General features: G+C 44.3%; 51 protein-coding genes (2 of these 51 cut by a window edge). 43 read left to right on the top strand and 8 right to left on the bottom strand.

The window, feature by feature from the left end; genetic code table 11:
* The 15 genes from pheA to LEP1GSC058_RS00430 all read left to right on the top strand — a co-directional run.
* Positions 1-57, top strand: partial view of a prephenate dehydratase gene (gene pheA, locus LEP1GSC058_RS00495; protein WP_016547549.1) — the end only. It extends 1,035 nt beyond the left edge of the window; 57 of the gene's 1,092 nt are visible here — the last part of the coding sequence; the start codon falls outside the window, past its left edge; the stop codon is at positions 55-57.
* Positions 54-1,040 carry a prephenate dehydrogenase gene (locus LEP1GSC058_RS00490; protein WP_016547773.1) on the top strand — a complete coding sequence of 329 codons (987 nt, stop codon included), beginning with the start codon at positions 54-56 and terminating at the stop codon, positions 1,038-1,040. The genes pheA and LEP1GSC058_RS00490 overlap by 4 nt, the downstream gene beginning before the upstream one ends.
* Positions 1,021-2,337, top strand: coding sequence for a 3-phosphoshikimate 1-carboxyvinyltransferase (gene aroA, locus LEP1GSC058_RS00485; protein WP_016547634.1), 1,317 nt, complete (start codon positions 1,021-1,023; stop codon positions 2,335-2,337). Before LEP1GSC058_RS00490 ends, aroA begins: the two co-directional genes overlap by 20 nt.
* Positions 2,334-3,047 carry a (d)CMP kinase gene (gene cmk / locus LEP1GSC058_RS00480; protein WP_016547612.1) on the top strand — a complete coding sequence of 238 codons (714 nt, stop codon included), beginning with the start codon at positions 2,334-2,336 and terminating at the stop codon, positions 3,045-3,047. The genes aroA and cmk overlap by 4 nt, the downstream gene beginning before the upstream one ends.
* Before the next feature lie 32 nt (positions 3,048-3,079).
* A complete protein-coding gene (locus tag LEP1GSC058_RS00475; RefSeq protein ID WP_016547578.1) occupies positions 3,080-4,762 on the top strand; it encodes a 30S ribosomal protein S1 in 1,683 nt (560 codons plus the stop codon).
* A 21-nt stretch (positions 4,763-4,783) separates the two neighbouring features.
* Positions 4,784-5,527, top strand: a complete 744-nt coding sequence (locus LEP1GSC058_RS00470) for a tetratricopeptide repeat protein (protein ID WP_016547510.1) — start codon at positions 4,784-4,786, stop codon at positions 5,525-5,527.
* 1 nt (position 5,528) lies between these two features.
* Positions 5,529-6,140, top strand: a complete 612-nt coding sequence (hisG, locus tag LEP1GSC058_RS00465) for an ATP phosphoribosyltransferase (RefSeq protein WP_010570514.1) — start codon at positions 5,529-5,531, stop codon at positions 6,138-6,140.
* 75 nt (positions 6,141-6,215) lie between these two features.
* Positions 6,216-6,416, top strand: a complete 201-nt coding sequence (gene rpmF / locus LEP1GSC058_RS19835) for a 50S ribosomal protein L32 (RefSeq protein ID WP_084680309.1) — start codon at positions 6,216-6,218, stop codon at positions 6,414-6,416.
* Positions 6,417-6,560: 144 nt separating this feature from the next.
* Positions 6,561-7,565 (top strand): phosphate acyltransferase PlsX, encoded by a 1,005-nt coding sequence (gene plsX / locus LEP1GSC058_RS00460; RefSeq protein ID WP_016547593.1) that lies wholly within the window; start codon positions 6,561-6,563, stop codon positions 7,563-7,565.
* 140 nt (positions 7,566-7,705) lie between these two features.
* A complete protein-coding gene (gene fabG / locus LEP1GSC058_RS00455; RefSeq protein WP_016547534.1) occupies positions 7,706-8,470 on the top strand; it encodes a 3-oxoacyl-[acyl-carrier-protein] reductase in 765 nt (254 codons plus the stop codon).
* Positions 8,471-8,926: 456 nt separating this feature from the next.
* Positions 8,927-9,160, top strand: coding sequence for an acyl carrier protein (gene acpP, locus LEP1GSC058_RS00450; protein ID WP_010412054.1), 234 nt, complete (start codon positions 8,927-8,929; stop codon positions 9,158-9,160).
* Between the two features lie 69 nt (positions 9,161-9,229).
* On the top strand, positions 9,230-9,967 hold the full coding sequence (rnc, locus tag LEP1GSC058_RS00445) for a ribonuclease III (RefSeq protein ID WP_232224579.1): 738 nt from the start codon (positions 9,230-9,232) through the stop codon (positions 9,965-9,967).
* Between the two features lie 13 nt (positions 9,968-9,980).
* Positions 9,981-10,442, top strand: coding sequence for an NUDIX domain-containing protein (locus LEP1GSC058_RS00440; protein WP_010570509.1), 462 nt, complete (start codon positions 9,981-9,983; stop codon positions 10,440-10,442).
* Positions 10,439-11,530, top strand: coding sequence for a 3-dehydroquinate synthase (aroB, locus tag LEP1GSC058_RS00435; RefSeq protein WP_016547660.1), 1,092 nt, complete (start codon positions 10,439-10,441; stop codon positions 11,528-11,530). The genes LEP1GSC058_RS00440 and aroB overlap by 4 nt, the downstream gene beginning before the upstream one ends.
* A 75-nt stretch (positions 11,531-11,605) precedes the next feature.
* Entirely contained in the window at positions 11,606-12,475 is an 870-nt protein-coding gene (locus LEP1GSC058_RS00430) for a mechanosensitive ion channel family protein (RefSeq protein WP_016547745.1), read from the top strand.
* A gap of 54 nt (positions 12,476-12,529) precedes the next feature.
* Here the strand turns inward: LEP1GSC058_RS00430 and pyk are convergent, their stop codons facing one another.
* Positions 12,530-13,954 (bottom strand): pyruvate kinase, encoded by a 1,425-nt coding sequence (pyk, locus tag LEP1GSC058_RS00425; RefSeq protein WP_016547684.1) that lies wholly within the window; start codon positions 13,952-13,954, stop codon positions 12,530-12,532.
* 101 nt (positions 13,955-14,055) lie between these two features.
* On the opposite strand from pyk, the gene LEP1GSC058_RS00420 reads away from it, so the two are divergent.
* Genes LEP1GSC058_RS00420 through LEP1GSC058_RS00410 form a run of 3 tightly spaced genes read left to right on the top strand, consistent with a single transcriptional unit; the run spans position 14,056 to position 16,885 of the window.
* Positions 14,056-14,964: a histone deacetylase family protein gene (locus tag LEP1GSC058_RS00420; RefSeq protein WP_198014368.1), complete on the top strand. Its 909-nt coding sequence runs from the start codon at positions 14,056-14,058 to the stop codon at positions 14,962-14,964.
* Between the two features lie 2 nt (positions 14,965-14,966).
* Positions 14,967-15,785 carry a hypothetical protein gene (locus LEP1GSC058_RS00415; protein ID WP_016547531.1) on the top strand — a complete coding sequence of 273 codons (819 nt, stop codon included), beginning with the start codon at positions 14,967-14,969 and terminating at the stop codon, positions 15,783-15,785.
* Positions 15,782-16,885, top strand: coding sequence for a SpoIIE family protein phosphatase (locus LEP1GSC058_RS00410; RefSeq protein WP_016547562.1), 1,104 nt, complete (start codon positions 15,782-15,784; stop codon positions 16,883-16,885). Before LEP1GSC058_RS00415 ends, LEP1GSC058_RS00410 begins: the two co-directional genes overlap by 4 nt.
* Before the next feature lie 20 nt (positions 16,886-16,905).
* On the opposite strand, the gene LEP1GSC058_RS00405 is transcribed toward LEP1GSC058_RS00410, so the two are convergent.
* The 3 genes from LEP1GSC058_RS00405 to LEP1GSC058_RS00395 all read right to left on the bottom strand — a co-directional run bounded on the left by LEP1GSC058_RS00405 (position 16,906) and on the right by LEP1GSC058_RS00395 (position 21,300).
* Positions 16,906-18,801, bottom strand: coding sequence for a hypothetical protein (locus LEP1GSC058_RS00405; RefSeq protein ID WP_016547686.1), 1,896 nt, complete (start codon positions 18,799-18,801; stop codon positions 16,906-16,908).
* 3 nt (positions 18,802-18,804) lie between these two features.
* Complete coding sequence (locus LEP1GSC058_RS00400; protein WP_016547546.1) at positions 18,805-19,281, bottom strand: putative lipoprotein; 477 nt, start codon at positions 19,279-19,281, stop codon at positions 18,805-18,807.
* Positions 19,282-19,371: 90 nt separating this feature from the next.
* A complete protein-coding gene (locus tag LEP1GSC058_RS00395) occupies positions 19,372-21,300 on the bottom strand; it encodes a glycoside hydrolase family 36 protein (RefSeq protein WP_016547611.1) in 1,929 nt (642 codons plus the stop codon).
* Positions 21,301-21,580: 280 nt separating this feature from the next.
* On the opposite strand from LEP1GSC058_RS00395, the gene LEP1GSC058_RS00390 reads away from it, so the two are divergent.
* The 8 genes from LEP1GSC058_RS00390 to greA all read left to right on the top strand — a co-directional run bounded on the left by LEP1GSC058_RS00390 (position 21,581) and on the right by greA (position 30,913).
* Positions 21,581-22,219: a ribonuclease D gene (locus LEP1GSC058_RS00390; protein ID WP_016547755.1), complete on the top strand. Its 639-nt coding sequence runs from the start codon at positions 21,581-21,583 to the stop codon at positions 22,217-22,219.
* Positions 22,216-23,586: a DNA repair protein RadA gene (gene radA / locus LEP1GSC058_RS00385; RefSeq protein ID WP_016547751.1), complete on the top strand. Its 1,371-nt coding sequence runs from the start codon at positions 22,216-22,218 to the stop codon at positions 23,584-23,586. Before LEP1GSC058_RS00390 ends, radA begins: the two co-directional genes overlap by 4 nt.
* A gap of 17 nt (positions 23,587-23,603) precedes the next feature.
* Entirely contained in the window at positions 23,604-24,659 is a 1,056-nt protein-coding gene (locus LEP1GSC058_RS00380; protein ID WP_232224578.1) for an LIC10775 family protein, read from the top strand.
* Between the two features lie 44 nt (positions 24,660-24,703).
* The gene (locus LEP1GSC058_RS00375; protein WP_039947789.1) at positions 24,704-25,531 is read left to right on the top strand and encodes a hypothetical protein; all 828 of its coding nucleotides are present in this window, start codon (positions 24,704-24,706) and stop codon (positions 25,529-25,531) included.
* A gap of 196 nt (positions 25,532-25,727) precedes the next feature.
* Positions 25,728-25,967, top strand: a complete 240-nt coding sequence (locus LEP1GSC058_RS00370; RefSeq protein WP_010570495.1) for a DNA-binding protein — start codon at positions 25,728-25,730, stop codon at positions 25,965-25,967.
* Between the two features lie 35 nt (positions 25,968-26,002).
* Positions 26,003-26,722: a flagellar filament outer layer protein FlaA2 gene (flaA2, locus tag LEP1GSC058_RS00365; protein WP_016547484.1), complete on the top strand. Its 720-nt coding sequence runs from the start codon at positions 26,003-26,005 to the stop codon at positions 26,720-26,722.
* 21 nt (positions 26,723-26,743) lie between these two features.
* Positions 26,744-27,700, top strand: a complete 957-nt coding sequence (flaA1, locus tag LEP1GSC058_RS00360) for a flagellar filament outer layer protein FlaA1 (protein ID WP_016547769.1) — start codon at positions 26,744-26,746, stop codon at positions 27,698-27,700.
* 432 nt (positions 27,701-28,132) lie between these two features.
* Positions 28,133-30,913, top strand: a complete 2,781-nt coding sequence (greA, locus tag LEP1GSC058_RS00355; protein WP_016547529.1) for a transcription elongation factor GreA — start codon at positions 28,133-28,135, stop codon at positions 30,911-30,913.
* 69 nt (positions 30,914-30,982) lie between these two features.
* On the opposite strand, the gene LEP1GSC058_RS00350 is transcribed toward greA, so the two are convergent.
* Positions 30,983-32,797, bottom strand: a complete 1,815-nt coding sequence (locus tag LEP1GSC058_RS00350) for a M23 family metallopeptidase (protein WP_016547601.1) — start codon at positions 32,795-32,797, stop codon at positions 30,983-30,985.
* 90 nt (positions 32,798-32,887) lie between these two features.
* Here LEP1GSC058_RS00350 and lptE point away from each other — a divergent pair, with 90 nt between their 5' ends.
* From lptE to LEP1GSC058_RS00285, 13 genes are all read left to right on the top strand, one after another.
* The gene (gene lptE, locus LEP1GSC058_RS00345; protein ID WP_016547688.1) at positions 32,888-33,442 is read left to right on the top strand and encodes an LPS assembly lipoprotein LptE; all 555 of its coding nucleotides are present in this window, start codon (positions 32,888-32,890) and stop codon (positions 33,440-33,442) included.
* A 219-nt stretch (positions 33,443-33,661) separates the two neighbouring features.
* Complete coding sequence (locus LEP1GSC058_RS00340; protein WP_016547766.1) at positions 33,662-34,150, top strand: Fur family transcriptional regulator; 489 nt, start codon at positions 33,662-33,664, stop codon at positions 34,148-34,150.
* Positions 34,147-35,271, top strand: a complete 1,125-nt coding sequence (tgt, locus tag LEP1GSC058_RS00335; RefSeq protein WP_016547550.1) for a tRNA guanosine(34) transglycosylase Tgt — start codon at positions 34,147-34,149, stop codon at positions 35,269-35,271. Before LEP1GSC058_RS00340 ends, tgt begins: the two co-directional genes overlap by 4 nt.
* 69 nt (positions 35,272-35,340) lie before the next feature.
* Entirely contained in the window at positions 35,341-35,682 is a 342-nt protein-coding gene (locus LEP1GSC058_RS00330) for an STAS domain-containing protein (RefSeq protein ID WP_016547645.1), read from the top strand.
* A 41-nt stretch (positions 35,683-35,723) separates the two neighbouring features.
* On the top strand, positions 35,724-37,553 hold the full coding sequence (locus tag LEP1GSC058_RS00325; RefSeq protein ID WP_016547542.1) for a lipoprotein LipL71: 1,830 nt from the start codon (positions 35,724-35,726) through the stop codon (positions 37,551-37,553).
* A 153-nt stretch (positions 37,554-37,706) separates the two neighbouring features.
* Positions 37,707-38,585 carry a carboxylating nicotinate-nucleotide diphosphorylase gene (gene nadC, locus LEP1GSC058_RS00320; RefSeq protein ID WP_016547559.1) on the top strand — a complete coding sequence of 293 codons (879 nt, stop codon included), beginning with the start codon at positions 37,707-37,709 and terminating at the stop codon, positions 38,583-38,585.
* A complete protein-coding gene (locus LEP1GSC058_RS00315; RefSeq protein WP_016547638.1) occupies positions 38,585-40,609 on the top strand; it encodes a RelA/SpoT family protein in 2,025 nt (674 codons plus the stop codon). Before nadC ends, LEP1GSC058_RS00315 begins: the two co-directional genes overlap by 1 nt.
* Before the next feature lie 91 nt (positions 40,610-40,700).
* Entirely contained in the window at positions 40,701-42,539 is a 1,839-nt protein-coding gene (locus LEP1GSC058_RS00310; RefSeq protein WP_016547575.1) for an extracellular solute-binding protein, read from the top strand.
* A gap of 4 nt (positions 42,540-42,543) precedes the next feature.
* Positions 42,544-43,611 carry a hypothetical protein gene (locus LEP1GSC058_RS00305; RefSeq protein ID WP_016547637.1) on the top strand — a complete coding sequence of 356 codons (1,068 nt, stop codon included), beginning with the start codon at positions 42,544-42,546 and terminating at the stop codon, positions 43,609-43,611.
* A 91-nt stretch (positions 43,612-43,702) separates the two neighbouring features.
* Positions 43,703-45,004, top strand: coding sequence for an adenylosuccinate lyase (gene purB, locus LEP1GSC058_RS00300; RefSeq protein ID WP_016547701.1), 1,302 nt, complete (start codon positions 43,703-43,705; stop codon positions 45,002-45,004).
* 4 nt (positions 45,005-45,008) lie between these two features.
* Positions 45,009-45,770: a Rossmann-fold NAD(P)-binding domain-containing protein gene (locus tag LEP1GSC058_RS00295; protein ID WP_016547615.1), complete on the top strand. Its 762-nt coding sequence runs from the start codon at positions 45,009-45,011 to the stop codon at positions 45,768-45,770.
* Positions 45,767-46,843 (top strand): helix-turn-helix transcriptional regulator, encoded by a 1,077-nt coding sequence (locus tag LEP1GSC058_RS00290; protein ID WP_016547711.1) that lies wholly within the window; start codon positions 45,767-45,769, stop codon positions 46,841-46,843. Before LEP1GSC058_RS00295 ends, LEP1GSC058_RS00290 begins: the two co-directional genes overlap by 4 nt.
* Before the next feature lie 124 nt (positions 46,844-46,967).
* The gene (locus tag LEP1GSC058_RS00285) at positions 46,968-47,786 is read left to right on the top strand and encodes a sterol desaturase family protein (RefSeq protein ID WP_039947784.1); all 819 of its coding nucleotides are present in this window, start codon (positions 46,968-46,970) and stop codon (positions 47,784-47,786) included.
* Between the two features lie 13 nt (positions 47,787-47,799).
* On the opposite strand, the gene LEP1GSC058_RS00280 is transcribed toward LEP1GSC058_RS00285, so the two are convergent.
* The 3 genes from LEP1GSC058_RS00280 to LEP1GSC058_RS00270 all read right to left on the bottom strand — a co-directional run bounded on the left by LEP1GSC058_RS00280 (position 47,800) and on the right by LEP1GSC058_RS00270 (position 52,998).
* Positions 47,800-49,812, bottom strand: coding sequence for a PAS domain-containing protein (locus LEP1GSC058_RS00280; RefSeq protein ID WP_016547596.1), 2,013 nt, complete (start codon positions 49,810-49,812; stop codon positions 47,800-47,802).
* Between the two features lie 47 nt (positions 49,813-49,859).
* Complete coding sequence (locus LEP1GSC058_RS00275; RefSeq protein ID WP_039947782.1) at positions 49,860-51,821, bottom strand: hypothetical protein; 1,962 nt, start codon at positions 51,819-51,821, stop codon at positions 49,860-49,862.
* A gap of 178 nt (positions 51,822-51,999) precedes the next feature.
* The gene (locus tag LEP1GSC058_RS00270; RefSeq protein ID WP_016547741.1) at positions 52,000-52,998 is read right to left on the bottom strand and encodes a glycosyltransferase family 2 protein; all 999 of its coding nucleotides are present in this window, start codon (positions 52,996-52,998) and stop codon (positions 52,000-52,002) included.
* A gap of 192 nt (positions 52,999-53,190) precedes the next feature.
* Here LEP1GSC058_RS00270 and LEP1GSC058_RS00265 point away from each other — a divergent pair, with 192 nt between their 5' ends.
* The 4 genes in view from LEP1GSC058_RS00265 to LEP1GSC058_RS00250 are tightly spaced (at most 17 nt apart) and all read left to right on the top strand, a layout consistent with a single transcriptional unit that may run on beyond the window.
* The gene (locus LEP1GSC058_RS00265; RefSeq protein WP_010411951.1) at positions 53,191-53,532 is read left to right on the top strand and encodes an STAS domain-containing protein; all 342 of its coding nucleotides are present in this window, start codon (positions 53,191-53,193) and stop codon (positions 53,530-53,532) included.
* 17 nt (positions 53,533-53,549) lie between these two features.
* Positions 53,550-56,594 (top strand): LIC_11026 family protein, encoded by a 3,045-nt coding sequence (locus LEP1GSC058_RS00260; RefSeq protein ID WP_016547517.1) that lies wholly within the window; start codon positions 53,550-53,552, stop codon positions 56,592-56,594.
* A 7-nt stretch (positions 56,595-56,601) separates the two neighbouring features.
* Positions 56,602-57,222: a hypothetical protein gene (locus tag LEP1GSC058_RS00255; protein ID WP_039947780.1), complete on the top strand. Its 621-nt coding sequence runs from the start codon at positions 56,602-56,604 to the stop codon at positions 57,220-57,222.
* Positions 57,223-57,228: 6 nt separating this feature from the next.
* Positions 57,229-57,671, top strand: the 5' end (the start) of a protein-coding gene (locus LEP1GSC058_RS00250; RefSeq protein WP_016547681.1) for a TolB-like translocation protein. It continues 7,186 nt past the right edge of the window; the window shows 443 of its 7,629 coding nt (coding positions 1-443); the start codon lies at positions 57,229-57,231; its stop codon lies beyond the right edge, outside the window.

Genomic DNA, 57,671 nt, shown 5'->3' with positions numbered 1-57,671 from the left:
AATACAATATACTTGAGGGTGCTGGGTTCCTACCCGGTTTCTCCGCCGAATCCGTGAATTTTCCGTTTCGTAAAATTCTAATTTACGGTCTTGGATTGATGGGGGCTTCGCTTTCTCTTGCCTTAAAGAAGAAACGGAGCGGTGCGGAAGTTACCGGAATCGTATCTTCGGAAGAAAGTAAGAAGAAGGGAATTGCCCTAGGTTCAGCGGATCACCTACTAACGTCCGCCGAATTTCAAAATTCTCCGAACTGGAACTCATATGATTTGATCGTATTCGGTGTTCCCGTAGATACGACGGTCGAATTGATTCGGACTCTCCCCAAAAATTTTAGCGGATATATGACGGATATGGGGTCTACTAAGCGGGATATCATATCCGCAGTAGACACGGAGTTAACTGTAACTTCTAACAAAGAAGGAAAATTATACGTAGATGATACCCTGGCCGGGAGAGGTGAAGCATCTTTGCCTGGACATAGATATGTTTCCTCTCATCCGATGTGCGGATCGGAAGAATCCGGATTGGAATTTGCCAATGCGGATCTTTACGAAAACCGGCTCTGTATTCTGACTCGTCCGAAAGGAGCGCTTCCCGAAGCGTATTCAAAATTGGAATCTTTTTGGAAATTCTTAGGAATGGAAACGGTGGAGATCCCCGCACTCGAACACGATCGAATCCTATCCTACGTTTCCCACGCTCCTCATTTGATCTCTTCGATCATGACGAATTGGGTCTGGGAAAACGAATGCGTCCAAAAGTTTACCGAAGGCTCCCCTTTACCGTTAACCGGCGGAGGATTCAGGGATATGACGAGAATTGCGGGCTCGAATCCGAAAATGTGGGCCGCGATATTTTCTTCCAACCGAGACGAGATCTATCAATCCCTTCAAGAGTTTAGAAAACATTTGGATGGAATAATTTCCGATTTAAACCCGGAAAAGCCGCTCGACCCCGATCGCTGGAAGTCCTTCATGGAAAAATCCCGGATTAATCGTGATGGAATATTAAAACACAATAATGGTCCCAAGAAACGCTAAATCTTTCGGTCGGGAAGTAGAAGTTCCCGGCGATAAATCTCTCTCTCACCGCTCCGTGCTTTTCTCGGTCCTTTCCAGCGGAACGTCCAAAGTCACAGGATTCTTGGAAGCGGAAGATCCGCTTAATACGATGAAGGCTTTTGCTAAGGTCGGCCTTACCGTTGAAAAGAAATCTTCCGGAATCTATTTATTCACCAGTCCGGGGAAAGCCAATCTGCATTCGCCGAAAGCGGAATTGGATTTCGGAAATGCAGGAACAGGGATCCGTCTTTCGGCCGGGCTTCTTTGCGGGGTTCCAGGAATTCACGCGGTTCTCAACGGAGACGCTTCTTTGAGAAAGCGTCCGATGTCCAGAATCATTAAGCCTTTGGTCGCAATGGGCGCTTCGATCGAGGGAGAATCGGATCGGGCTCCATTGAGAATAATCGGTCGGAAGCTAGAATCGTTTTCGTATGTCAGTCCCATAGCCTCAGCTCAGGTTAAATCATGCTTGATGTTGGCTGCGATGGCTTCGGAAACTCAGTTGGAATACGAGGAAGAAATTTTATCGAGAGATCATACGGAGAATATGTTCCGATACTTGGGTAACTCGATCGAGTATTTTAGTCCGACTCATTTTAAGATTTCTCCGCCATATCAGTTTCAGCCTGGAGAATTTAAAGTTCCGGGAGATATTTCCTCTGCCGCTTTCTTTTTGGTGCTGGGAGTTCTCCTAAAGGAAGGATCCCTCGTCGTTCGAAATATAGGTCTAAATCCTTCGAGAGTAGGTATCTTGAAAGCCCTCCGCGCTATGGGCGCGAAGATAACGATTCATAATGAGCGGATAGAATGCGGAGAGCCTGTCGGTGATTTGGAAGCTATTTCGTCTAACTTACATTTTGCGGAGATTCCAGCAGAATGGATGCCATCCTTGATAGACGAGGTGCCGATTCTTACGATCGCGGGACTCTTCGCCAAGGGGGGGTTTAAAATTCGGCATGCCGAAGAATTGAGGGCCAAAGAATCCGATAGGATCAAGGCTATGGTGGATAATCTTCGTTCTCTCGGAGTCGAAGTTTGGGAATACGAAGACGGTTACGAATTTTCCGAATTAGGAATAGGTAAAATATCTTCCGAATCCGATGCCTGGCTCTCCGGAAAAGGTGGAAAAATACGGACGCAAATGGATCATCGAATTGCGATGAGCTTTTTGATCTTAAAAGCTCTCACCGGACTTCCTTTGGAGTTGGATGAAACTTCTTGGATCGAAACCTCGTTTCCCGGTTTCGAGGAAAAGCTTAGATCGGTACTAGTATGAATGAAAATGTTATCGCCTTGGACGGTCCGGCGGGTTCCGGCAAAAGTACGGTTGCTCGAGAACTTGCTAATAAGTTAGGATATAAATATTTGGATTCGGGTGCGTTCTATCGTGCCTTAACTCTTTATATTTTTGGAAAATACAAGAAAGCAGGATCGAAAGAAAGTTTTCAAGACTGGGTCGCAAAAGGAAATCCCGATGAATTATCCGACGGAGCAGTTGTGGAATGTGTCTTCTCTGAAGCAGGGGAAAATAAGATTTTTCTAAATGGCAAAGACGTTTCCTCGGAAATTCGAATTCCCGAAATTACAAAAGAAATAAAACACATCGCCAATAAAGAATCGTACCGCGAATTCGTAAATAAGCAGCTTCGCAATCTCGCCTTAATCCACAAATTAATTATGGATGGTAGAGACATAGGTACGGCCGTTTTTCCGGATGCTCGGTACAAATTCTTCTTAACCGCATCCTCTCGGGTTCGTGCCGAAAGAAGATATTATCAATTAAAAGAGCAAGGAATCGATTCGGATTTGGATGAAATCGAAAGAGAAATCATCGCTCGCGATAAATCGGATACGGATCGTGAAATCGCGCCTTTGAAACAGGCAAAAGACGCAATCCTCATTGACACAGATAGGTTGCCAAAAAATACTGTTATTGGTAAGATTCTTGAGTGCCTCGAACATGGCATTTTAGGCGATCCGCACTAATCCCAAATAAATAACCGAGTATTCCAGCCCCTATGAGTAGCCAACAAGACAAGTCCACTTTTGCAGAAGTTTTCAAACAGTGGGAAGAAAAGAAAAACGATGAAGCCGAAGTCCGCAAGGATCAGGTCGTAGACGGGAAGGTTGTCTCGGTAGATACCGATTTCGTCTACGTCGCCATCGAAGGGCTGAAACAAGAAGGGCGCATCGCTCGGGCTGAATTTGACGAAAAACCGGAATTAGGTAGCATCGTCACCGCATTGGTTAAGCGGAAAGAATCCACTGATTCCGGTTGTATTCTTTCTAAAAAAGAAGCCGACCAAAGAAAAGGTTGGGAAGTCGTTAAGGACGCATTTAAGAATAATTATCAAGTAACCGGCCGTCTCGTTAACGAGATTAAAGGCAAAGGTTATATCGTAAATGTCGAGGGTTCGGAGCTTTTCTTACCGGCTTCTCAACTTAGCTATAAATTTTCCGACGGAGAAAATTATAAAGGCGTAGAACTCGATTTTAAAATTATCGAAGTCAACGAACGCACTCGTTCCGGAGTCGTTTCCCGGAAAAAACTTTTGGACGAAGTCAATAACGAAAAATGGGATGCGCTCGTTCAAAAGATCAATGTCGGCGATAAAGTCAAAGCAGTGGTCTCGAAGATCGCAAGCTTCGGCGTATTCTGCGATTTGGAAGGAGTCGTCGGACTTCTCCGCCAGAAAGATATCTCTTACAAAAAATTCGCCCCATTTAAGCAATATTTCACGATCGGCCAAGAAATCGAACTCCAAGTTCTCGAAATGGACAAGGAGAACAACAAACTTGCCCTCGGACTAAAGCAACTGTACGAGGATCCTTGGGTTTGGGCGCAACGATCTTTGGAAAAAGAAATGGTCGTTCGCGGAACGGTCACTTCGCTTACCAATTTCGGAGCTTTCGTCGAATTGAAAGAAGGTTTGGAAGGTTTGATTCATACTTCCGAATTGACTTGGTCCAAAAAGCCCCCGCATCCGAAAGACCTTCTTAAAAAAGGTCAAGAAGTCGAAGCTCTAATTTTAGATATCGATTTCGAGAATAGAAGACTGTCTTTGGGATTGAAGCAACTGCAACCGAACCCATGGGATACGCTCGGTCCGGAAGTTCGCGTAGGAAATACGCTAACCGGTAAAATTACCGGGATCACTAAGTACGGAGCTTTCGTAGAAGTCGAAAACGGGATCGAAGGTTTGATTCATATTAGCGATATCACCTGGGACGAAAAACAAAAGAACCCGACCTCCTTGTTGAAAAAAGGAGAAGAGGTTAAATACGTAATCTTAGATATCAATTTCGATGCTCAGCGAATTTCCTGCGGACTCAAGCAGCTACAAGAGCATCCTTACGATTCTTTACGCAATAGATATCCGGTCGGATGTGTGGTTGAAGGAAAAATCAAAAGTATCGTCGACTTCGGAATGTTCGTGGAAATCGAACCCGGCTTTGAAGGCCTCGTTCATATTTCCGAAATTCCGGGCGGAAAAGATAGCAATCTTCAGGAAACCTATAAGCCTGGCGACATCGTTAAATGTGCGGTCGTTAAGATCGACTCTAAGAATAAGAAGATTTCTCTTTCTATTAAGGATTTTGATAAGGCGCTCGAACGCGAAGAGATGGCAAAATATCTCAAAACTTCGGATGCACCTTCTCGCGAAAGTCTCGGTAGCTTTATCAACTCCTCCTTGAAATAAGGGGAGATTTCGGAAGACTCCATGAAACGGTTCGAACCAAAGAACGTTAAATCATCCGTGCAGGTGAACGTTGATCCGTACGCGGACTTGAAAGGTGCGGAGAGAGCGTTTACCATTTTCTTTGCGAAAGTGGGTGAGTATCGAAAACAAGTTCTGATCGGTGTCGTCGTTTTGATCGTTACTACGATAGCGGTTGTCGGCTGGAACGAATATCGCGCCGACCAGTTCCGTAAGGGGACTTTGGCGGTCGAAGCTCTGGAAAAGAAATTTCTTCTGAATCCAACCATCGACCTTGCGGATAAGATCAAGCAGTACGAAGAAGTTGCCGCAACTTACCATTCTAAATCCTTAAACATTCGCCTTTCTAAAATTATAGGCGATTTATACGCGCGTAACGGAGAATTTTCGAAAGCTGCGACCAAATTGGAATGGGCCGGAAAGGAAATAGATGAACTTCCGGAGCTTAAGGCTTATTTTTTCTATATTGCAGGCAATTATCGCGAAAGTGGAAATCAATTTCCCGAAGCGGAAGCGGACTACGATACCGCAGTCTCGCTTCTAAACAATCGCAGGAACGTCGCGGGATTTTATTCCTGGAGTCTCTACCAATCCGCCCGCTTAAAAGCGAAGAACGGCAAAAAGACGGAGGCGAAAGAAAATCTTCGTAAGGTTTTGGAACAGGAAATTTCCTCTCCCTCCGACGAATATAAATCGGTTCGCGAACTCTCTACGTATCTTTTAGTAAAATTGAATCAAGGATCTTGATATGCTGACTCTGGCGCTTCCGAAAGGGCGACTCGCAGAGGAGAGCATCGAACTTATGATTTCAAAGGGGTGGCTTGAAGGCCGTCCCGATCCGGATTCCAAAGAACTCATTTACAAGGATTCAAAGGGGAAGGTGAGAATTCTTCTCGTCCGCTCCCAAGACGTCGCAACGTACGTGGAGCAAAACGCTGCGGATGCCGGTATTGTCGGTTGGGATGTTTTGAAAGAGGGTGGATACGACCTTCTTTTACCCCTGGATCTCGGTATCGGAAAGTGTAGATTATCCGTAGCCGCTCCGCAAGGCTGGAATCTCAGCTCGGGCGGACGCAAGGTTCGTGTAGCGACAAAGTACCCGAATATTGCCCGGGATTTTTTCCTTTCGAAAGGGATCAGTTGCGAAGTTATTAAACTGTATGGGAGTATCGAACTTGCTCCACTAGTAGGATTGTCGGATTGTATTGTCGATCTGGTATCTACCGGGAGTACATTACGTGCGAATAATTTGAAAGAAATCGAGACAATTCTAGAATCTACCGCAAGATTGGTATTTAACCGGTCCTCCCTGTATTCGAAGCGGCAGGAAGCCGGCGAATTTCTGGATTCCTTTGCATAGTTTGAAAAACAGTTGTATAAACGCCGTCAAAAAAAATCATAGTCGTAAAACGACCTTATCTAATAGAGAAGAACAATGGCAGTTCCTAAGAGACGAAAATCTAAATCCAAAGTAAGGATGAAACGGTCCCATCAGGCGATCGGTAAACCCAACCTGGTCCCCTGTCCGAACTGCAATTCTTTTCGCCCACCGCATAGAATTTGTCCAGTTTGCGGTTTCTACAAAGACCGCGTAGTTCTGGAGCCTAAAGTTAGGAAGTCTAACGAAGAGACTTAATTTTCCTATGGCGCCTTTTAATACCGGCGACCGGATAGGAGCCAATCTCCATATATTTTCTGTTCCCGCATCCCGTGGGAAGTTTTCCAACCGACCGTTCTCAAACCTTGAGAGCGGTCTGCCAACCGGCCTTTAAAGTTTCCTATGTGGGTCGCCGTCGATGCGATGAGCGGCGATTACGGTCCGGATCGGATCGTGGAAGGCGCTGTAGTAGCAGTTAACGAAGACAAGCGCAACGTAGTTCTCGTAGGCAAAGAAGAAGAGATCAGTGAAATTCTTCTGAAGTATGATTATGATACGGAGAAGATTCGTATCGTACATGCCGGCGAAATTATAGAGATGCAGGATTCTCCTTCGATCGCAGTCAGAGCGATGCAGGACTCTTCCGTCGTTCAAGCAGCGCAATTAGTCGCGGATAAAAGCTGTGTCGGTATGTTTTCTCCCGGAAATACGGGAGCGACGATGGCTTCCGCGCTTCTTTATTTGGGCCGAATTCCCGGAGTTCTTCGTCCGCCGATTGCTGCCCCGATTCCAAGAGAGAAAGGACCTCCTACATTACTCGTAGACGCGGGCGCAAACGTTGATTGCAAACCGGAATACTTGGCTCAGTTTGCAGTCATGGGAGAAATCTATTCTCGTCTAATCTTCGCCATTCGGAGACCGAAAGTAGGCCTGCTTTCCAACGGAGAAGAGGATAAGAAGGGGAATTCCGTCACGCAGAAGGCGTTTGAATTGTTAAGAAAACTTCCGATCGAATTTGTAGGTAATGTGGAAGGTCGGGATCTTTATGGTGGTGGTCGCGAAGTGGACGTAGTCGTTTGCGACGGCTTTGTAGGCAATATCGTCCTGAAGGCAACGGAAGGATTATCCAAATCGATCTTTAACGTCCTACGCGAAAGCATCGCGCAATCCAGTTTGGCTCAAACGGGAGCTCTTCTCTTAAAACCCACCTTTACTGCGATTAAGAAGCGTTTGGATTACGCCGAATACGGGGGAGCGTTATTATTGGGCGTCGATGGAACCTGCCTGATCGGACACGGCTCGTCCAATGCTCTCGCAGTAAGAAGCGCAATTCGAGTCGTAGTAGAGTGCGCCGAACGAGACGTAAATAATAGAATCACCGAAGACATTAAAAAATATAATATTTAATTCTCCTCCCGCGAAGAAGGAACTTTTTCCGTTTTGGGATCATTCTTTATGATATTTGAATGATGCTTCCGGGCAAAACCCCTTGACCCCTCGGAAGCCGAAAATACGCTAACCGCAGAATCTGGTGAGGAAAGAAACCAATGATTGATCTGAAAGGCAAAAATGCCATTATTACCGGGTCTGCCCGTGGAATTGGGAAAGCAACCGCTCTTAAACTGGCTCAAGCCGGTGCAAATGTTGTAATTGCAGATTTGAACGAAGAAGCGAGTAAGGCAACTGCTGCTGAAATCGCGAAAGCTACCGGCGTAAAAGCCATCGGAATTTCCGTCAACGTTGCAAATACTGAATCCGCGCACGCGGGTATCCAAGCGACGGTGGATGCGTTCGGTTCCGTCGATATCCTCGTAAATAACGCAGGAATTACCAAAGATACTTTGCTTCTTAGAATGAAGCAAGAGCAATGGGATGCGGTTATTGCCGTTAACCTTACTGGTACCTTCAATTGCACTCAAGCCGCCATTAAGTTCATGGCAAAGAATCCGAACGGGGGATCGATTATTAACTTATCCTCTATTGCCGGAGTGAACGGTAATATCGGCCAAACCAATTATTCTGCGTCCAAAGCCGGGGTAATCGGGTTTACGAAGGCAGTCGCATTGGAAATGGCTTCCCGTAAGATTCGTTGCAACGCGATCGCTCCGGGATTCATTCATACGGAAATGACCGATGCGATTCCGGAAAAGCTCCGTTTGGCGATGATTGCAGCCATTCCTTTGAAACGTGCCGGACAACCCGAAGATATCGCGAATACGATCGCTTTTCTTGCATCGGATATTTCTTCCTTTATCACTGGACAAGTGATCGAAGTAAACGGCGGAGGATTTCTACCGGGAGTTCAAGCGTAAGAAAAACGAAGCTTTTTCTACGAAGAAATCGCAACCAAAAGCCCGGTTTTTACCGGGCTTTTTCGTTTTTCTGCATTATGCACAGCGAACGCCGTTAGAATGTCTAGCTAAATGCGCAAGTTTCTCCTAGCGTTCGTTCGAAAGAAGAGTTTCATTGCGAATTTTGAATGAAATCAAGTTCGTATTTTCGATTTTAGTTTGGTTTTCCAAGTTAGAATTCCGGAATAAAATAAGTTCCTCATTTTATTGAAAGAAACTTTGATCAAATGTGACTTTTCACTTACGAAATTTTTTCCTCGGATTTTTCTTTTCTAACGGGTTTTTTTCGGAATCTAATCCGTTAACGCTTGCCAAAACTTTCCAGATAAAAATGTTTAAAAATCGGTGGATGAATTAATCCCCAGTTCTAAACCTAACTAAAACTTACATACCACTTCGGTGGTACGGAGGAAACAAATGGCAGATTTCGAAAAGATAAAGTCCATCATCGTTGAGCAACTCGGAGTCGACGAATCCGAAGTCACTCCCGAAGCGCACTTCATCGATGACCTTGGAGCAGACTCCCTTGATACCGTTGAGCTAGTAATGGCTCTTGAAGAGGAGTTCGGTGTTGAAATTTCCGACGAGGATGCAGAAAAGATCCAAACCGTCGGCGATGTTATCAAATTCATCGACGCTCTTAAGTCCTAATTTGACTAGATTTCCGGGTTCTTACGGGAACTCGGAATTCTCTTTTTTTCCCTCTTTTATCAAACTCCTTTGATAAAAAAAATTCCACCTTCTAAAACGAAACTTAACAAGCTCGAAAGGCTGAAAGGCCTGACAATATTGTGCGACTCGTTGGGGATCCGTTTCAAGAAAACGGAGCTACTCGAACTTGCATTCGTTCATAGTTCGTATCAAAATGAAAGTTCCGAATTCGAAGAAGATAATGAACGTTTGGAATTTCTGGGTGATTCCGTATTGGGATTGGTCGTCGCTCGTTTTTTGTATAGAAAGTATCCTCATGCAACGGAAGGGGAACTTTCCAGGCTCAAAGCCAAATTAGTTTCCACAGCGGTTTTAAATATCGTTAGCAATCATTTAAAGTTGTCAGACCATGTATTATTGGGCAAAGGCGAGGGCCAGGGCTCGAGCCAGAAAAAATTAAGCGCAAATCTTTTCGAATCCCTTATCGGCGCGATCTATTTGGATCAAGGACTCGAGATTGCGGAAAAAATAATTCTGAATCATTTAATAGCATTTGCGGAAAATCCTGAAAAGATGGAGTCTGTAAAGGATTTCAAAACTCTTCTCCAGGAAACATGCCAAAGGAAGTTTAAGCTGCTGCCTACCTATAGATTGATTCAGGAATCAGGACCGGACCACGCGAAGACGTTTCTTGTTAGCGTAAGAATTCGGGATAAATACGAGGCGGAAGGCACGGGGCGAAATAAGAAATTTGCGGAACAAGATGCCGCGCGCAAAATGCTTAAGATCCTCGGAATAAAAGACTGACTCACGAACTCGAATGGAATTCTTCTTCAAGAAAAAAGGCTTACGTGTCCGGGTCGCCGCGTTGATCCGGAATAGACAGGGAGAAATCCTGCTTTTACAGCAGAAGAAAAAGGATTCGTATTATTGGTTATTGCCGGGGGGTGGAATCGAATTCGGAGAGAGCGCGGAAGAAGCATTGCGGAGAGAACTGAAGGAAGAACTTTCACTCGACGTCACTTCGGCTTCTTTCCTATTTCTAAACGAATCCATAGACCCGAAAGGAAATCGTCATCTTATACAATTGGTTTTTTTAACAAAGGTGAAAAAATTGGATCCGGAAATGAATTTAAAGGAGAAAGCGATTACCGGATTCGGATATTTTCCGGTCGCAGCCATTAAGGAAATGGATATTCGACCCGACATCAAATCCTATCTTTCATCGGTGAAATTCAAGCCCGCACCGTATCTTAAAAGTCAATGGGTGTACGATAAATGAATCCGATTCAGGAAATTATAATTAAGACGTCCTCGAAAGAATATCCGATTATTTTGAATCGCGATTTCAAGGGTTTGGCGAGATCGATTTTAAATATTAACGGGATTTCTTCCGTCTTTATAATAACGGAACGAAAACTAGCCGGCCTCTTTTCCAAATTTTACAATCAAGAGTTGCAGACGATCGGTTTACCGGTCCAAGAGATCTACATTAGGGGCGGTGAGAAGAATAAGCATATCGGGCGTACTGCGGAAGTCTATAATCAATTAATTCGTTCCGGCGCGGATCGTAAAAGTTTGATACTCGCGATCGGCGGCGGAGTGGTCGGAGATTTTGCGGGATTTATCGCATCCACATTTTTACGAGGAGTGCGGTTTGCACAAATTCCTACAAGTCTATTGGCTTGCGTCGATTCTTCCGTCGGCGGAAAGGTCGCCGTCAACGCAGACCTTGGCAAGAATATGATCGGTTCATTTTACCAGCCCGAGTTTGTATTTGCTCCATTCTCAGCTTTATCCACTCTTCCGAGAAAGGAATGGCGATGCGGTATGGCGGAAATCGTAAAGCATTCCTTATTGGAGGGCGGTGAGTATTTGGAGAAGATTAAGAATCACGGGTCGGAAATATACGATCACGAGTCTTCGGTTCTTCACGACTTCATCGCCGAGTCCGTTCGGTTTAAGGCCAAAATAGTAGGACAAGACGAGCGGGAAACAGGACTGCGCAAAACTTTAAATTTAGGTCATACGACCGCTCATGCTATAGAGTCTCTTACGAAATATAGAAAATATTCTCATGGGGAAGCTGTTTCAATCGGTTTACTTACTGCTATGATTTTATCTTCCGAAAAGGAAGGTCTCGACACTTCTTTTATCGATCTCGTTAAGAGTATTTTGCAAAATTATGATTTGCCGTATCGGGATGATAGTAAATCCAAACAGGTCGCGCTTCATACGCTGCATGATAAAAAAAACGTAGGTAATTCGGTCCGGTTCGTTTTGTTAAAATCTCCGGGTGAAGCTGTTTGGGACATACCTGTCGCTCTCGGAGAAATTGCCGAAGCGTTTCGCAGGCAAAAGAAGTTATAAAAAAGGAATCCCATTCGAGCTAGAATAACCTTGATCGAAACGGGCTATTTCGGTTAAATTGTTCCTTCCCGGCTTATGGAAGAAATTTTAGAGTTAATCAATCCGTTCCATTTGTTGAAACTAAAGGACCGCTCTATTTCCCAAGAGTTCGTCTTAGTAGTTTATTTCATTTTTTCTCTAGTCGTAATATATAAGAGTTTCGTTCTACTATTCGATCGGATAAAGCCGCCGACGGACGCCTCTGCCCAATACAACCGCCGTAGAATGACTCGGATATCCTTTGTGGTCGTGGGTGCGATCTCTCTCCTCCCGATCATTTTTTCCGGACTGTCCTATCTTCCCACTGTGATGGGCCTTGCCGGAGCGGGTATCGTCATCTCTTTAAAAGATATCACTCTGAACTATGTGGGCTGGTTCTTAATTCACGGAAGTAACGGATTCGAAGTCGGGGATCGCATCGAATTGGACGGGATAAAGGGAGATGTGGTCAATATCGGCCTCAATCGGTTTACTTTAATGGAACTCAGTTCCGATCCGAAGTCGGAACAATCGACGAATCGTCTTGTCCATATTCCGAATCATTCGGTGATTTTGCATAAGGTCTATGTGGTAAAAGAAAAGATGGGGTTCGTTTGGGACGAGTTCAGGGTAAAAATTCCTCACGGTGCGAATTGGCAAAATGCGGAGACGATTTTAAACTCGATCATTAAAAACGAATCGATCATCGATCGACATCAAATCGATTATACCGCTCGCGAACTTTCCAAAAATTATCTGGTTCGTTTAGGGATCACGACGCCGATCGTTTATATTTGCGCCGAGGAAGGCGGAATCTTATTTTCACTCCGCTATTTGACGCATATTAAAGAGAAGCGAAATCAAAGGGCCAATATTTCCCGAGAGATACTCAAAGAGTTCGAAAACGCGCAGATCCCTTTAGCGTAAAAGAACCCTGCTTTAAAGTTTCGTTAAGAAATTCGCGGAGAAATCGGATTTAGTTTATCGTATTTTATAAATTTGTAAAAAATCAACCGACTTTGCCTGCCCGCCGGGGGCGCCCGAAAGAATCACTACGATATCTCCCGGGCCGAGCATTCCATCTTCGGCCAATTTCGTTTCCATGTGCCGAATCATATCCTGAAACGTGTCCATGAAGGGCATGACATAAGGCTGAACTCCACGATATAGTTTCATTTTTCTCGCCGTAGCAAGATAGGGAGTAAAAGAAAGAATAGGAACCTTGGGCCTCATCTCCGATGTGATGAGCGCCGAATAACCGCTCCTGGTAAAATTAACGATCGCTTTCGCATGAATGTCATGCGCGATTTCTCGAGCGGCGGAACCTAAGGCGGCTCTTTCGACTTCCAACTCGGATTTTTTTAGATTCCAATGGATCTCGTAAATTCGATCGATATTCTCGGCTTCCCTTAATATTTTCGCCATCATTTCGGCGGATTCGACCGGGTATTTTCCGCTCGCGGATTCACCGGATAGCATAACGGCATCCGTACCGTCCATGACCGCGTTCGCCACGTCGCTCGCTTCCGCTCTGGTCGGTCTTGGATTTTCCACCATCGATTCCAACATTTGAGTCGCAGTTATGACCGGTTTTCCCGCGCGATTGGCCTTAAAAATTAATTCTTTCTGTAGAACCGGAACTCTTTCCGTCTCCACTTCGACGCCGAGATCACCACGGGCGATCATGATTCCGTCGGCCGCGTCTATAATTTCGTCGATGTTTCGGATTGCCTCCGGTCTTTCTATCTTTGCGATGAGGCCGGTCAATGTCCCTCTCATCATTTCACGAGCCATCTCTAAGTCGCTCGCGCGACGAACGAAGCTCAATGCGACGTAATCTACTCCAAGACTAAGAGCGAACTTCAAATCGGAGAGATCCTTCTCGGAGAGCGCCGGAGCGGAGATAGGCGTTCCGGGTAAATTGATTCCTTTGTTGCTTTTTAAGACGCCTCCGATTAAAACCTTTAAAACGGCTTCCGAGTCGGTTTTCGAATCCACTTCCAAAACCAATTTACCGTCATCGACGAGAAGTTTGTCGCCGGCTCTTAGGTCTTCGATTAAAGTGGGAAAGGTTGTGCCGATAGCTTCCGCGTCTCCTAAGTAATCCGGATTTGCGAGTAAGCGAATTGTCTTACCTTTTTCCAATTCGACTTGAGGAACGCGAAGTTTTCCGGTTCGAATTTTGGGTCCTTGCAAATCCGCCATGATTCCGAGTGGAACGCCGGATTCGGATTCGCATTTTCGAAGTTTCTCGAAGATTTTTTTGTGATCTTCGTGTGTGCCGTGGGAAAAGTTCATTCTTGCGATGTCCATTCCCGCCCGCAATAGGGAAGTGATTATAGACTCTTCCGAGGAGGATGGACCGATGGTGCAGACGATTTTTGTTTTCTTTTCCGGGCTAAACATGAATAGGAACCTCCGAGATGTTGGACGTATATAAGACTGCGATTTCCTTCTTTACGGGGCGAAACGGAAGGGTAAGCTTGGGAAAAAAAAGGCACGCTCCTTTGCGACAAAAGTTAGAACGGATCGCTCTCATTTACCATCCGGAATATAATATGGACTTGGGCGCCCACGTATTCCCTGCTCGTAAGTACGGGATGATATACAACCTAGTCAAGGAAGATCCGAAACTTTCCGGTTTAGTCGCATTACAACCGGCCCCGGTGGGAGTTGAAGAACTCAGCTTGGTTCATACTCCGGAATTTCTTTCAGACTTTATGAATCTTCGTTATACGGATCGAACCATGTATTCGGAGCTGCCTTTGAACAAGGAAATTGTTCGCAGTTTTTGCTTAGGAGTGGGCGGAACGATTTTAGCGACGGAGACTACCGAGAATTACAAATATGTGTACCATATCGGCGGAGGATTTCATCATAGCATGCCCGATCGTGCCGAGGGATTTTGTTATTTAAACGACGCCGCAGTCGCGACAAAATTATATCTTCAAAAATATCCCGATAAGAAGGTATTGTATATCGATCTGGACTTGCATCAAGGAAACGGGAATGCGAAAGTTTTTAAAGACGATCGGTCGGTATGGACTTTTTCTATGCATCAGGAGCAGTTATATCCGAAGAAGGAGCATTCAAGTCTTGATATTCCTTTGGATAACGGCACGGACGATAAGACGTACTTAAAGGCGTTAGTGCAAGGATTAGATAAGACTCGGGCTAATTTTACTCCCGACTTGATTTATTATTTTGCAGGAGCCGACCCTTTCGAAGACGATTCGCTCGGCGATTTAAAATTAACTTTCGAAGGACTTAAGAAACGAGATAAGATCGTAAAGGAATTTGCGGATTCGTTGGATGTTCCGGTAGTGATTCTCCCGGCGGGAGGCTATGCTAGAAATTTTCATGATACGGTTAGAATTCATTTTAATACCATCCGGGTATTCGCCTCTCTGATTTAATAATGAGTATTTTTTCAAATTCTGATAAATCCGGCGCGGGTGAAAATTATATCGATCCAGATGCACTGGGTTTGATCGACATTAATCGGGAATTTAAAACGCATCTCGGAATAGAAGACACTCTCTTTAACCGTTTTTCGAAAGAGGAAGTCGCCGAACTTTTGACGGATAGCGGAATGTTCGAGATGCTTGCCTTCCGCGGATTCGATAAGACAAATCTTGAAATTCAGGGAATTTCGGAAGTAGACAATAGAATTTATATAAAAACACCGAACAACGCCGTTCTAGTGCATATGCGCCTGAAGTTTTCCGATTTTCTTTTTAAAAAAGTCGGCGAGGCGTTCCCGATGGTTTATATCGATTGGTTGTTGAGTCAAAATGTTCGTTTAGGAAAATTGAAGGAAAAGAAACGGTTATTTGAAGGCCAGGAATATCCCGGCCTGAATGTGATGAACGAGATCACTAGTTTTATTCGTCTGCTTGCCAGTAAAATAGGCGCGGCGGGCGCGTTCAATATTCCGGAATATTTTCACGATGCTGTTCTGTTCCATAAAAACTTTCGGTTCCTCAATCCGGAAAAAGAGGGAGAATTCAGAGCGTTACTTCGTTCGTTTCGGAAAGAAAATCTTCGTTCTCTTTCAGGCGCAATTCATTCGGGGGAAATAATGGACGATATCGCCTCCAACGTTTATAAATGGAGTTATGGCGAAATGGTATCCTGCATAAACACGTATTTAGAAAAATCCTTGTTTGACGAAGAATATGATTCTACCGTTGCCAAGATTTCCAAGTCCAAGGCATTTTCCAGGATCAAAAAATGACATCACTTTCCATAAAGCCTGAAATCTTAATCATCGACGACGATCGTGATGTAGGAGAAGCGCTAGAAGTTTTACTTCAGAAGTTAGGATACAACTCGACTTTTTTTGATTCGGTGGATCGAGGAAAAGAATATTTCGAGAAAGAAGCGAATCCGATCGTATTTCTCGATATTCATATGCCTCATACGAGCGGATTGGACGTCCTACCGTATTTCAAAAACCTGAATCCGGCAACGCAGGTGATCATGATGACCGGTGAGAGGGATATCAATAACGTAGTCACTTCTCTTACTCATAAAGCCTCCGATTTTCTTTTAAAACCGTTTTCCCTACAAACGGTTCGAATCGCCGTGCAAAGGGCTTTGGATTATTATACTTTAGTTAAGGAGAAGGAGGCGAGAGATGAGAATATTTTACGCGACCTTCGTCTTGCTTCCAAGATTCAGCGAAAAATTTTATCGATTCCGGATTTTTCGCCGTATAAGGTGCTGGTCGATAACACTCCGGCATCCTTTGTAAGCGGCGATTTTTATGTTCTTTCCAAATCGAATGGAACCGTTATGGCGTTGTTAGGCGACATAGAAGATCACGGGGTGACGTCCGGACTGATCGGACTTTTAATGACGAGCATCGCGAGAGAAGCTTACAAGGAAAAGGACGACCCTTCGCACGTACTGCGTAGAATGAACGAGGAGCTTTCAACCGAAATCGGAACTCATAGTTTGACTGCGGCGGTCATAGTGATAAAACCCGAAAAGAAGAGACTCATTTATGCAAGGGGGGGGCATCCTTTTCCGGTTTTATATAGGAAAGAAGGAATGCTTCTCTTAAAGGAAAAGTCCGGTCAGTTATTGGGAATCATGGATCAACTCGAATTTGAGGCGCACGAAGTTCCTTTTCAAAGCGGAGATATATTATTTTTGTATAGCGACGGATTGTTGAATAATCTTTCCAGTCCTCTTTTTACGGAACTAGAAGAATTACGCAAAAAAGATCGTCCGATCGAAGAGCTTCAGGAAGCCATTCGCGTCTATTCTAAAGCCACGTTACCGACTCGTGAATTTCGTGACGACTCGAGCTACATGTTGATTCAGTTATAGATTCGATTTCTTCGGAACCGTTATGGAAGGTCGCTCGTTTTATTAGAATCCGAATCTATGGAGCTGGATTTTGGAGTTTCTTTCGGGGAGACTTTCGGAAAAGACCCTTTTCGAATATTAAAGAAGGCCAATTCAGGAAGGGAGAAAAAAGCGGATTGAAATCCGCTTTTAATGCGCTTTCCTCCGTCGAAGGGAAGAGTAAAAACTCCGAAAATTCCGTTGCCTAACCCGTACCCGAGGTTTGCAATTCCGTAAATAGGTCGGACGAAGAATACGTCATCGGTGAAAAAAAGAAAACTAGAATCCTCGGGATTGGATTCGTAAATGGTGGAACTTATGGTGTTCGATTCGCGAAGAGATACAATCAGAGAGGACTCGCTTCGGCTCATTAATTCCAGCTTACGCTTTCTGTAAGAAGGAATCGATTCCTCGGATCGAAAATTCCAATCGTTCTTTACGCGATTGTACGCGACGAACGGTATAAAGGAGAAAGATCGTCTTGGGTTCACTTTTTCTCCCAACCATTTTGCATACTCGGTTCCTGATAGAATGTCCTCTAGGGAGTCGAAAATTTGCGTGGTACAATTTTTGCCGAGAATATGGAATCTATATAAATATTTTAAGTTATTATAATATTTCTTCTCCCTATCTTCGCTATTTAGTAGGGATTTTCGCAGTTCCGATTCGGTTGGAAGGGGAAAAGAGTAGGCGATTTTGGCTGGTAGAGTAGGCGATAGTTTTTCGAACGTATTCCGAACGGAAATTTTTCTAGTTAGGCCTGTCCGTAGTTCGAAGGCCCGATTTTCCAAATCTTCCCACTTTCGATAATCTTCTTCGCTTAAGTCATGTAAGGAATTTATCGTCTCTCTGAAATGGGTCGAGGCGGCGTATAATTCTTCGGAAGCCTTTTCAGCCAACACGATATGTTCCCTTATACTTTCCTGTGAAATTGCATCCGTTAGAGGAGGAAAGGTAATCAAAAAATGCAGTTTGCCCGAACCTAGACTCTCTTCGATAGCGAGTATTCTCGCAAGAGACACCAGAGAGGGGTAGCCCCAGTCGGGACTATCTTCGCGAAGGGACGCAATTAAAGACAATATTAATGTTTCTTTGAGATCGTTCAATCGGTTTCTTTCTCGATCGCTAATCGAATCCGAAATCGGAGAAAAGGTAGTCTCTAAGTTCAGGCCTGATCCGGTTGTTAATATATTCAAGAAAGATAATTTTTCTAATCGTAATATAATCCAATTGGACGGTCCTCCGGTGTAAAAGGGGTAGGATTTCGGATCGGTTGAAGGGTATCGCGGGAAAGAGGAAAATTTCCCCTCTTGGGAAGCTTGGAACATTTCCGATTTTATCTTTGAGCGAATATTTCCCAGCCAAGAGCTTCCTAATTCCGATCTAAGGCGCTCTGATAATTTGTTCGTTAATTCCGAGTTCGGAGTCTCATGAAAGTAACCCAGAGCTGAAATGGATACTTTGTGATCTGAGGAAAGAATTTCCTTAAAGAATAATACATCGGATCGCATAGAATCCAAATTACTCAAATGCTTGAACTGTTGGAGGCTTAATCTGTCGAGTCCGATTCTAATTTTCTCCCAGCCTTCGTTTGGCAGGGAAAATCGGACGATTTTACTACTTCGATTGGAATATACATTATAGGAATGGGAAAAACGTTCGTAAGGTTCCCGGATCAGTCGAAAAATTTCGTCAGGATAATACTGAAAATGATAGATGGTATCGTCCATTCTCAGCGCGGAATGGCCGCCGCTAGATTGTCCCGTATTCGCATCTACATAAACGAAATCTAATAAATGCTCGGCTTGAATCGAAGGCGCGAAAGGTAAATAAGTTAAAAAAAGAATGAATAGGCGGTCTATAAGGATCGACCGCCTTTTGAGAACGGGAGGTATCACCTTTTAAATGGAGGTATATCCTTTGCGCAAAGCTTTGGCAACTTCCGGGCGAGAAACCGCGAATTCCTGTGCAAAACTATTGAATCGATCCGTTTCTACTCCTGCTTTTCTCATTCCGCGACCGATTGCTAGATAGGTTACCTCGGAAGATCTCCAGTTGTTGATTCCGTTTTTGCGAGCCAAAGAGGCTAAGTCCGCCTCAAACTCATCCGAGACCAATCCGTTATTCAGATGAATTGCGGTTAAGGTTTCCACATCTCTCCGAAAAGCTTTCTTTTCGTTCTTATCGTCCGAGGAAGATGAAGAGAATATGGAAGCCGAGATAGATGATACGGACTTGGAAAGACTTTGAACGGAATCGGACGATTTTGAAACGGACTGCGATACGGACGCAAAAAAGTCCAGGATAAAGCAGTTTTGTAGTGTAAGCAGGGCAAACGCGATTGCGGCGATTCCTACGCTCTTTCTTAATAATTTCATTCGTAATACCTCGTCTTTTCCTCGAGTTATTTTACGAGGAAGAAAGTTTGTGACACGCAGGGCCAATCCTGAGCTTTTTTTATCCGATCGTCAACCGAGTTTTCCCGACGAAAGTACCACGGATTCCCAAGCTCCTAGACGAATCTTAAGAATCTTTTTTCGAGGTTCGATTTCCAGCGAATCCACGATTTGCCCTGTCCAATAGTCGATCGTGTTTTTCTTCTCCCAAGGAAATGTAAGATTTAATTCTATTTCGCGACTTGTGTCGCTCGGATTCCAGATGCCGAGAAAACCCGCAGGGTTATAGAGAGCGCTCGGAAAAAATTCGGAACCGATTCCGATCGGGAGTGGGGTTTTATTTCTGCACTTACCTTGCAGGTAGAGGGTCTTTTTCAGAAGGTCTTCCCTTTCTTGAGTTAATAAAGCGATCTCGTCCGATACGAAGAGCATGCCGCCGGAAACACCCATTACGCTTGCCATAATTTTAGTCTGAGCAGGGGTCATTTTATTTTTTTTGTCCCTAACCAGTAGACAATCCGGGTCATTGAACCAAAGAGTTCTATGCATAGACGCCCGAGTGATGTCGTTAATCAGCGCCCGCTCCGTGCACAGGGCATTTCTGTCATTGGCAAAAATTCGTTTCTTTTCCCTGCCCCAAAACGGAGCCACATCACAAGAGATTCTCATGGCATCGAAGAGTCCGATCGATGGAACGATCGGCGCTCCGCATCCGAGTAAAAACACGTCTTTTCCGGCGGCCTTTCGGATAAGTTTAATCGCTTCGATATAACGTGTGTGAGGCGATTCGCTGCGATCGTACGTCCAACCGGGCAGAAGCGCGGAGTATAGGAAATCCAATTTTAAATATTCGTATCCGTAATCCTTTACGATAGTTCGGATCACTTGGGTTAAGAATTCTTTAGAAGCAGGATGCGAGACGTCTAATGTATAAGTATAATCGAATCCCCAAAGAGGATTCCAGAGCGCCGGAACCGGGCTCCCGTCTCGATCTTTAAGAACCGCTTCCGGATATTTTTGGAAGAATTTGGATTTCTTTCTAACGAGAAATGGCGCCAGCCAAATTCCTGGAATAAATTTTTCGGATTTGATCGCGTCTGCAAGAAGTTTCATTCCTCCGGGGAACCGATCGTTGGTGTCCAACCAGTCGCCGATTTCAGTCTGGTAGCCGTCGTCGATCTGAAATACTTTCACTCCGAAATTCTTGGTTCTAAGCGCTTTCAGGTTTTTTAATATAATCTTTTCCGAAATTTTTGTGTAATAATGATACCATGAGCACCAACCGGTCGGAACGGGAATTTGAGGAAGCTTTACTTTGAAATTTCTTCCTAATTCGGTGAAATAGTTTTTAAGAAATAGCGATTCATCTCCCTTGAATTTTACCACTCGTATCGGCGTCAACGGGAGCTTATTCCCTTTAAAATCCTCGTATCTGAAAATATCGTAAATTGCGATCGCTTCGGATTTTAGGTTTTTTTTATCCGAATTTTCCAGCAGGCGTTCCTTTGAGCGGATTCTAAATTTTACGCCTTCCTGACCTTTTCCTATGACCCCTGCAAAATAGTTTTGCTCCGCTCCTTTTGAAAGCGCTAAGACAAATCCTTCCGAAATCCAATCCTCCGAGGCTCCGGAATGGGACGAATAGATGTTTTCTTGAGAATATTGTAAGAACGCCAGCTTCGGAGATTCGTCCGACTCTTTCCAATCGTGACTTGCGGAAAGGCTCCAGGATTGGTATCCGTGAAAGAAAATCCTTCCTTCATTTAATCCATGTTCGGGCAGTTCGATTTCGAGAGTTAATAATTCAAGGCCGGCTTGTGGACGGCGATCTGCGATCCAGTCTAGCTGAGGAAAATACGTATATTTTCCCGCCGTTTTTTGCAACTTAAGCGATAGACGATAAGTTCCACAATCACTGACAGCCTCTTTCGATCCTGCGGAAAATTCGAATCTCGAAATCGATTGATTCTCATAAATTCTCGTACGTAAAATGGCGTTCATTTCTGATCCCGGTATCTTATTTTTTTATCCAAACACACAGTCGATCTGTTCCGGCTTTCGGCACTATGGGCTCGAAAATTTGGCAAAAGGCGGCTGATGGACGAAAACATGGACGATAGTTTCCGAAATCCGGCAGTAGAAAAGAAAAAAAACCGGCTTCCGTCACTATCTTTTCCGGACTGATCGACGGATCTATTTACGGAAATTTTCCGTAGGGAACCGATTTGTCTCGGTGCGAACTTTACTGGCTTTAGGCGGGATACGCCGTAAGTTTGGTTTTATGGCATCTAATCGTCCCCCTGTAAAACCGGACCTATTTCCCGGAGATCTCTCCGAAGAGAGATTAAACGAATATCTAACCGACGACCGACTCGCGGTGGATTGCGAAATGATGGGACTGAATCCTCGTCGAGATAGATTATGCGTGGTTCAAATATGCGACTCTCGTAATCGAGTCAGTCTCGTCCAGATTCTTCCGGAGCAAAAAGAGGCTCCGCGCTTAAAGCGTTTATTCGAAAATTCGGATATTATTAAGGTATTTCATTTTGCAAGAATGGACACTTTATTTTTGCGTTACCGACTAGGTATCGAGACGAAAGGTATTTTTTGTACGAAGATCGCCTCTAAGTTGGCTAGGACATATACCGATAGACACGGACTCAAAGATATCATTCGGGAATTTTTCGACGAAATCTTGGATAAAAAAAATCAATCTTCCGATTGGGGAGCCAAAATCTTGACTAAAGATCAGATCGATTACGCTTCCGGAGACGTACTTTTTCTCATTTCCTTGGAGCAGAAATTAACGCAAATCTTATTGAGAGAGGGCCGCTTTGATCTCGCACAAGAATGTTTTGCCTGTCTTCCCGTCTTTAACCAACTGGATTGGTTGGAAATGGAAAATTTATTCGAACATTGAAAAAGAAGGCCATAAAACTTTTTCTCTGCCAGTCCTGCGGACAAGATTATCCGCGATGGGCCGGAAAATGCGATTCTTGCGGAAAGTGGAATACTATCGTAGAGGAGTCGGGTGGGGATCGTTTTTCCTCTTCTTCGTCGGCGTTGCGAAAGAACGCCGCTTACAAACATCCGATTCCGATCGATTCAGTTCCTTCCGAAGATACGGAGCGAATCCTTACGGGATTGTCCGAGCTGGATTTGGTATTAGGCGGCGGACTTGTTCCGGGAAGCTTGGTTTTGATCGGCGGCGAACCCGGCGTAGGGAAATCCACTCTGATTTTAGAGATCAGTAGGAAGCTGTCCGAACAAGGTCGGAAACTTTTATATATCTCCGGTGAAGAATCGGCCTCTCAAGTGGGATTGAGGGCCGCAAGAATGTCCGTACTTTCTCCGAATCTTCTGCTTTCCTCCGAAACGTATGCAGAAAACGTATCGGCCATGATCGAGGATACCGAACCGGATTTGGTCTTCGTGGACTCCATTCAAACTTTGACCCGGGAAGCGTTGCCGAATCAAGCCGGGACAGTCACTCAATTACGGGAATGCACGCAAGTATTAATGGAGACCGCTAAACGAACCGGAATCCCTATCGTAATGACGGGTCATATTACTAAAGACGGCGCTATCGCCGGACCCAAAATTTTGGAGCATTTGGTGGATACGGTTCTCTATTTCGAAGGGGACCGACTGAATTATTTCAGGCTCTTGCGGGCCGTAAAAAACCGCTTTGGAGCGGTCGGTGATTTGGCCGTATTCGAAATGTTGGGAACGGGACTTCGTGAAGTCAAGGATCGACATCATGTATTTATCAGTTCCTTAACCGAAGGAAAAAGCGGATCGGTAATCAGTGCGGTCTTAGAAGGAAGTCGTGCGTTGAGCGTCGAAGTTCAGGCACTCGTGAGTCGAACGAATTATTCCCAAGCAAGACGAATGGCGGAGGGGCCCGATACTCGACGCGTCATTCTTTTAGCCGCAGTGATTGAAAAATATTTAGGTCATAAACTTTCAGAATGCGATATCTTCGGAAATTTGGCAGGCGGTCTTCAAGTAGACGAACCGGCTCTCGATCTCGCTATCTGCGCATCCATTTTATCCAGCTATACCGAAAGACCCGTAAAATCCAGGGCTGCAGTCCTGGGAGAGGTGGGGCTTTCCGGAGAGGTTCGATCGGTCGGACAGATTTCCCTTCGCTTAAAGGAATTAAAGGGAATCGGAATGGAAACAGTCTATCTTCCCGAAGGAAATCTCGCAGAGATTGAAACGATTCCCGACTTGAAACTAGTCGGCATCAAATCTCTCTCGGAGCTAGAAGGATTGTTCCGGTGAATCCGAGCGTTATAACGGTGAGCCTCTTCTTCCTCGCCGTTCTCCTGGTTTCTCCGGCTTCCTTTGCTCAGGAACAGGAAATCGATCCTTTGCTCCGCCAACCCTGGTTTAGCGATCAGGAAAAAAAAGAGGAGCTTCTTCATAACAAATTACAGAGTGCTTTTCGGCTTAGCGCTCATTACGTTTGGAAAACCGATTCAAGAGGTAGGAATTATCGATTTTACAAAGACGGAAGAGTCGAATTCGTTATCGATCGAGACTGGAAGGAAGTGTTTCCCAAAACGGAAGAATTGGATTTGCATTATAGCGAGGCAGAGTCTTTACGCAAACACGCGAGTCCTTACGCCGCTATCCGTCTGTTGAAGGGTATGACGGTTTGTTATAACCTTCGGTATGGAAAGCTAACTACGGAAAGTAGTCGAAAAGCCTCTTCTCTTTTGGGTCAATACCTGGACTTTTACTCGCATAAGGAAAAGGAAATATTCCGATTAACGGATCCGTTCGGTTGCCTGCACGCCGGGAGTCTTCGGTTGCGAAGCACGGATTATGCATATTCCTTGGATTTGGATCCAAATTTACGATATTTGTTTCCGGATGAGGATCGGGAATTTTCAGGAGAGGATTCCGACCTACGATGGCAGGTACATCGCTTTTATAGAAATCTTCCGACGGAAACTCTTCCCAAGAATTGGGAAAGCGAATATAGAAAAAACAGCGAAGGCTTATTGTTCTTTCGGCCAGATCGCATTCTTTTTACGATCGGAACTTCCCTACACTTTCATCCGCTCGCATTCGACGCAAAAAATTATTACCTGGTTTGGGATGCACTTCGCGGAATCAATGCTCGAACCATGCACGAATGGAATTATCTTCGAAAGAAAGAGGATAATATTTATAGAACAACCTTTACCGCAACAACTCCGGACGGCAGACGAACCAAGATGGTCATTTTGGAAAAATTCTACCTTCGGGGAAGGCGGGGATTACTGTTTACCCTATCTTTTCCCGAACAATATGAGCCGGAAGCTAAGAAAATCTGGGATGGATTTTCTTCCAGTGTTGTCGTAGAATAAATATCCGATTTATAGGCTCCGCGGCCTGTAGGAACGATATTCGAATGATTTTTGGACTCGTCAAAACCTGGGACAAGAACCGTTGGCCGAAGCCCGAGCCCCCCTGGCGATTATTAGGATTGGGGTTGTTGTTTGTAAATGGGATGGCCGCCGTTTTCCTGCCGATCGGGATTTTTGGATCGATCCTATCCGCGGTCGCCTTGCTCGTTTTGCTTTTTTTACCCTTATTTTTCGCGGCATTAAAGCTAACGAAGGTTTACGGAAATGCGGTTTTTTTTGCCCTATTTTTGGGATTTCTCTCCGGACCTTTATCAACCCTATATTTGAGTCATTCATTCGGATACTTTTTAGGACTCCATTACCAAAACTCCACCGGACCGGATACTCTGTCCGAATTTCCCGGAGTGCGAATTTTTCGGTTTTCCAATGCCCGATTTCTATATAAATACCAGGCAAAAAAGACTTCCGTAGTTCGACCCAAAGCCCCCGGAGCCATTCAAAAACCTCTTTATTTTCATGTCGTCCCATGGGTCTCTTTTGCTTGGAAAGAGGGAGATCCGATCCAAACCTGGGCTGCCTGTCCGAATTTAGCCGATTCAATTTGCGATTGGGATCTGCAAAATACGGGTGTAGGGGAGTCTTTATCCACTTCCGCACTGTTTCCCTATTATTTGGAAGCGGTCGAAGAGTCGGGAAAGATCCATCATCTCCGAGTTTCTGCAAAACCGAGAATTCTTTTACCGCTTTCCGATCCGGAAGCCGCCCTGGTTCGAACCGGCCTGTATGGTATGTCCGGATTAATCATGCTCAATTACCTTTGGGTAGTCGGAGTAATCGTTTGGAGGAGAAGAAACAAGGAATCGAATTCTTGAATTAGGCCCGGACAAGGTAAATTTCAGGATTTGCCGGGAAAATCGTATTCGTTTATGTAGCATTTGACCAAAAAAGGGAAGGAAGATCGGAATCTTGTGGATTTTTTAAAGAAAGGCTTAAAAAACTTTTTAGTTGGCTAATTTTGGAACTTAGACTACCGATATTTATACACAGAGACGGGAAGGAGAATTTTATTTGGACCCCGAAATTCTTACCGAAAAGGTAGCCACTCAGAGCAAAAAGTTTCTGGTGGACCTGAAGCGGAATGAGAACGGATACTATCTAAAAGTTTCCGAGTGGTCCAATAGTAAAAAATCTTCGATTTTCATTCCAGCCGAAGGAGTTGGCAGAATGATCGAAGTTCTTCGGAAGTTCCAAGGCCTCATTGAGGATGGAACGCTTGAAGAAATGGATTTCCCTCCGGCTCAGAATTAGTTAAGATTGCACTAAATCTTTTAGGAGAATTTCTCATGGGGAAAAAGATGTACCTTCTCGCCACAGTTCTCTTTTTCTTGGCCCTGACCGGAACTTCCGGGCAGCAGACCGGGGGAAACCAGAATCAAGGCCCAAACCAACAGGCGGGAGCTCCGGATCCCCTCGAGAAGATCATCCTCGAAAACTTCGAGGAGGCTGAGGACTGGAGGGCTAGAGCCACTACTCCGCTGGGTGAAACTAAAACCCTGAAAATGGTCCAACGAGGACTTATCAGAGACGTTTTTGACGAGAATACCGTTCCGGATAACGGCGGTGATCAGATAGATAAGAATCATATTTTAGGAATCAAGACCTATTTTAACGATCGCGGATTCGATAGAGTCGAGGTATTTCCTCCTCACGAGTATGTCATTAAAGGAAAAGCTCGTCAGGTTTCTCTTTGGAGTTTGGGACGTAAGTTCAGACATACACTCTTCGTAAAGCTGAGAGACTATAAAGGTAAAACTCATAATATCCGGTTGGGTCGTTTGGATTACTTCGGTTGGAGAAAGCTAACCGCTACGGTTCCGGGATTCGTTCCTCAAAGCACCCGTTTTGCTCTTTTGGATAAGAACTTAAGGTTCGTGTCCTTATTTGTCACCAGCGATGTTCATGAAGTAGGGGGATCCTTCTACTTTTACGTCGATGATTTGGAAGTTCGTGCCGATAAATCGGATACGAAGTACCCCGGTTCCGAGATCAAAGACAACTGGTAATCTTCCTGTAGGGATTTACTCATGAGAAACTTCAGTAAAAATTTTAAAGCGACCGCAACGATCACGTTCGGAATTTGTGCAGTCCTTCTACTGGGTAGCGTGAGCGCCCAGTTCATCAAGAAGAAGAAAGGGGGAATCGAAACCCCTACCGGAATGGACGTAAGCAGTATGGAATTACGTTCGATCACCGTCGAATCTTGGGACAACCCTGCCAACGGAGTTCCGTACGGCTGGGAGGTCACCACCGACAAGGACACGCAAGTTCCTCAAGGCCAAGCAGCGCAGCAATACCAGCCGACCGCTTCGAACTCTCAAGCGCTACGCGAAGTAAAACTTTTGCCAGGAAAACCCGGCGATATCAAGAACGTGGACTCCACTACTTCCAAAGTTTTAGGCGTGAAATTCGCGTTTACGTATCCTGGCGATAATTCGGTCACGATTCGTCCGCCCAAGACGCCGGAATACGAGATCGTTCGGAAAATGGCTTATCTGGATGCAAATAACAAACGTAAAGAATTCAAAATCTACGGTGTAGAATTTCCGGGAGTAGCGAAAGCCGTCTCGATTTGGGTTTGCGGACGTGGAAACGAATACGATCTGGAAGGCTGGTTGGAAGACTGGAAAGGCGACTCTCATATTTTCCAATTCGGATCTTTGGACTTTATCGGCTGGAGACCCTTGACTTTCGAAATTCCGGTCGCGGTGCCTCAAGACGTAAATTCGTATCCGCAGGTTAAAACCTTAGTTTTCAAACAGTTTAAGATTCGTTCTCGCCCGGATACAAGCGGTGAAACGGTGTATCTCTTCTTCGACGAACTTCGCGTTCTCTCGGATGTGTTCGAAGTACACTTTGACGGAGCCTCGATCGATTTCGACGGAGATGACTGCCGCTCAAAACGTAAGTTAGATAAAATGTTGAAAGTGAAAGCCGACAAGGAATGTGAAGGCGGAACTGCTCAAAACAATAACAAGCAGTAAGCTTCAATTTCAGAATTCAGGGATTATCCCTGAACAAATACGCGGAATGTCTCTTCAGAGCTTCCGCGTTTTCTTTTTTGGAGTTTTCCTGAAAAAATTTTGTTAAAAAAGGTTGAGTAAATAAGGCATCCTTGGTAATCGAGTTTCCGAAACAAGAGCCGCCGCCGATCTAGAGCCAAATCAGGTACAAAAGATCGTTCTATTTTTTGGGTCGAAACAGAAAAAAAAGACCAAGAAAGGTAGGCAAAACATCTTTCTAAAAAGCTTGGAGCATTCCAGGCTTAGCCTAGCGCGCGCCCTTTTCCCGCTAGGGAAATTCTAGTTTACGGATAAGCGTTCTCCGTTATAATTGATCTAGAAAGGGCCAAAAGAGATAAAACGAGCCCATCCATATTATTTTTCGAGCCGACCCCATTCGGTGGAGTATTTCCTATGTCTAACGAAACTGCGACAACCGCGGAAACCAAGCCTGCCAGCGATTTGGACAAGCTTACCTCGCTCTTTAACGAGGAGATTTACGTCCGCTCGGACGCCAACTCCATCCCTGCGTCCAAATTTAAAATCTACGATGATCTTATAGAGTCTTTCGGCGCCTCCGGAGTTACCGAAGCAGCGAAAGCGAAGTTGGAAGAACATCTCGCCGAGCATCCCGAAAGTATTTCCGCTAGATACTTACTTGGAATTTTAGGACTCCAGAAAGGAAGCATCGATGCCGCTTCTTATTTTAAGAACCTATTAGATGCGTTCAAACAGGCTAGTAAATGGACGATCATCGAACATATAACGGATAATATTCTAAAATACGGTGAAGATCGTTACGCTCTCCGATTCAAAGCGGAAGCGTTGGAAAAACTCAAGAAAAATAAAGAATTAAAGCCGGTTCTGGAAAAACTTGCAAAGCAGGATCGTAAGAATCCGGAAATCGCAAAAAAATACGGATTAGCCATTCTTGAAGAAAATAGAGAACGCGCTATTACCTATTTAAAGCAAGCCATCGAGACGTTTGCAAAAACCAAGGATTACGTTCAATTCGAGGAAATTTGGCCGATTTTCGTATCGAATAGTTATGACGATATCCAGTTCGTGGAAAAAATTGAAAGAATCCTGCTCGGTCATAGGGAAAAAACCCGTCTCGCAGGATATTTATATCCATTAGTCGATCCTCATAAATCCGTAGAAGATTGGGATAGAGTGATCTATCTTTTAAAGAAGATTTTAGATCACGAGCCGGTTTCCAATAAGGCTCGTAATGAGTTAATTCGCGTTTATAAACTGAAATATGCCAACCATAGCCTTTTAGAGGACTTCCTCAAGATGTCCGAATTGGGAAATAACAGAAAGCCGGTTAAGGTCTGTATTTCCAATTTCGAAAGAAACATCGTTTTCGATACGGATAACTACGTGCTGCATAGAAATTGGGGAGTAGGTAAAATTGTTTCGATCTCTCCGAACGGGGACTCCATTTTCGTCGATTTCAAAGATAAAAAGAACCATAAGCTTTCCATTCAAATGGCCATCACCAGCCTTAAACCGCTAAAGGTGGATCATATTTGGGTGAAATTCTATGAGAACAAAGAATCGGTAGTTCAGTTATTCGAAAAAGACATTCCCAGCTTCTTTAAGGAATTATTAACTTCTTTCGACGGCCATATGTTGGTTTCGGAGATTAAAAACGAAGTTGTCGGCAAATTCCTACCCGTCGCGGAATGGTCCAAATGGTGGAATAAGGCCAAGAATATCATCAAGAAGGAACCGAAACTAGGCTTCAATCCTAAGAAAAAGGACGAGCTTTGGTATCGTGAAAAGCCGATTACCTTCGCGGAAGAACTTACCGAAAAATTCAGCGCAACCTCCGATTTATCCAAAAAATTGGATATTGCAATCGAAGCTCTTAGAAATAAGGAAGAAGCGGAAGGAGCAATCGATACCTTCGCTCATCATTATTATGAGGAAGAAGAATCCGGCGAACCGTTCCGTAAGATCGTAGCATTTTTATATTTAGAGGAAGTCGCTTCCACGATGGAAGGTGAAGATGGAACTCCTTATGATTTCCAACGTCACCAGAAGGAAGAAGACGTAGCCCAGCTGATTAAAACTCTTAATAGGGAAGAACTTTTGGAGATTTCTTCCAGAATCACCAACTTGGACATCAAGAAATCTTTCGTGGATATCGTTAAGAAATTCCATAAAGATTGGGTGAACGTTCTTGTCGGATTGCTCTTCGAGGTTCCTGTTAAGAACAATAAATACGTCGTCTCCGTACTGGAAGACGATAAAAAATTCGCCGAGTTGAACTTATTCATCGAAACGGCTGCGAGCCGCGCGAAAGAAAATCCGGAAGTGTTCCTTTGGGTCGCAAAGTCCATTTTATGGCGCACTTGGGACGAGGAATGGATGAATGTCTCCCGTCAGGATTTGATTTTAAGAGTTCTCCGCCTTCTAAAACCTTTGAATAAAATCGAAGAAAAAGGAACCAAACTCAAGAATACCTGTCATGAAATTCTTTTCGGAAATGAATCAACCGTCATTACCGAAGCGATTCAAAACGGAGATTCGGAATACATCCGTAAAGTATACGCGCTGTATCGAGAAGTTCCGTATATAGAAGAGACCGACAAAGATAAGCTGATGGGTTTGATTCAATCTCTGAAACCCGATTTGGTTTGGGAAGAAGAGGAAGAGGATGATGAAGAAGACGACGTCCTTTCTCATATTCCGGAAAACGCCGTGCTTGTCACACGCTGGGCGTTGAATCAGAAGAAAGCCGATTTCGAACACCTCGTGAACGTGGAAATGCTGGAAAACTCGAGAGATATCGGAGAGGCTCAGGAGCGAGGCGACTTACGCGAAAACGCGGAATACAAGGCCGCTATGGAACGTCAGGTTCAGCTGCAGGCTCAGATCAAAAAGTTGGAATCCGAGTTGAAAACCGCAGTCGTATTGGATCTTTCTAATGTAAAAACGGATAGAATCAATATCGGAACTACGGTTAAACTCAAGAACGAGTCAACCGGCGAAAATCAAACCTATTCCATCTTGGGAGCTTGGGACGCGGATACCGAAAAAAATATCATTTCTTATCAGTCTCCTTTGGCTAAATCCTTATTAGGTAAACGAATCGGCGATACGGCGGCGCTTAATTTAGGCGGTGCGGAAACTAAATTTAAAGTTTTGGATATCAACCGTTTCTCTCTACAGAATCAAGAAAGCTGAAGAGAACCTTCTCAGTCTGAAATCGAAAAAGGGACCGTTTGCGGTCCCTTTTTTTAGATATTTCGTTTATTAACTTTCAAATCGGATTAGATCGGTAAACCAATCAGAGATATTTCCTGATCGGTCCTTAATTCTGATCTGAACGAGCAGTTTCTTTTTCCAGTTCGATAAAGATTTGGGGATTTTCAGAATCAGCATTTTCCGATCGCTGTCGAATTCGCTCGGATAAAATTCTCCCTCTAATAGCACTTCGGCTCCTCCGGCGTACCCGGAACCTACGTCGCTTAGAACATACACTCGTTCTTCCCAATCGGGTTCTTTGGCGTTCGCAATTCTTCTATGTCTAGTGATTAGATAAGGCTGAGTTACGGTAGGTTTGGCATTATCTTCCAATACCGCTAAAATACCGAGTTTGGATAGATAGCTTAAATTACCTTTCTGTTTGAGCGCCGACCAGCGCTTAGTACCTTTATCATATAGATAAACGTTTTCTTTTCTACTCAATCTAAGTCCATTCCAGTTGAGTTCGGCTTCTCCTACCCAGGAAAGATCGGAAGACTCAAGCTCATAAGCGCTTCCTTTCAAGGTTAGGCCCTCCGGTAAAGGTGCGATTTCCGTCAGCGCTTGCAACTTTTCAAAGGAAAGTTTTCCGGCGCCATACGTGGTTTTGGGCGGAGTTTTTATTTTGAGATTTCCGTCTTTAGATGTGAATTCGGTTTTTATCCCGCCGGATTGTAGTTTTGTGGCGGGACTTACTACGATGGGTATCGATACTTTGGATTGATTGCCGGCTTGGTCTGCGGCTTTTAATGTAAGGAGAACGTTGGCGCCGATCGGAAAGGTGTTCAAGGCAATACTTGGGCCCTTGGCGGGGAACAAATTATACACATAGACGGCCGGATTTAAAGAAGATCGATTGGAATCGAAGATATCCTGGTGGGAACGTGCCTCCTCGTAACTCATTCCTCGAAACGATCGCTCATACAAAGGAATTTGTTCGTTATAAAGACCGACAAAAAATAAATTATTTTTATTTCGGGAAGTCATCAGGTCATACGCGCCTAACCGAAAGCGAACGCCTCCATTTAAGGAAAGTCTCGTCTCCGGCGGAATTTCAAATATACCTTCTCCTTTTTTTTGCAGAGGGAATCGTAACTGCGTTCCGTCGTCCGAATCCACATAAAGCAGAAGCAATTCCGGAGGGGTTACGTCTTTCCCTCTCATAGGGAGAAAAGGAAGAGGGTTAAGTGTCCCTCCCGGAAGATGAAGTTCAAAATGTAAATGACTAACTCCGGTTCCGGATTCTCCCAATCTCGCGAACATATCTCCTTTATTTGTCATAAAACTCGGGTTCGAAAACTTTACTTGGAATTCTCCGCCGCTTAAAAGAGCCAGAGCCTCTCTTAAAAGTTCCAGGTCCTTTCGAATTCCACTAAAATCTAATAAGTGAGCGAATTTGGCCTTCAAGGGAGAAGAGAAGGATTTGAGTACGAGATTAAGTCCATATCCTTTCCCGGATTGCCCGATTGAATCGACGTATCCGGAAAAAGGGGCCAATGCCGAGAGGCCATTTGCATGAAACGTTTTAAAATCGCAACCCATGTGAAGGTGGTGAACCCTGTATTCAGCGTACGAACCGGAGATCGGAGTTTCGAGCTCCATTGGAAAGCGTAGATTTCCAAGATCGGCAAGCGTATCGGATGAGAGATCCTGCCAGATCGGTTGAGTCGAGACCGGCGCTCTCTTTGGAGTAGATGGTAGCGAGGAAATTTTAGGTGCAGTTTCCACGCCGACAGAATCGCGCAGCGGTACGAGAAGCGTTCCCAAAACGAAAAGAAATACAACGAGATCCGCATTAGGAAATAAACGAAAAGTTCTCCCCATGTGCGAATTCAGCGGTCGTTCGCTTGAAATGTAAAGCAGGAATCATAGAATTTCCTTGCAGTAGAAAGGGAAACCATCAGCCTGAAAGATATGCGTTTTCTTTTACTGGTTCCGATTTTCGGGATCGTTCTGAATAGTTGTGCTTACTTTACCCGAGAGCCGGGAAACCCTCCGAAAATAAACGGCATTCCGATTCCGGATTCACAAAGGACGGTTTATGTTCAGAATTTCAGAAACAATTCGTACGGGATCGGATTGCATACGCAACTTTCCGATTTAGTAAAACAGGAAATAAATAATCGCGGTAGGTTTATCCAAACGCGGGAAAAATCCCTGGCGGCGTATCGAATTTACGGAGAAATTTCCCATTACCAACAGGTTGGTGCCTTGCTGGACCAAGGCGGGCAATTGCTCAGTCGTGAAATGTTGATTATCTGCAAGGTGGAACTTCAAAAAGCCGGCGGCGAGAGAATCCCATTGGAGAGATCCGAAATCCCCGCGAGGGTGATTTATTCCGACCAAGTCGGTTATATCGAAACGGAATCGCAGGCCCAAACTAGAGCTTTGAGGATTCTTTCCGTCCGAATTTCCGAAGAATTAGAGAGGGCTTGGTACTACTCGATTTCCGGAAAGATTGACGAGTGAATTGGCTCCGGAAATCTCCGAGAAAACCGTTTCCTAAAACTAGCGGGAGATTCCGGCATTTTTCCTTTCTTTTTTCAACAATTCCGACCGGAGGCACGCTCCTTTGATTTTTGGATTGCCCGATATTCGATATCTGATCTAATACGGGTAAAGAATCGGGAGTGACTCGCACGCCCGGACCCAGAAATGAACTGTTAGATGAACATGATCTGATAAAAGATGAATAAGGATAAGGAAGCCGAAATTCTTAAGACAGTAGATGAATCCATTCGTATGGAGATGAAAACCTTTTCGGATTATCTTCAAAAGAAAGGATTAAAAATCACCAACCAACGGATGCTGGTTGCCGAGAGAATTTTCTCTCTGCACAACCATTTTACCGCAGAAAGCCTCCTGGAAGAATTCAAAGACCAGAGAGATAAAATTTCCAAGGCAACCATTTATCGGATTCTATCGATTATGGTGGAAGCAAAGCTTCTCCAAGAACATAATTTTGGACAGGATTATAAGTACTACGAACATATCATCGGCCATACCCACCATGATCATATTATTTGTGTGGATTGCGGTCGAATCGTAGAATTTGTAGATGAAAGAATCGAGCAACTCCAGGAGCAGGCTGCCCTCGGAAACGGTTTCAAAATCACCGGACATAGCTTGAATATCTACGGAAGTTGCTTAGATCCCAATTGCCCTCGGAAGAAATGATCTTTCGAGAAGAAACTCGAGATCCACAATCCTTTGCTCGCACCGGGACTCTCGCCTTAAACGGCGTGGAGATTCCGACTCCCGTATTCATGCCTGTCGGAACGAGAGGAGCGATTAAATCTCTAGATTCGGATGATATCGACGAACTCGGATTCGAGCTCATTCTCGGAAATACATACCACTTGTATTTACGCCCGGGGGAAGAAGTTCTGAAGCGTTTCGGAGGGCTCAAGAATTTCATATCTTACAAGAAGGCTTTACTGACCGATAGCGGCGGCTTTCAAGTTTTTAGCCTAAATTCCCTTTTTAAATTCGAAGCGGATGGAGTCGCCTTTCGCTCTCATATTGACGGTAGCGCCCACTTCTTCACCCCGGAGAAGGTAGTGGATATCCAACGGACGATCGGTTCCGATATTATGATGGTGTTAGACGATTGTCCTCCCGGAGATGCGAGTGTCGCTCGAATCAAAGAATCCTTGGATCGGACTCATCGTTGGGCGGAAACGGCGGTGGAGCATTGGGAAAAGGATAAAAACGGACAACATTTGTTTGGAATTGTCCAGGGTGGCACGAACGTGGAGCTCCGCTTGGAAAGTCTTTCCTACTTAAACGGACTTCCATTCTCCGGAATTGCGCTCGGCGGTCTCTCGGTGGGCGAGCCTCGACCCGATTTCATTCGAACTTTGGAAGGAATTGCTCCTTATTCGGATCGGAATCGACCTCTTTATCTCATGGGAGTCGGTACAGTTCCGGACATTCTGGATGGAGTGAGGAATGGAGTCGATATGTTTGATTGTGTTCTACCGACACGCAATGCGAGAAACGGACAAGTATTCACTTCGAAGGGAAAAATTAACTTGAGAAACGAGAAGTGGAAGTTTTCGGACGAACCTCTAGATTCCGAATGCGAATGTAGAGTCTGTAAGAGATACAGTGTCGGATACTTGAGACATCTTCACCATGTAAAAGAGCTGACCGCTTTCTCTCTGAGTACGTTCCATAATCTGAGTTTTATGAAGAAGTTTATGTTTGAGCTTCGGCGATCCATCCAAGAAGGAAAATTTGATCAGTTTTCCGCTAAATGGAAAAATTTGTATGAAAGACCGGAAATTTCTCGTTGACTATATAGAGTTTGGCCCCCCTATAGTAGGTTGGTTCAAAAAGAGATAATAAGGAGTTGCTGATTTTTTATGGAAATCACCAGAAGGGAAAGCGGTAACATCGTAATTCTGGACATTAATGGCGAAATCGATTTGTATAACGCCCCTGAAATAAAAGATGTCATTGCTAAGCTCATCGAAGAGCAGAAATATTATACAATCATCAACTTGGAAAAAGTCTCCTACATCGACTCATCCGGAATTGGCGCATTGATTTCCAGCCTCTCTAACCTAAAGAAATATCAGGGAGGATTAAAAATCATTAACGTCGCGGGGTCTGTGCGAAAGGTATTTGAGCTCACTAAGCTTACGTCCTTCTTTGAGATTTTTGATAATGAAGCTGAAGCTGACGCTGTCGGTGCTTTTAAATAAGCTACGATAGAGAAAACCGATTCCAGGCTGGTGCAAAACAAATGAAATCCTTTCGAGCTACATCTTTCCGATTCCTATTCATACTAGGGATCCTCGGCGTTTTGGTTGCTTGCGGTGCCGAGCTCCCCGTTAGAGAGCTTGCAGAAGCAAAGTCAGCAATCACTCGAGCCAAGGAATCCGGTGCAGAAAAATACGCGCCCGGTGAATACGAGGAGGCTCGCAAGAGTCTTTTCGCAGCTCACGAAAAAGCCTCTAACGAGGACTTAGGCGAAACGAAGAAAAGTGCGGTATATGCAAGAGCGAAAGCCTTGGATGCACAGGAGAAATCATTTCCTTCGCTAACCGAAGAATCCAAAAAACAAGCTACGACTGCGATTGATGAGGCTGAAGAAGCTTTCGCGTCTCAGCTTGCCGGCGAACCTTATACAAATGCGGTAGAACTTCGTAAAGAAGGCGATACCCTTCGCGATAATGCGGATCGGGCCTTAGAATCTTATCCAAAAGAATCCGGAGATGACGCTAAGTTAAAGACTCGTTTAGCCGCGTTTGAGCAATATGAGCAAAGTAATAAGAAGTATCTGGATTCAAAAAAATCCGCCCAAGATGCAAAAGCATTAGCTCTCTCTCAAAAACAGCAATTGATCGATTCCCTATCCGATATCGAAAAGAATTTGGATGATGCGGATCGTTATGCCGGCGGGCAAGATCCTGAAGTGGGACAAACCAGAGAACGATTGAATGCAACTAAGTCGAAAATCGACGAAGGCAAGATTAAAGAAGGATACTCCGAAGTAGAAGATCTTCGTAAAAAATCGAACGAACTTGTAGCAAAGAATATTCAATCCTACGCTGCTAAGAAAAAAGAAGAAGCCAAGGATAGCATTGCAAAGGCAAAAGATAAACTTGCCGGAATCGATCAAACTAAGGTAACCTCTAGCAAAGACATTCAGACCTCTTACCAAAGAGCCGATGAAAATTTGAAGGCTGCAGACGAATCCTTAGTAGCCGCGGAAGATTTCTTTTCTTCAGAAAAATACGAAGATTCGATTAGTCGTTCAGAAGAAGCGATTCGACTGTCTCGAATCGTAGTTGATCAGTCGGATGATATTGCAGAGCGAATTAAATCCGGCGCTTCCGTTGCGGGAAGAACCGGAACGACGGAAGATGATAGAAATGCGACCGTTGATGGCGCTGAAGGCAAAACCAAACATACTAAAACGAAAACGACCGGTACGAGCGGAAAAACTTCTGCAAGTTCCGGCGAACTTCCGGAAGGATGGAAGCGGTATGTGGTTAAGAAAAGAGTTCCTGCGGACTGTCTCTGGAGAATTGCGTCTTACAAACAGCATTACGGCACGGGACGGCTCTGGAAAAGAATTTATGACGCGAATAAAGGAAAGATTAAGAATCCAAGCTTGATCTATCCGAAACAAGTGCTTTTGATTCCTCCGAGAAAAGGATCTACGAAATTCGATCCTAAAAAGGCTAAGAAGAAACATTCCGGTAGCGATGAAGTGGAAGCAGTAACGGATGAAAAGAAAAAATCCGACGCGACCACGACTCCTAAACCTGAGGCGGAAGAAGAACATTCCGAGGAAGATCATTCTCAAAACCCTCAACCGCAAGCAGAAGAGCAACATGCTCCTCAACAGCAAACGCCACCGGCGGAAGAGCAGCACGCTCCCGAGCACCAACAGGCGCCGTCCGGAGAACAAGCTCCTCCTCCGGAACAACACAATTCATCGGAAGGTCAAACTGCTCCTCAGCATGAAGAGAACCAACCTTCAGAAGGGGAAAGTGCAAATCCTCATACTGAAGGACATGCCCCATCTTCTAGCGGAGAAGAGAAAAAGCCCGATGCAGGAAAATAGTCCTAGGTTTTAGCAACTCCTATTTCGATTCCTTGATGGAATAGCCCGGCCCGGTATTGGATCCGGGCTTTTCTTTTTCTGGGGGGGAATCCTGAGGAATTCCGCTTGATCCCTTCAACAAGCGCGTAAGACTTCTATTTAGATGGAGTCGTTGTGAAAAGGGCTTACACTAAGCCTATTTCCGAAGTTGTTTCGGAGGATTACTTTCCTTTGGTCAAAATGGCTTGGGAGGAAGATTGTCCTGACGAAGATATTACCTCGGTTTCCCTTTTTCAGCCCGATCAAAAAGCATTCGCTAATTTGAATGCTCGCGAAGAAGGCGTCTTATGCGGGAGTGGTGTGCTCGAAGCGCTGAATCGACTCTCCGGTGAAAGTCTGGGATCCAAATTTTTCTTTAAAGACGGGGACCGTTTTCGGAAAGGAGATACAATCGCCGAACTTAACGGAAGTTTAATCTTATTATTACGAGTGGAACGAATTCTCCTAAATTTTTTGCAGTATTTATCCGGAATATCCTCGGAAACGAGGAAGGTCGTTGATCGTTATGGATCGAATGGTTTGATGATTTTGGACACCAGAAAGACCCTACCCGGATATAGGAAGCTTGCGAAGTATGCGGTTTATTGCGGAGGGGGATCGAATCATAGACTCGATCTATCGGAAATGGCAATGATCAAGGACAATCATCTTGCACTATTCGAACACGCATCTATTCCGGTAAAAAGAATCAGAGATAGATACCCCGGTAGACTCGTAGAACTGGAGATCGATTCACTCTCTCAATTGGAAGACGCTTTACAAGCTAACCCCGACGTGCTCCTGCTTGATAATTTCAATCTGGAAGACACTAAAACTGCGCTTGAAATAGTAAAAAGAGCGAATGCCTCGATAAGCATAGAATGTTCGGGTGGAATCACTCCGGAAAAGCTGGAAGCCTTATCAAAATTTTCAGGTGTCGGAGTCAGCATGGGATACTTAACCCACACCACGCGTTTTCTCGACCTCGGCTTAGATATACGGATGGATTATTGATGGGATTTGTGAAAGCTCCCGCAACTAAGGAAATGCTTTTAGAAGGAGTCCGAGATCGTCTGGGACCGGAATCTCTAGATCTCGTTGAAAAAGCGTATAAGATTTCGGAAGATGCGCACCAGGGACAATTTCGTCTATCCGGAGAACCTTATATAGTTCATCCGTTGCAGGTCGGCTACATTCTTTACGAGCTCGGATTGGACGAAAAGGTCATTTCTGCCGGAATCCTCCACGACGTCATAGAAGATACGAAATATACCCGAGAAAATATGGTTTCGGACTTTGGTACTGAAATCACTCAGCTTGTGGAAGGCGTTACGAAAATTTCGGAGATCAAAAGCCAATCTCGAGAAACTGAAGCCGCCGAAAATATCCGCAAAATCATAATCGCAACGATTCAAGATATTCGAGTGATCCTGATCAAGCTCGCGGATAAAACTCATAATATGAGGACGCTTTCCTTTCAGCCGCCCGAAAAACAACGCAGGATCGCTAATGAAACACTTTCACTGTACGCACCTATCGCGGGAAGATTAGGTATTTATAAAGTTAAGTCGGAACTGGAAGACCTCGCTTTTCAGGTCATTTATCCCGAAGAATATCAGGATATAAAAAAAAGAATCAACGTAAAGAAATCCGAACGAGAAGAATATATCGATAAACTTCAAATTATTCTAAAGCAACGTTTGGCGGAAATAAACATAAACGCTCAAGTCGACGGAAGGGCGAAACATTTCTTTTCTATTTATCGTAAAATGAAGACGAAGGAAAAAACCTTCGATGAAATCTTCGATTTGAGAGCGATTAGGATCATCACCGATGAAATCAAGGATTGCTACGGAGTTTTAGGAATCGTACACACTCTTTGGACTCCGGTTCCGGGAAGGTTCAAGGACTATATAGCGACTCCTAAGACGAACATGTATCAATCCCTGCATACCACCGTTATCGGTCCCGACGGTAAACCTCTCGAAGTTCAAATTCGAACGGCGGAGATGAACGCAATCGCCGAATTCGGAATCGCGGCTCATTGGGTTTATAAAGAAGGGAAGACTCACGCTAATGAACGGCATCTTACCGTCAAATGGTTGGAGGTCCTTCAATCTTGGCAGGATTCCGCATTAGATCCGAAAGAATTCCTGGAGGAGCTAAAATATGATCTTCATGAGGATGAAGTTTTCGTTTTCACTCCGAAAGGCGAGATCATTCAGCTTCCGAAGGGCGCGACGGTGCTGGACTTCGCATTTAGAATCCACACTGACGTAGGCCTTCATTGCAAGGGAGCTAAAATAAACAACAGGATGATTCCCCTACGAACCGAGCTGCGCAGCGGAGACCAAGTGGAAGTTGTCGTTGATAAGCGATCGAAACCTTCTCCTATCTGGCTCCGAATCGTTAGAACCACTTCCGCCCGACAAAAACTCCGGGCCTATTTCCGTAAGCTTCGCGAGGAGAGTCGCAAAGATTTGGAACATGGAGCCGAGTCAGCCGCAGAGTTAACCCTCAATGCCGAAGTCCTAGAAGAACTGAAGAGAAAACCTTCGCACGATAAGAACCAAAAGCATGGTCATGTAGGCGAAGGCCGGGTTCTGGTCGCAGGATTAAGGGATATTCCGGTCCGTCTTTCCGGTTGCTGTTCTCCTCTTCCCGGCGATCAAATCATCGGGTTTGTTACGAGAGGCCGCGGCGTTTCAGTCCACAAGAAAAACTGCAGTGTGGCCTTGAAGCAAAGGGACGAAGAGCAGCTTAGAATCATATCCGTCGATTGGGACTATGGACAGACCGAACCGGTTCCGGTGAGAGTCGAAGTTAAAGCGCGGGACCGTCAGGGGATCTACTTGGAAATGGTGAAAAGTATTTCGGGAACCCAGACGAATATTTTGGAAGCAGGGGCTTCTACCGTTCAGAAAGACACGTTAATGGCGCGATTTATGATCGAAGTCGAGCATCTGGATCAGTTAAAGGAGATTCTTGGAAATCTTAAGCGGATACCGGACGTAGTGTTTGCTCATCGCGTAAAATAAGCGATTTCAATTCGAAAAATCCTCTTAAAAACCGTATTCAGTTTGCCCGAAATTCCCTCTTTGCGAAAGTTTCTAACGAACGAGGTACACATTGAAACGGGAAACGAATTGGGGACAAAAAATTCGGAATTCGATCATATTCCTAATTATTAGCTTTTTGATCGGACTAACTTTTTCGTGCGGAGAAAAAGAAGACTCCGATAGCGGGACCGTTGTTAAGGACATTGCCTGGCAAGGGGCGTATTCATCGATACCGGAAGCTTTACGAAAAAATAATCCGATTGCATCCAGCGACGCTAAGAAAGGCGGAACTCTCCGAATTTACAGTCATCAGTTTCCGAAATCCTTAAATTACTATCTGGAACAGTTTTCCACTACGGCGGAAATATTTCAAACGATGTTCGAGCCCCTATTGGAGTATCATCCGATAACATTAGAGCCCATTCCTCATTTGGCTAGCTCCTGGAAAATCTCCGCCGATAAGAGAAAATTCACTTTTACGATCGATAAGAACGCAAAATGGTCCGACGGAGAACCGGTTACCGCAAAGGACGTTCTCTTTACTTATGAAACCTTAATGAACAAAGAGAACAATACTGCCGTGTTTAGAATCGGTTTAGCGCGGTTCGAAAAACCGACAATATTAAACGAATATGAAGTCGAATTCACTCAGAAAGAAATTCATTGGTCTAATTTTGAAACGGTGGCACATTCCCTATTTATTCTTCCTGAACATCATTTTAAGGAAAAAGATTTTAATAAGGAAAACTTCGAATTTCCCGTAGTTTCGGGACCGTACGAACTTTTGTCCGCCAAAAAAGGGAGATACGTTCGTTTACGTAGGCGAGGAGACTATTGGATGCGTGCTTATCCGTTCTATAAAGGAAGCGATAACTTCGACGTTCTCTTATTTAAAGTATATACCGAGGAAGCGGTCGCCTTTCAGGCATTTAAAAAAGGGGATATCGATATATATCCGGTGTATAAGGCTTATACTTGGGTGAAGGAAGCGACAGGAGAACCGTTCGATAAAAATTATATCGTTAAGCAAAAAGTGTATAACGATAAGCCGCTAGGTTTTCAAGGGTGGGTGTTCAATATGAGGCGGCCGCCGTTCGACGATGTTCGTGTTCGTAAAGCGATCGCACATTTGGTAGATCGGAAACTTTTAGTGAACAAACTTGCTTTTAACGAATACGACTTAACCGACGCGTATTATACGGGAGTATGGCCCGGAAATTCCACGCCTAATCCTCCGATCGATTACGATCCTGCAAAGGCGCGAAAACTTTTAGCGGAAGCCGGTTGGAAACCGAATGCAAAAGGAATTCTCGAAAAGGGCGGTAAAGAATTTAAATTTTCCATCTTGGATAGAGATAAGGGAACGGAAAAATATTTCACAGTTTTTATTGAGCGTGCAAAAGAGCTCGGGATCCAGGCTAGTATCGATCTCACTGACTTAGCGGAATGGAGCTCACGCATAGATAAATACGATTTTGATATGACTTGGGCCGCTTGGGGAGGCGGATTATTTCCCGATCCCGAACCTATGTGGTTTTCAAAATACGCCGACGAAACCGGCCAGAATAATTTGGCGGGATTTAAAAGTACCGAAGTCGATAAATTAATCCAGGAACAAAAAACGGAATTCAGCGTACAAAAACGCACGGATATCCTTCGTAAAATCGATAAAGCTTTAACGAAGGAAGTTCCTTATGTTCTACTCTGGAATACAAAATCAACTCGATTATTGTATTGGAATCGATTCGGATATCCGACAAATCCATTAGGACGCTTTAATGGAGAAAACGGCGCTAATCATCTCTGGTGGTTGGATGAGAATAAATCGGACTTATTGAACTCCAATAAAAAGTCTAAAAGCGCAATGCCTACATATTCTCCCGTGCTTAAGTATTCTCCGCAGCTTTAGAAAAATGGCAAAGAAGGGAAGACTCTCCGAATTTGGAGATGCGATTCGGAATTTCTGGAACTCTCCGGGAATTCCCAACTTTATCGAGATCCTAGAAAAGGGACTCGATAAAGAACTTTTCTTCGACCCCGAAAAGGCCGGAGAGCGGATACCGCTCGAAGATCTTCCGATTGATTTTCGTCTCAGACAATCCGGATTCTTCCGGAAATTATACGAAAGGGTTTTTCCCGTTTCTCATGTCTTCAGAATTACTCACCGTTACGGTCGGGAATTCCTGGATAGCTTCATGCCGCTCGCATCAGAGAACTATATCGGACGCGGTTCATATAAGTTCGTGTATGCGTTACCTTGGAACCAGGTTGTTAAAATAGGAAAATCGAAGCTGCCATCCGATCCTATTTTCGGTTCGTTGTACAAAGAGGTCCAAAGAAATCTAGGAAAATATCTAAAGCCGGAAGAAATCCGTCTGATGGAATTCCTGCAAAACGCCACCTGGAAAGAGTCCGCGAAGGACGAGATTCGATTTAAGTTCGCGAGATTGGGTTTGGAGCGGCTTCATTATTGGAAACTCAAAAGCTTGATTCCCGATCTGGTGCTTCCTACTCGATTTTTTATGGGACTCCGGTTTCGCAAAAGTCCGTTTGGAATTCCCGTCATCACTCTCACTCCATGCGATAACCAAAATCTTTTACCGGGAAAGCACTTAAAAGAGTTCATCCGCTTAAACGAGAAGATTCGACAAAACCCTATTCAGGACGCTCTTTTCCCCAAATGGAAGTTAAATTTCGATACTCATAGATTCGGAGTTATCAGCAAGGCTAAACTCAAAAAGATCGCCATGGATTTTCATAGAGTTATCGAAGTGACCCGTTATTTAGCTAACGAGGAAAAATTAATCTTCGATATCCATTCGGAAAATATCATTATTACGATTCCGGATTTCGAATTAAAAATTTTCGACTATCATGTTTTCGACGAGCACCTTTACGAACCGAGCAAGGAAAACCCCTCGCCCGAGGTCGATCATATCAATCTGATCAAAGAGTTTGTGAGGTCTTTCGACTTAGGTTGACGTCTTCCTAACACGGCTTTTTCCCGTTTACGGAAAGCTTAAGGTTCAAAATCCTATCATAGAGAGGGGAGATTTCCCCCAGGAAGTTCCGATGATCGACCGTTATTCTAACCCGGAAATTGCAAGAATCTGGGAGCTAGAAAATAAATTCAATATTTGGAAGGAGATCGAAATTCTCGCCTGCGAAGTGAGAACTAAGAAGGGAGAAATCCCGGAAGAGGATTTCGAAGAGATTCTGTCCAAAGCTCGTTTTAAGGTCGATGAGATACTGGAAATCGAATCGAAGGTTCATCACGATGTGATCGCGTTCTTAACCAATATGAATTCTTATATCGGTCCCGCCGGACGTCACGTACATCACGGTCTTACTTCGTCCGATATCGGCGATACCGCCTTATGTGTACAAATGGTGCAGGCGATGGAACTCATTCTTCGTAAGACCGATCAACTGATCGAGGCGATCCGAGAAAAGGCGATTCAGTATAGAGACCTTCCTTGCATCGGTAGATCTCATGGAATTCACGCAGAGCCGATGACTCTCGGATTAAAATTCGCTCTTTTTTATGAAGAGATGCGGAGGAACAGAAGCCGCCTTCAAATTGCAAAGGAAGAAGTCGCGGTCGGCAAACTTTCCGGCGCGGTCGGGACTTATTCCAATATCGAACCCGATATAGAAGAGTATGTATGCGAACGATTAGGTTTAAAGCCGGATCCGATCGCGACTCAGGTCGTGTCTAGAGATAGACATGCAGCATATATGTCCGCTCTCGGCGTGACTGCCGCTAGCTTAGATCGCTTTGCTACCGAGGTTCGTCTCTTGCAAAAGACCGAGGGTCGCGAAGTGGAAGAACCGTTTTCCGTGGGACAAAAGGGTTCCTCGGCGATGCCGCATAAACGAAATCCAGTGATCTGCGAAAGAATTTCAGGAATCTCCAGAGTTGTGCGTTCGAACGTGCAAACGGCTTTGCAGAATGTTCCGCTCTGGCATGAACGGGATATTTCTCATTCTTCTGCCGAACGAATCGTTATCCCGGATTCGACGATAGCGCTTGAATACATTTTAGATAAGATGCTCTTTGTAGTCAAAAACCTGCATGTTTATCCTGATGCAATTGAAAGAACGTTAGGAATTACGCGGGGCTTAATATTTTCTCAAAAGGTCCTTCTTCACTTGATCGAAAAAGGAGGAATTACTCGAGAAGATGCGTACTCGATAGTTCAAGGACATGCGATGGCGGTTTGGGCTGACCAAACTCAGACCTTGAAAGGAAGACTCGCTGCGGATCCGAAAGTTCAAGCCGTTCTGAAGCCGGATGATCTGGACTCAATTTTCCGAATCGAACCTTACCTGGCAAAAGTCGGTCTGATCTACAAACGTCTTGGATTAGAATAATCTGATGGATTCTTTCGCAATTCTCGGATTAGGTTATACCGGATTGCGAGCACTTCGCGCATTGGAAGTTGACCTTCCGGTTTTAGGTTTTTCGGCAAACACTCATACTGAAACCTCTAAAAAATTCGATTTCGCAAAACCGGAAGCGATCCGAAGGTTTAAGTCCGAATTTGAAATCTCCCCTTTTGATGCTTTGATCGTAACCTTCCCGATTCATTCTCTTGCTACCCGGGATTTGTTTTTGGAGGTCTTGCCGAAAGTCGCTCGCCGATTTTGGTTGCTCGGGACGACGAGTGTTTATCGACGCGGAGGGGATATACTCGAGACGACCGCTAAAAATTCCGGCCACGAGCGTTACGAAATCGAAGACCGATTCTTGGAGAGCGGGGGAAAAATTTTAAGGCTTTGCGGGATCTACGGACCGAAACGGAATCCGGGTGATTGGGCGCGAAAAGGTCTGGTTAAAAAAGCCAAGCGACAACTGAACTTAGTTCATGTTGAAGATATTATTCAAGTTCTTCGAAGAATCCTCCTAGACAGTCAGGATGGTCTCCCATCGGAGCTTTTATTATCCGACAACCAATGGCATACTTGGTTTGAAATCTTCCGGTTTTTGGAAGATAATGGAAAAATCGACCCGAGAAAGGAGGAGGAATCGGATCGGGAAGACGCATTTGTCGACAGCAGTCTAATTAGGAAATTTCTTCCTGGTTTACAAACAAAGGACTTTTGGGGAGAATTGGAAAAACTGGAAGAACTCACTTGATCTCCGAGATCACAAATATCCTTCATTATTTTTGTCTTTCGAATTTAATCTTTCTCATAGGATTATTTGCCTGGAGATATCATTACGATCTCCGAATTCGAATCGCGGCAGGTTTCTCTTTCGGGATAATCTGCTATATTATCCTTTCGTTGGATCCGGACAGACTTATTCTTCTTCCGATTCGTGTCGCGTTATTCGGAGGACTTCTTAGTTTACCATTTTTTTTCTGGATCTTGAGTTCCGCCATATTCGTGGATAATTTTAAGCCGAGGATGTGGCATTGGTCGTTATTGGCGGGAAAGATTTTGATTTCAGCTTTACTGGTTTATCCGGTATTGGATGAAATCAGTATGAGGGGGCCGATCGAATCGGAAACCGTACTCGCTCATATCATAGTTCCTACATTACTTTCTCTTGCATTCGTTCTTGCTGCGATTCTGCAGACGTACTCAGGAAGAAAAGACGACTTAGTGGAAACTCGACGCAGATTGAGGGAGGTCCACATTCTTGTTACGGGAAGCGTAATCACTTTCGGGATTTTCTCTCATCTGATTTTACGCGGAAAAGCTCTCTCTGAAATTCTGGATTTATTGAATGTGATTCTTGCTTGGGGATTAATCCTTGCGTTCATGCATTTAGTGCTCGAGCTTAAGGACGGTTTGGTCGATCCGGAGCCTGACGGAGAAAGCGAGGAAGAAGAACGGGTCATACAAGCGGACCCGGCTTTAAAGAAAAAATTGGTCGTCGCTTTCGAAGAAGAAAAGCTCTATCGAAAGGACGGATTAACGATAGGACAATTGGCGGAAGATTTGGAAGTTCAGGAATATAAATTAAGGCGTCTAATTAACCAGGCGATGGGTTTTCGAAATTTTCCCGACTTCCTGAATCGGTATCGGATCCAAGAGGCGTGTGAGATCCTATTGGATTCGAGAAAGGATGAGCTCCCAATCATTCGAATCGCTATGGATTTAGGATACCAATCCTTGGGTCCGTTTAATCGGGCATTTAAGGAACTTACCGGCGTAACGCCGACCGAATTTCGTAAAAATCGCGAAAGGCAACCTCAGACGTAAAATTGGCCGATAATTCCTCCCCGATTTCGGAATCGGCTAGCTGTTTTCAGGATCTAATAGGATTTCGCCGCTCTAATTGTTAAAATATGAAAGTGAAAAGAAACTAAGGTAGCGAGGTGGAATCATGACTGAGTTGGTTCAAAAAATCGGATACGAAGGTTACTACGTATTCACGCTCGTGACACTATGGGTAAGATATTTATTCATGGCCGGGTTAGCTTATTTCTTTATATGGTATGTTTTTAGGGATAAATTGAAACACAGGATTATCCAATCGCGATTGCCTGAAAAAGATAAGATTTATTACGAGCTTAAATATTCCGCCCTAACTTTATTTATTTTTGCCGCTTCGGGAATCTTGGTCTATTGGATGAAAGAGCAAGGCTTTACTTTATTGTACGATAAGGTTTCCGATTACGGAGTCGTTTACATGGTCTTCAGCATCGCGGCATTAATATTGTTACATGATACGTATTTTTATTGGACTCACCGGTTAATGCATCATCCGCTCCTATTCAAAAGAATGCATTTAACTCATCATAGATCCACAAACCCATCTCCGTGGGCCGCTTTTTCTTTCCACCCATACGAAGCGGTCGTCGAAGCGGGGATTATACCTTTAGCGGCCTTGATCTTGCCGATGCATTCGATAGCCCTTTTGGTTTTTTTCTTTTATAGCAATTTTCTAAACGTTTTAGGTCATCTCTCCTTCGAACTATTTCCGAAAGGATTTTTGGATAATAAACTTCTTAGATGGCATAATACCACGACGCATCACAATATGCATCATCGATATTTTAACTGTAATTACGGATTATATTTTAATATTTGGGATCGATTAATGGGAACGAATCATCCGAAATATTTGGAAACTTTCCGGGAAGTTACTAACCGGGATCCGGAAGAAGTTTCGGTCACTGTTGCAAACACGCAAAGCGTGTGATCAAAGTAACGGATTAACCTAAGATCGGGAATCGAACTCGAGTCATCGTTCCTTGACGATGAGTCAAATCGAGAACGTTTCCCTTTAGTTGTTTGGCTAACAGATCTACGAGTTCTAAACCCATGGACTCGGACGGTCGAGCTTTCGAGTCTTTACCACCTCCGTTATCGCTCACTTCTAAGTGAACCCAGTTACCTTCTGTGTAAAAAGCGATCCCGAGCGACTTTACTTCGACGGAAGGCATTGAAGTAAACGCATGTTTTAAAGCGTTTGTGACTAATTCGTTTAATATGAGACCGATCGGGATAAACGCGTTTTGCCTAAGAGGAACCGGTTCGCAGCGAAGATCTATCTGAATCTCGTGCGTCTGGTATCCGAAAGATCGTAAAAGACTTTCAACGAGTCTGCCGACGTATTCGGGAAAGAACTCATCGCTAACGGAATTTTTTCCGTACAGCGATTCATGCACGTAAGCCATCGACTGGATTCGATTTTGGCTTTCGGAAAGCACCGATTTTGATTCGGATTCTTCGCTCAAATCCATGTGCATGGATAGCAAACTGGAGAGCACTTGTAGATAATTCTTCACTCGATGATGGACCTCCCTTAGTAGGATCTCCTTCTCTTCAAGAGTTTTTGACATTATCTCTTCTGCGGCCTTTACTTGGCTAAAATCGGTGATAAATCCCTCTAAAGCTAAAATTTCTCCATTTTCTCCCTTTACGGCGGAACCTTGTTCCCAAGCCCATCGAAGGCAGCCATTTCGATGCAAAATGCGATAAACCAGACGATAGGATTGATTTGCGTTAATGGCAGTCACGACCTCATTATAGACTCGTTCACTATCCTCTTCATGGATAATACTTCCGAACGAAACGGTCCGATTATCTACGAAATCGGAAGGAGAATAGCCGGTTAATTCAAAGCATCCGTCGCTAATAAATTCCATCGTCCAGTCGATGTTCACTTTGCATCGATATGCGATTCCCGGTAGATTCTTTATCAAAGTGGAAAGCTGTCGTTCACGCTCCTTTAGGGCGCTCTCGGCCCTCTTGAACGGTGTGATATCCGTACTCATAGCGAGCGCACCTTCATAATTTCCGTGAATATCGAAAATCGGGCTACTGGACATCAATAACCAAATGGATTCGCCTTTTTTATTTTTAAAATGAAATTCGTGAATTTCGCTTAATCCTGATTGCCTTTCGGTTAATCTCTTTTCGACGTTCGCTTTATATTCAGGTTCGATAAAGTCGAATAGGGATTTTCCGATAAAATCCTTTTTTGATATTTCAAGAAAATCGCACATCTTATCGTTCACAAAGGAAGTGTTCGCGTCTTTATCGATCATCCAAATCCCTTCCTGAGTGGTATCTATTATCTTTTTATAATTATTTTGGGTTTTCTGTAACGTGTTTTTAGTCTCTTCGAAATAAAATAACAGAATGGTGATCGCGGCGGAGGTTCTAAAAAAACCGCCGATTAAAAAACCGATATGCGCATATTCAGGCATCGGTCTCAGAACCGGATAATTTAGAATGAGAAAACCCCATAGAATGAATATCCAGCCCGTGAGCGTTTTCCCGATATTGTTTTCCGTTAATTTTAAAAAGGAAATACCGGTAAATATCTGGGAAAATCCGATTAGGATATAAACCGGAGTCATCAATAAAAAATTTTCGGTATTAATAAGGTCTAGATAGACGGCCCAGACTCCGACGATCACAAAGATTACTTTCACTATGCGCGGCGTGGACCTTTTTAAGAAATACATGCATCCGGCCAATTGGAAAGTCGCAATTAAAAAATCGAAGGTCACATTAGGATAGAATCTGTAAATCTCGCTCATTCCCGCTGCTAAAAAGATATTGCCGACGTAAAACAGAATATGGAAGAAGCAGCAGATGGCCCACATAAGCAGGGCTTTCTGTTTTTCCCTATAATAGAGATAGAAATATATGGAGAATAAAAAAATTCCCGACGGCAAGGAGGCTAGAAGTGACGGCAATAGCCAGGGATTCGACACGAGTTTCTAGATCCTCCGGAGCGAGCGTATTTCCCTTTACGGGAAAATTATTTATGAATTAGACGAAATTCCTTCATGCAATACTGCCCTTTCTCTTTGGAGTACTCAGCTAACGGTTCGATTGCATATCCTAGACTGTCGGTTCTCTTCTTATATTTGTCGGGGAGCTCGCAATTCGGCCCGACATAAATGAGTCTGTCGAATTCTTCCCAGTTTTTCCAGCGATATTTATTATCGTTCCTGTATTTGCCCTTATCCAAAGTCTTTAATCTGAACAAAAGATCGAGCTCTGAAGCTAGAACGCGTCCAGGCGTTTGAAAATTTTCCTCGTCATGGAAGGCGTTAAATGCTATGTATTTTCCTCCCGGATCTATCTCGGAGGCAAAATCGCGCGCAGGCTGAAATACTTGCTCTTCGAAACCCTTTAAACAGAATGCATGCGACTGATAATAGGAAACATTTAGAAGACCTCCCGTTCTGAAAAATAAGGAGATCCCCCAGGCAAAAATGATTCCCGAAAATAAAAACATCACAACTTGGCTTTGCCATTTTTTCGAATCTTTGATTGCTCGGAAGAACCATAAACTCAAAATCCAAAGTAAAGCCGGTAAAGGGTAAAAGACATGCCTTAATTGTTTGTTGCCGGTAGTAATATCGATCACGATGTACTGTAGGAAGACGACTGCTGAAATCGCGAATAGAGGATCTTTCAGTGCGGCGGGCCAGGATAAACCTTCCAACCTTACAAGTAATGAATCCAATTTTCCTTCCGGAGAATTCGGAAGAACCCGGTCATAGGTTGATTTTATATTCGCATCTTTATCTTTCGATCTAAGATAAAGCCAGATTGCGATGAGTATGCACGAGCCTATAAAAAAAATACGAAAAACCCAGGGATCGTCGAATACATGACTCGCCGGGATCCTATCACTTGGAGATTCGAAAAGGCTTAGTATGAAACTTCTGACATATTTGTTCACGATCATTTGCGCGTTTACTAGGCTCATGACCCTGTCCAAATTGGCAAACAGCCAGACGAAACTCGGAAGTATCGCGTACATGTAAAGCACTCGAAGGGACGGAGGCGTGAAGCTTTTAGCTTCATCGCTGTATTTAAATAAGAAATAATTAAAGTCTAAAAATAGGATGACGGTTAGAAAATATAAGACTTTCTTAAATGACCTTTGATCTAAATTCCAATCCGTGACGACTCGTAAGACAGGAAGGGAAAAAACGAGCCCGACTACTAATACCAGAAAAACTAAGCGTAAGTTTTTGTAATGAACCCGAATCGCAAACCGGAAGAAACCGATCACTTCTGGAAACCGGGAAATTCCTTCATACAAAAATAGGGAAATAAAAAGTAAAAGACCGTAAGGGTATTTTGTGAAAAATAAAGAGAGCAGGGCCAAGGAAACGAGCACCGGAACTTTACTTCCTTTTTGCAATTCGGCGCCCGGTCCTAGATTTTGCACCGAATCGTAGAGTCTATATAACGAGAAATAGACCCAAAGCAATACGAACATTCCCTGCGTTTCCAACATTGAAGATAAACTGTAAGCGGGAGTTTCGGTCGTATGAAGAGACATCGCCAGAATAAATATGGAAATTGCGCCGGAGAAAACTAATGAGCCTGTGATTCGAAAGCTGATATAAATTATTGTGGGAAAGCAGAGCGCATAAAATATTAATCCGAGGAACGAATCTTTCCAAGTGATCGGCCAATCTCCGGGACCCCAAAGCATAAAGAGAGAAAAAATCGACCTGAGAGGAGGCCATGTCGATGCCTCTAAAAAAGGAAAGAAGCCGCGCCAATACCTTCCGTCTCGAAAATCCTGATATTGGTCTAGTAATTGGTTGAGGCGAATATTTTCATCCCAGGTAAGCAGATCTTTTATCGGGCAGATGTTTAGGAATGCAGACCAATTCTTCCAGATCATGATTCCGGTCAGAAACAATGCGGCCGAAATTAAAAAAAAGCCTAGAATTCTATCCGAAAGACGATTCATTTTGCCCCCAAACATCCGTAGAGTTTTCTCGATCAGGTTACAGGATGCGTTTTTGGGGGAAAGGATTTTTCCTAACCGGAATCAGCAGGCACGGTTAGACGATTTCGTACGGTTAGAGATCCTCGATTTTATTGAGCGATGAAACGATTCGAAGAGTTTGTTCTTAAAAGAAAGATCGTTAGCTCCGGACCGATTTCTTTTTAGGAGCCGTCGCCGTCTCAGTGGAATAAATTTTTTCGACCACATACAGAGGACGATTCTTGGATTGGTCGTTAACTCTACTTAAATATTCCCCGATCATCCCGAGCGCAAGTAGCTGAATCCCGCCAAGTATCAGAACCACGATCATTACCGAGGTCCAGCCTTGAATGGTATTATTCGTAAATAGCTTCAAATATAAAATATAAATCGTGTATAAGGCTCCGGCAAATGCGGCGGAGAAGCCCAGATAAGACGAGAGCTTTAAAGGCGCTGAGGAAAAAGAAGTGATTCCGTCTAATGCGAATTTTAGCATCTTCCCGACGGAAAATTTGGTTTCACCGTCGAAACGCTCATCACGATCGTACTCCAATCCTGTTTGGCGAAATCCGATCCAAGCGATTAGTCCGCGGATATACCGATGTTGTTCTCTCATGGAGACTAATACGTCGGTAACTCTGCGACTCATAATACGAAAATCACCCGTATCGATGGGAATATCGAATCGGGTTAATTTTTTCAAAGTTCTGTAAAAGAGATGGGCCGTGAGAAGTTTGAAAATCGATTCGCCTTCACGGGTTCTTCTTCGCGCATAAACGACATCGAACCCATCCTTCATTTTTTCAAATAAATCGGCCACGAATTCGGGGGGATCTTGTAGGTCGCCGTCCATAACCGCCACCGCCTCGCCTCGGGCCACATCGATTCCCGCGGTAATAGCTAGCTGATGCCCGTAGTTTCTGGATAAATTCACGAGGAAAAAGCCAGGGGTGGACTCGCATAACTCTTTTAGAATTTCCGCGCTCTCGTCGCGGGAGCCGTCGTTTACAAATAGGATTTCCGAATCGGCGGGACCGAAGCCGAATTTGGTTTTTAAGATTTTTAAGAGGGAATTCAGTCGCTTAGCAAGCTCCGGAATTGTTTTTTCCTCATTGTAAATGGGAATGACGACGGATAGAAGGGGTGGTTTGGAAGCCATCTTTGACGATGGTACGTTGTTTCATTCCGGTCAAAATGTCGATCATTATTCCACATAATTCTTTCGGCCGAAACCGATAGGCGTCCTTTCTTGCAAAGCAGGGCCGGATTTGAGAGTGATCTCGTAAAAAAGGACTTTACAAGACGACTATAATGCAGATCCTATATTTGCACAAAAATCCAAGAAAGGGTTATGAAAATCAAAGTCACCACGAAAAACGACGTCCACATTATCAAGATCGAAGGACCCATCAAGGCTGGAAACGAATTCGAACTTGGACAAAAAATCGAGGAGTATATCTCGAAGGGTGACGTCCCGAAGTTTATTATCGACCTTAAAAAAGTGCCCTTCATCAACTCCGCCGGGTTGGGGATGTTCTTGAACATCTACAAACATATCGACGGACTCAAAGGAAGAATGGTTTTTACCAACCTAAATTCCGATATTGAGAACTTGATGGAGATTACCAAACTCGCTAGCATTTTTGAGATCTACAAAACCTTGGAAGAGGCTATCGAGTCTTTCGAATACTAATTTTACCCGAAATTCAGGTGGCCTCTCCGGTCTTTCAGATCCTCAAAAAGCGAAAAGTTTCCTTAGCCATAGTTGTCGGGCTATTTCTTCTTTATCACAGTCTCTTTAACTCCTTTACCGGACAGATTCTCTTTGACAGGGTTTTTGTGCCGCTTGTCCGGGGGGAAGTAAAAGGGAATGTGCAGAAGTTCTCCCTGCTTTACGGCATCCGAATTCAAGATTTGACCGTTCGTGCTTCATCCGAATGGGGCAGCGAACCGCTTCTCGCTCTGAAACGGTTTGAATTTTCTTACAATCTTCCGTATCTCTTCTTTGGAAGATTGAAGCTATCCAGGATATCCCTCGAGGATCTCGAGTTGAACCTGGTTCAAAAAGGGAAAATTTGGAATGTCGCGACAATTCTTCCGCCTTCGAAAAACGCATCCGAACCTCCGCCGGCTCCTTCTTCCGAATCCTTAACACAGATTCGCACCTATTTTCCGGTTAGCGCATTCTTCCGATTCGAACTCAAAAATATGAAGATAAGTATTCGGTCGAGCGGAGGATCGAAATCATACTCGGCCGGACTCCAAGGATTGGAATTTGGGGTGGAGCTCGATACGAAACGGTTTACGAAAATTCCTCTGGATCTGACCGCTTTGCAGTTAATCGACGATTTTCAATTCAGATTGAATCCCGAAAAACAGATCCGTATTCGATTCGAAGATTCTTCCAGGAGTCTGGACCATCCGTTTCGATTTACTTGGATTTGGGAAAGAGGAAACTCCCTGGAGGCGTTTCGTTCGAAATTGGATATAGGATCCGAACAAATTCCTCTACGACTTAGGAATCGCTTAGTGGCGCCCTTCGGATTCTCGTTTAAATATGATTTAGAATATTCTCCCGATTTGAAGGAACTCATACTCGGAAATTTGCAGTTTAAAGTGAATGAGGACTCCTGGTTGGAAGGTAGCGGAAAAATTTCCGGGGTCGGAGAAGAATCTCAACTCGTAAATGTCGCTTTACAGAAATCTAAAATTCGTCTAGCTCCGGTTTCCGATTTTCTTCAGAGCTTGGGGTTTACGGGAATTTTGATGCAAGGCGAAGCTTCTTTAGCCCCGGTCTTGCTGGAAGGGACCACCAAGGACCTTCGGGTAATAGGAGAAATCAAAGCTAACGGATTGGATTTAAGACTTGCCGGCAAAACTTATCGTATTCCGGAATTGTATCTGGATTGGGACGCAAGATTTTATCCCTCAACGACTCAGGCCGCTACAGGATCGAATCCTCTTCCGTGGATCGGAGCTTTAGACATAAAAAAACTTAAAATTTTGTACAATGAGGCGACTCTATTCGGAACGCTATTCTACTCAGGAGATCCGAAGATTCGGGAGCGAGCGTTAAGTCTCGATTTGAAATTGGATCGGCTTTCACTCGCTCCGTATTCGCAGGGATTGGCCGGACTTTTATCCGCAGATTTGGGAGTCCGTGCCGCCGACTTTTCTTCGTTGGATCTGAATCTAAAAATGAAAGCGACCGGGTTTCGTTTTGCATTCGGCCGAGGGAACTCGGGAAATATTCTTTTGGACGGAAAATTAAAAGGAATATTAAAATTTCCTGATAAAGCTTGGGAATTGAAAGAGATTCATATCTCCCCTCTTTCGATCGGGATATCATCCCCGGCGGGAAATGAATCCTTTAGCTTTGAAAGCGGAGGTAAAGTTCGCTTGGGGGAACTCTTAAGCGTAGATCTAAATAACGCTAAATTAAAGTCGAATTTAGACGAGTTGCTCCCCCTCTTACCGTTGGTGCTCCGGGAATCTTTAATACCTCTCCGTTCACAATTGGGCGCTAACATCGGACTTTCCGGAGATATCGGCTATTCTAAAAAGGGACCGATTCAGGAGATCAAAGCAGGATTAGGATTGCAGATACCGGCCTTAGAGATCAAGGACGGTAAGCTTAAGGTCGGTGTTTTGATCGACGGTTCTCCCGCGGATAAAATCCATTTGAAGCAGATGGACTTTTCCGCATTTGCAGGCAAACTTTCCTTCCAGTCATCGGGAATCTTGTCGCGTCCGAAGCAAGACCAGGTTCCGCCTTCCATGGGTCCTTTTTCACCGGATCTAAGCGGATCTTTCCGTTTACTCTCAAAGGAAGACGCGTACTTGATCAAGGGATTGACGTTTCGAGGAGATTTAAGTCTCGGTTTCCGATGGGCTGGGTCTATGATTTCCGGTAATTTTTCCTCTAAGGAATCAAGTCTTTACGTAAGCAATAGGCTTTGCCCGAGTCCGGAATGCAAGCTGTACAGGATAGACGGATTGAATGCCTCGGTTCCGTTCCAGCACGACGTTTCAATGAAAGAAACTAGAAATCTGATCGAAGGCGATAAGCGAAAGTTTGTGATGAATTACGGTCGGTTACCGGAGCCGAATTTTACGATTAGGGAAATAGTGGGAACTCATCCTGCCCTAAAAGGATTGCCGTTCGAATACGTAAAACCGAAAGGAGGATCTCCGGGACTCTCCGCAAACATAAATTATTCGGAAAATTATTTACGAATGGATTTCCTTAAAGTATACACGTTGGACGGAGAAGTTCTTGGAAAAGACGTAATCATAAACGTCGGTGCGGGAGCTCCTGAAAAAATGGAATATTCGTTGGCGTTGCGGGTAAAGGACATCGATCTTAAACAATTGCTTCCGAGTCGCAGCAGAGGTAAGATCGACGATGGTAAAATCAAAGCGGATATAAATCTTTGGGGAAGAAATCTCGGCGATCCGATTCCAAACCTAAATTTATTCTTCAGCGTTTATCAAATCGGTCGCGACTTCGGCAAAAGTGCGATAAATATTTTCGCTCCGTCCAACTTGCTGACTGATTTCATATACACTAGCTATGCAGTGGATAAAATCGAATTAGAATTGTCTAAAGGACTGGTCTACGCCGTGATTTTGTTCAAGAGATCCGTCTTGGGGACGTTCGTCAATTTGGAGAATAATCAGGTTTCTCAGCAAAGAATGCCGTTGGCCAATTTCTTAAAACGAGCCCAGAGCGAAATCGAGACGTATAATAAGTGATAAAACCGTGAGAAAATTAAATTTCCTTAAAGTCCCTCCGATTCTGTTTTTTTTGTGCACTTTTTGCACGATCAAAGCTCCTTTGATTACCTTTACGCAGACCCAAACTGCATCGGAAAAACAAATGCTGGGAGAGGATCGAAATTTAGAAAAAGACGGCTGGTTGATCGCTTCCATAAAAACATCATCGTCGGGATCTGAAATCTGGGAGAGAGATTTGGTCCGGGAATCATTTTCGGATCCGGATGATCGAACTCTTTATATCGCGCTGCGAACCTTGGCTTATTTGGCTCGGGAAACAAAAGAATATTCGGCCTCCGGAATACTTGCCGAAGGCTTGGACGGTAGGATTCGAATCAATCCGAAGGCGAAAGAAGCCGGTGCAGAGAAAGTATTATCAAAACCAGAATTTAAGAACCGTCTTGACGAGTTACTTAAAATAACGAACGAAAGCAGAGATTTGATTGTTCAAGGTAAGCTCCGTAAGGCGGCATCTTTGCCCGGGAAGTCTATGACGGAAAAAGAAAAAACGGAGTTGAGACAATCCGTGCTATTATCGTGGTACCGTTCGGTGGGAGCCGGAGAATACTACGAATCCTCCGTCGGTGTTTGGAAGAAAAAGGGATAAACTTTTATGAGTTATTTCAAATTCGTCCTTTCAGTCTTTGCGATACTCATTTTCGGCGATTGCACTCTACTTAGTTCGGTCGAAAAAATAAAGCCTATCGAATTCGATTACGGCCCTATTTCACGAAATTATTTCCGTCCGGATAACGAAAAGCCGTTCCCTCTTACCGTGCAAAGAGGGAATAACCTTTACCATTCCACGACTAAAGACGGCAGATACTTATTTTATACTACCGGTCAAAAAGGGAACTTCGACGTTTGGTTTCGCGATTTGAAAAGCTCGATCGTGGTTCCTGTCACTCAGCATCCATCCTCGGAATATAAACCCGCAATCAGTCCGGACGGTTCGAAGTTGGTTTTCGTTTCGGAACAATACGACTCGGCAGGAGATATCGTGCTCTTGGAAATGAATCCTTCGGAATGGGTCGCCAAGATGCTGGACGGAAAGAG

It is taken from the genome of Leptospira fainei serovar Hurstbridge str. BUT 6, from assembly GCF_000306235.2.
In the GTDB taxonomy this organism is placed as follows: domain Bacteria; phylum Spirochaetota; class Leptospiria; order Leptospirales; family Leptospiraceae; genus Leptospira_B; species Leptospira_B fainei.
Note: the sequence above shows the minus strand (reverse complement) of the source record. Positions and strands in the feature narration are given on the sequence as shown.

Excerpts from the sequence above, each read along its gene's own strand:
- aroA (WP_016547634.1), top strand. The coding sequence starts at position 1,021 with ATGGTCCCAAGAAACGCTAAATCTTTCGGTCGGGAAGTAGAAGTTCCC.
- cmk (WP_016547612.1), top strand. The coding sequence starts at position 2,334 with ATGAATGAAAATGTTATCGCCTTGGACGGTCCGGCGGGTTCCGGCAAA.
- LEP1GSC058_RS00475 (WP_016547578.1), top strand. The coding sequence starts at position 3,080 with ATGAGTAGCCAACAAGACAAGTCCACTTTTGCAGAAGTTTTCAAACAG.
- LEP1GSC058_RS00470 (WP_016547510.1), top strand. The coding sequence starts at position 4,784 with ATGAAACGGTTCGAACCAAAGAACGTTAAATCATCCGTGCAGGTGAAC.
- hisG (WP_010570514.1), top strand. The coding sequence starts at position 5,529 with ATGCTGACTCTGGCGCTTCCGAAAGGGCGACTCGCAGAGGAGAGCATC.
- rpmF (WP_084680309.1), top strand. The coding sequence starts at position 6,216 with ATGGCAGTTCCTAAGAGACGAAAATCTAAATCCAAAGTAAGGATGAAA.
- plsX (WP_016547593.1), top strand. The coding sequence starts at position 6,561 with ATGTGGGTCGCCGTCGATGCGATGAGCGGCGATTACGGTCCGGATCGG.
- fabG (WP_016547534.1), top strand. The coding sequence starts at position 7,706 with ATGATTGATCTGAAAGGCAAAAATGCCATTATTACCGGGTCTGCCCGT.
- acpP (WP_010412054.1), top strand. The coding sequence starts at position 8,927 with ATGGCAGATTTCGAAAAGATAAAGTCCATCATCGTTGAGCAACTCGGA.
- LEP1GSC058_RS00440 (WP_010570509.1), top strand. The coding sequence starts at position 9,981 with ATGGAATTCTTCTTCAAGAAAAAAGGCTTACGTGTCCGGGTCGCCGCG.
- aroB (WP_016547660.1), top strand. The coding sequence starts at position 10,439 with ATGAATCCGATTCAGGAAATTATAATTAAGACGTCCTCGAAAGAATAT.
- LEP1GSC058_RS00430 (WP_016547745.1), top strand. The coding sequence starts at position 11,606 with ATGGAAGAAATTTTAGAGTTAATCAATCCGTTCCATTTGTTGAAACTA.
- pyk (WP_016547684.1), bottom strand. The coding sequence starts at position 13,954 with ATGTTTAGCCCGGAAAAGAAAACAAAAATCGTCTGCACCATCGGTCCA.
- LEP1GSC058_RS00415 (WP_016547531.1), top strand. The coding sequence starts at position 14,967 with ATGAGTATTTTTTCAAATTCTGATAAATCCGGCGCGGGTGAAAATTAT.
- LEP1GSC058_RS00410 (WP_016547562.1), top strand. The coding sequence starts at position 15,782 with ATGACATCACTTTCCATAAAGCCTGAAATCTTAATCATCGACGACGAT.
- LEP1GSC058_RS00400 (WP_016547546.1), bottom strand. The coding sequence starts at position 19,281 with ATGAAATTATTAAGAAAGAGCGTAGGAATCGCCGCAATCGCGTTTGCC.
- LEP1GSC058_RS00395 (WP_016547611.1), bottom strand. The coding sequence starts at position 21,300 with ATGAACGCCATTTTACGTACGAGAATTTATGAGAATCAATCGATTTCG.
- LEP1GSC058_RS00390 (WP_016547755.1), top strand. The coding sequence starts at position 21,581 with ATGGCATCTAATCGTCCCCCTGTAAAACCGGACCTATTTCCCGGAGAT.
- LEP1GSC058_RS00375 (WP_039947789.1), top strand. The coding sequence starts at position 24,704 with ATGATTTTTGGACTCGTCAAAACCTGGGACAAGAACCGTTGGCCGAAG.
- flaA2 (WP_016547484.1), top strand. The coding sequence starts at position 26,003 with ATGGGGAAAAAGATGTACCTTCTCGCCACAGTTCTCTTTTTCTTGGCC.
- flaA1 (WP_016547769.1), top strand. The coding sequence starts at position 26,744 with ATGAGAAACTTCAGTAAAAATTTTAAAGCGACCGCAACGATCACGTTC.
- greA (WP_016547529.1), top strand. The coding sequence starts at position 28,133 with ATGTCTAACGAAACTGCGACAACCGCGGAAACCAAGCCTGCCAGCGAT.
- LEP1GSC058_RS00350 (WP_016547601.1), bottom strand. The coding sequence starts at position 32,797 with ATGGGGAGAACTTTTCGTTTATTTCCTAATGCGGATCTCGTTGTATTT.
- lptE (WP_016547688.1), top strand. The coding sequence starts at position 32,888 with ATGCGTTTTCTTTTACTGGTTCCGATTTTCGGGATCGTTCTGAATAGT.
- LEP1GSC058_RS00340 (WP_016547766.1), top strand. The coding sequence starts at position 33,662 with ATGAATAAGGATAAGGAAGCCGAAATTCTTAAGACAGTAGATGAATCC.
- tgt (WP_016547550.1), top strand. The coding sequence starts at position 34,147 with ATGATCTTTCGAGAAGAAACTCGAGATCCACAATCCTTTGCTCGCACC.
- LEP1GSC058_RS00330 (WP_016547645.1), top strand. The coding sequence starts at position 35,341 with ATGGAAATCACCAGAAGGGAAAGCGGTAACATCGTAATTCTGGACATT.
- LEP1GSC058_RS00325 (WP_016547542.1), top strand. The coding sequence starts at position 35,724 with ATGAAATCCTTTCGAGCTACATCTTTCCGATTCCTATTCATACTAGGG.
- LEP1GSC058_RS00315 (WP_016547638.1), top strand. The coding sequence starts at position 38,585 with ATGGGATTTGTGAAAGCTCCCGCAACTAAGGAAATGCTTTTAGAAGGA.
- LEP1GSC058_RS00305 (WP_016547637.1), top strand. The coding sequence starts at position 42,544 with ATGGCAAAGAAGGGAAGACTCTCCGAATTTGGAGATGCGATTCGGAAT.
- purB (WP_016547701.1), top strand. The coding sequence starts at position 43,703 with ATGATCGACCGTTATTCTAACCCGGAAATTGCAAGAATCTGGGAGCTA.
- LEP1GSC058_RS00295 (WP_016547615.1), top strand. The coding sequence starts at position 45,009 with ATGGATTCTTTCGCAATTCTCGGATTAGGTTATACCGGATTGCGAGCA.
- LEP1GSC058_RS00285 (WP_039947784.1), top strand. The coding sequence starts at position 46,968 with ATGACTGAGTTGGTTCAAAAAATCGGATACGAAGGTTACTACGTATTC.
- LEP1GSC058_RS00275 (WP_039947782.1), bottom strand. The coding sequence starts at position 51,821 with ATGAATCGTCTTTCGGATAGAATTCTAGGCTTTTTTTTAATTTCGGCC.
- LEP1GSC058_RS00270 (WP_016547741.1), bottom strand. The coding sequence starts at position 52,998 with ATGGCTTCCAAACCACCCCTTCTATCCGTCGTCATTCCCATTTACAAT.
- LEP1GSC058_RS00265 (WP_010411951.1), top strand. The coding sequence starts at position 53,191 with ATGAAAATCAAAGTCACCACGAAAAACGACGTCCACATTATCAAGATC.